General features: G+C 70.9%; 37 protein-coding genes and 2 pseudogenes (1 of these 39 running past the window's edge). 23 read left to right on the forward strand and 16 right to left on the reverse strand.

Annotated features, from left to right (window positions below):
* Nucleotides 1-118 precede the first annotated feature (118 nt).
* Together JMF97_RS29410 and JMF97_RS29415 are read left to right on the forward strand one after the other, a co-directional pair.
* Nucleotides 119-262 (forward strand): hypothetical protein, encoded by a 144-nt coding sequence (locus JMF97_RS29410; protein ID WP_203224535.1) that lies wholly within the window; start codon nt 119-121, stop codon nt 260-262.
* The gene (locus JMF97_RS29415) at nt 255-1,007 is read left to right on the forward strand and encodes a TRM11 family SAM-dependent methyltransferase (protein ID WP_238360399.1); all 753 of its coding nucleotides are present in this window, start codon (nt 255-257) and stop codon (nt 1,005-1,007) included. The genes JMF97_RS29410 and JMF97_RS29415 overlap by 8 nt, the downstream gene beginning before the upstream one ends.
* 177 nt (nt 1,008-1,184) lie before the next feature.
* Here the strand turns inward: JMF97_RS29415 and JMF97_RS29420 are convergent, their stop codons facing one another.
* On the reverse strand, nt 1,185-2,366 hold the full coding sequence (locus tag JMF97_RS29420) for a Cmx/CmrA family chloramphenicol efflux MFS transporter (protein WP_203224506.1): 1,182 nt from the start codon (nt 2,364-2,366) through the stop codon (nt 1,185-1,187).
* A 384-nt stretch (nt 2,367-2,750) separates the two neighbouring features.
* Here JMF97_RS29420 and JMF97_RS29425 point away from each other — a divergent pair, with 384 nt between their 5' ends.
* From JMF97_RS29425 to JMF97_RS29435, 3 genes are all read left to right on the forward strand, one after another.
* Nucleotides 2,751-3,062: a transposase gene (locus JMF97_RS29425; protein WP_203224507.1), complete on the forward strand. Its 312-nt coding sequence runs from the start codon at nt 2,751-2,753 to the stop codon at nt 3,060-3,062.
* A 1,242-nt stretch (nt 3,063-4,304) separates the two neighbouring features.
* A complete protein-coding gene (locus JMF97_RS29430; RefSeq protein ID WP_203224508.1) occupies nt 4,305-4,478 on the forward strand; it encodes an SMI1/KNR4 family protein in 174 nt (57 codons plus the stop codon).
* Nucleotides 4,475-4,756, forward strand: coding sequence for an SMI1/KNR4 family protein (locus JMF97_RS29435; RefSeq protein WP_203224509.1), 282 nt, complete (start codon nt 4,475-4,477; stop codon nt 4,754-4,756). Before JMF97_RS29430 ends, JMF97_RS29435 begins: the two co-directional genes overlap by 4 nt.
* Nucleotides 4,757-4,829: 73 nt before the next feature.
* Here the strand turns inward: JMF97_RS29435 and JMF97_RS29440 are convergent, their stop codons facing one another.
* Nucleotides 4,830-5,477 (reverse strand): DUF4381 domain-containing protein, encoded by a 648-nt coding sequence (locus JMF97_RS29440; RefSeq protein ID WP_203224510.1) that lies wholly within the window; start codon nt 5,475-5,477, stop codon nt 4,830-4,832.
* On the opposite strand from JMF97_RS29440, the gene JMF97_RS29445 reads away from it, so the two are divergent.
* The 5 genes from JMF97_RS29445 (at nt 5,476) to JMF97_RS29465 (ending at nt 9,698) form a co-directional block, all read left to right on the forward strand.
* Entirely contained in the window at nt 5,476-5,952 is a 477-nt protein-coding gene (locus JMF97_RS29445; protein WP_203224511.1) for a hypothetical protein, read from the forward strand. The genes JMF97_RS29440 and JMF97_RS29445 overlap by 2 nt on opposite strands.
* On the forward strand, nt 5,949-6,260 hold the full coding sequence (locus JMF97_RS29450; RefSeq protein ID WP_203224512.1) for a transcriptional regulator: 312 nt from the start codon (nt 5,949-5,951) through the stop codon (nt 6,258-6,260). The genes JMF97_RS29445 and JMF97_RS29450 overlap by 4 nt, the downstream gene beginning before the upstream one ends.
* Before the next feature lie 314 nt (nt 6,261-6,574).
* Nucleotides 6,575-7,045 carry a hypothetical protein gene (locus tag JMF97_RS29455; RefSeq protein ID WP_203224513.1) on the forward strand — a complete coding sequence of 157 codons (471 nt, stop codon included), beginning with the start codon at nt 6,575-6,577 and terminating at the stop codon, nt 7,043-7,045.
* Nucleotides 7,046-7,919: 874 nt separating this feature from the next.
* The gene (locus tag JMF97_RS29460; RefSeq protein ID WP_199180060.1) at nt 7,920-8,807 is read left to right on the forward strand and encodes a YwqG family protein; all 888 of its coding nucleotides are present in this window, start codon (nt 7,920-7,922) and stop codon (nt 8,805-8,807) included.
* A 195-nt stretch (nt 8,808-9,002) separates the two neighbouring features.
* Nucleotides 9,003-9,698 (forward strand): DUF6193 family natural product biosynthesis protein, encoded by a 696-nt coding sequence (locus JMF97_RS29465; RefSeq protein ID WP_146017414.1) that lies wholly within the window; start codon nt 9,003-9,005, stop codon nt 9,696-9,698.
* A gap of 630 nt (nt 9,699-10,328) precedes the next feature.
* Here JMF97_RS29465 and JMF97_RS29470 read toward each other — a convergent pair.
* From JMF97_RS29470 to JMF97_RS29490, 5 genes and pseudogenes are all read right to left on the reverse strand, one after another.
* Nucleotides 10,329-10,676: pseudogene (locus JMF97_RS29470) on the reverse strand (ADP-ribosylation/crystallin J1); the annotation flags it as partial.
* A 256-nt stretch (nt 10,677-10,932) separates the two neighbouring features.
* Nucleotides 10,933-11,481: an aspartyl/asparaginyl beta-hydroxylase domain-containing protein gene (locus JMF97_RS29475; RefSeq protein WP_203224514.1), complete on the reverse strand. Its 549-nt coding sequence runs from the start codon at nt 11,479-11,481 to the stop codon at nt 10,933-10,935.
* 317 nt (nt 11,482-11,798) lie between these two features.
* Nucleotides 11,799-12,296: a hypothetical protein gene (locus tag JMF97_RS29480; protein WP_203224515.1), complete on the reverse strand. Its 498-nt coding sequence runs from the start codon at nt 12,294-12,296 to the stop codon at nt 11,799-11,801.
* The gene (locus JMF97_RS29485) at nt 12,296-12,610 is read right to left on the reverse strand and encodes a hypothetical protein (RefSeq protein WP_203224516.1); all 315 of its coding nucleotides are present in this window, start codon (nt 12,608-12,610) and stop codon (nt 12,296-12,298) included. Before JMF97_RS29485 ends, JMF97_RS29480 begins: the two co-directional genes overlap by 1 nt.
* A 170-nt stretch (nt 12,611-12,780) precedes the next feature.
* Nucleotides 12,781-13,083, reverse strand: coding sequence for a hypothetical protein (locus JMF97_RS29490; RefSeq protein WP_203224517.1), 303 nt, complete (start codon nt 13,081-13,083; stop codon nt 12,781-12,783).
* A gap of 97 nt (nt 13,084-13,180) precedes the next feature.
* Between JMF97_RS29490 and JMF97_RS29495 the strand changes: the two genes are divergently transcribed.
* On the forward strand, nt 13,181-14,131 hold the full coding sequence (locus JMF97_RS29495) for a hypothetical protein (protein ID WP_203224518.1): 951 nt from the start codon (nt 13,181-13,183) through the stop codon (nt 14,129-14,131).
* Nucleotides 14,132-14,531: 400 nt separating this feature from the next.
* The gene (gene gdhA / locus JMF97_RS29500) at nt 14,532-15,875 is read left to right on the forward strand and encodes an NADP-specific glutamate dehydrogenase (protein ID WP_102656250.1); all 1,344 of its coding nucleotides are present in this window, start codon (nt 14,532-14,534) and stop codon (nt 15,873-15,875) included.
* Nucleotides 15,876-15,917: 42 nt separating this feature from the next.
* On the opposite strand, the gene JMF97_RS29505 is transcribed toward gdhA, so the two are convergent.
* Together JMF97_RS29505 and JMF97_RS29510 are read right to left on the reverse strand one after the other, a co-directional pair.
* Nucleotides 15,918-16,514 (reverse strand): ATP-binding protein, encoded by a 597-nt coding sequence (locus JMF97_RS29505; RefSeq protein ID WP_233196575.1) that lies wholly within the window; start codon nt 16,512-16,514, stop codon nt 15,918-15,920.
* Nucleotides 16,515-16,525: 11 nt separating this feature from the next.
* Entirely contained in the window at nt 16,526-17,374 is an 849-nt protein-coding gene (locus JMF97_RS29510) for an aminoglycoside phosphotransferase family protein (protein ID WP_239089178.1), read from the reverse strand.
* A gap of 268 nt (nt 17,375-17,642) precedes the next feature.
* On the opposite strand from JMF97_RS29510, the gene JMF97_RS29515 reads away from it, so the two are divergent.
* Nucleotides 17,643-18,572: a tyrosine-type recombinase/integrase gene (locus tag JMF97_RS29515; RefSeq protein WP_102656252.1), complete on the forward strand. Its 930-nt coding sequence runs from the start codon at nt 17,643-17,645 to the stop codon at nt 18,570-18,572.
* A gap of 96 nt (nt 18,573-18,668) precedes the next feature.
* Here the strand turns inward: JMF97_RS29515 and JMF97_RS29520 are convergent, their stop codons facing one another.
* From JMF97_RS29520 to JMF97_RS29540, 5 genes are all read right to left on the reverse strand, one after another.
* A complete protein-coding gene (locus JMF97_RS29520; RefSeq protein ID WP_102656253.1) occupies nt 18,669-19,139 on the reverse strand; it encodes a hypothetical protein in 471 nt (156 codons plus the stop codon).
* An 894-nt stretch (nt 19,140-20,033) separates the two neighbouring features.
* Entirely contained in the window at nt 20,034-23,087 is a 3,054-nt protein-coding gene (locus JMF97_RS29525) for a Tn3 family transposase (protein ID WP_239089177.1), read from the reverse strand.
* 352 nt (nt 23,088-23,439) lie between these two features.
* Nucleotides 23,440-25,677 carry an ATP-binding protein gene (locus JMF97_RS29530; protein WP_203224519.1) on the reverse strand — a complete coding sequence of 746 codons (2,238 nt, stop codon included), beginning with the start codon at nt 25,675-25,677 and terminating at the stop codon, nt 23,440-23,442.
* A 129-nt stretch (nt 25,678-25,806) separates the two neighbouring features.
* Complete coding sequence (locus JMF97_RS29535; protein ID WP_307817138.1) at nt 25,807-27,321, reverse strand: MFS transporter; 1,515 nt, start codon at nt 27,319-27,321, stop codon at nt 25,807-25,809.
* A 67-nt stretch (nt 27,322-27,388) separates the two neighbouring features.
* Nucleotides 27,389-28,279: an NAD(P)-dependent oxidoreductase gene (locus tag JMF97_RS29540; RefSeq protein WP_013733165.1), complete on the reverse strand. Its 891-nt coding sequence runs from the start codon at nt 28,277-28,279 to the stop codon at nt 27,389-27,391.
* A 186-nt stretch (nt 28,280-28,465) separates the two neighbouring features.
* On the opposite strand from JMF97_RS29540, the gene JMF97_RS29545 reads away from it, so the two are divergent.
* The 8 genes from JMF97_RS29545 to JMF97_RS29580 all read left to right on the forward strand — a co-directional run bounded on the left by JMF97_RS29545 (nt 28,466) and on the right by JMF97_RS29580 (nt 40,048).
* Nucleotides 28,466-31,660, forward strand: a complete 3,195-nt coding sequence (locus JMF97_RS29545) for an AfsR/SARP family transcriptional regulator (RefSeq protein ID WP_203224520.1) — start codon at nt 28,466-28,468, stop codon at nt 31,658-31,660.
* Nucleotides 31,661-31,877: 217 nt separating this feature from the next.
* A complete protein-coding gene (locus JMF97_RS29550; RefSeq protein ID WP_238360401.1) occupies nt 31,878-33,434 on the forward strand; it encodes an aspartate aminotransferase family protein in 1,557 nt (518 codons plus the stop codon).
* Nucleotides 33,431-34,684, forward strand: a complete 1,254-nt coding sequence (locus tag JMF97_RS29555; RefSeq protein ID WP_203224521.1) for a cytochrome P450 family protein — start codon at nt 33,431-33,433, stop codon at nt 34,682-34,684. The genes JMF97_RS29550 and JMF97_RS29555 overlap by 4 nt, the downstream gene beginning before the upstream one ends.
* Nucleotides 34,681-35,835, forward strand: a complete 1,155-nt coding sequence (locus tag JMF97_RS29560) for an acyl-CoA dehydrogenase family protein (RefSeq protein WP_013733169.1) — start codon at nt 34,681-34,683, stop codon at nt 35,833-35,835. Before JMF97_RS29555 ends, JMF97_RS29560 begins: the two co-directional genes overlap by 4 nt.
* A 35-nt stretch (nt 35,836-35,870) precedes the next feature.
* Nucleotides 35,871-37,280 (forward strand): flavin monoamine oxidase family protein, encoded by a 1,410-nt coding sequence (locus JMF97_RS29565; RefSeq protein WP_203224522.1) that lies wholly within the window; start codon nt 35,871-35,873, stop codon nt 37,278-37,280.
* Nucleotides 37,281-37,330: 50 nt separating this feature from the next.
* On the forward strand, nt 37,331-38,902 hold the full coding sequence (locus tag JMF97_RS32130) for a GMC family oxidoreductase (protein WP_203224523.1): 1,572 nt from the start codon (nt 37,331-37,333) through the stop codon (nt 38,900-38,902).
* A 110-nt stretch (nt 38,903-39,012) separates the two neighbouring features.
* Entirely contained in the window at nt 39,013-39,432 is a 420-nt protein-coding gene (locus JMF97_RS29575; RefSeq protein ID WP_203224524.1) for a YybH family protein, read from the forward strand.
* 70 nt (nt 39,433-39,502) lie between these two features.
* On the forward strand, nt 39,503-40,048 hold the full coding sequence (locus tag JMF97_RS29580) for a flavin reductase family protein (RefSeq protein ID WP_203224525.1): 546 nt from the start codon (nt 39,503-39,505) through the stop codon (nt 40,046-40,048).
* A 315-nt stretch (nt 40,049-40,363) separates the two neighbouring features.
* On the opposite strand, the gene JMF97_RS29585 is transcribed toward JMF97_RS29580, so the two are convergent.
* Nucleotides 40,364-41,923: an aspartate aminotransferase family protein gene (locus tag JMF97_RS29585; RefSeq protein WP_203224526.1), complete on the reverse strand. Its 1,560-nt coding sequence runs from the start codon at nt 41,921-41,923 to the stop codon at nt 40,364-40,366.
* A 10-nt stretch (nt 41,924-41,933) separates the two neighbouring features.
* Complete coding sequence (locus JMF97_RS29590) at nt 41,934-42,332, reverse strand: YybH family protein (RefSeq protein WP_238360402.1); 399 nt, start codon at nt 42,330-42,332, stop codon at nt 41,934-41,936.
* Between the two features lie 218 nt (nt 42,333-42,550).
* On the opposite strand from JMF97_RS29590, the gene JMF97_RS29595 reads away from it, so the two are divergent.
* Nucleotides 42,551-55,888 carry a type I polyketide synthase gene (locus JMF97_RS29595; RefSeq protein WP_203224527.1) on the forward strand — a complete coding sequence of 4,446 codons (13,338 nt, stop codon included), beginning with the start codon at nt 42,551-42,553 and terminating at the stop codon, nt 55,886-55,888.
* A 19-nt stretch (nt 55,889-55,907) separates the two neighbouring features.
* Nucleotides 55,908-57,671: pseudogene (locus JMF97_RS29600) on the forward strand (type I polyketide synthase) (its annotated part continues 608 nt past the right edge of the window); the annotation flags it as partial.

Raw genomic sequence — 57,671 nt, forward strand, 5'->3', positions numbered from 1 at the left:
GCTTTCGGTGCGTCGCGGGCAGTAGAGGCCGAGTTCGGTGTCGGTGGTCACGCCGAGCACCTGGCGGAGGGCGGTGCGGCGTTCGCGGCTTGGCCAGCGGTGTTCTCCACGTTCGAGTTTGCCGACCGCCAAGCGGGCCGGGTTGGCGTACCTGCAGCACATCGTCGCGGCTGACCGGCCACCCCGGCCCGGTCAGCGTACGCAGCTGGACATCCACACCGACGTGCTGATCCTGACCCGCCGCAGCGGCGCCGATGGCTGAGATGCTGCCCCATCTGGCCGCACACGCGATCAGCTCCTACACAACACCGGGGGACCTGGTGTTCGACCCGATGTGCGGGTCCGGCACCACGCTCGTCGAGGCCATGCATCTGGGCCGGCACGGCCTGGGCATCGACATCGAGCCTCGGTTCACCGCGCTGGCCGCCGCCAACATCGCCCTCGCCGGGTCGCAGGGCGCGACCGGATCCGCGCGAGTGTTCACCGGCGACGCGACCACGCTTCTCGGCGTGGTCCCGGCGTCCACGCTCGGCCGGGTGGGAATCGTGCTCACCTCACCGCCGTACGGGCGCGGCACCCACGGCCTCGTTCAGCTGACCAACAGCGGGGTCCGTAAACGCAGCCACCTGTACGGGGACCGGGAACGAGGCAACCTCGCCTACGGCGGATGGTCCCGTTTGATGGACGGGTTCGCCGCGATCCTGGCCGCCAGCTACCAGCTGCTGCGACCCGGCGGCACTGTGGTGATCACCTGCCGGCCGGTGCGTCATCACCGTGACAACCTGATCGACCTGCCCGGCGAACTGCTCGCCGTGGCCCGCTCGGTGGGATTGATACCGGTGCAGCGGTGCGCCGCGATGCTCGCCACTGTCCGTGACGGGCAGATCGTGCACCGTGCCTCGATGTTCGGGCTCATGGCCGTCCGCACGTCCCGGGCCCAAGGTCTCCCCGTCCACCTCATCGCCCACGAGGATGTGCTGGTCCTGCGGCGCGGCCCGCAGTCCTGACGGTCAGGAGCATCCGTGCGCAGGGCGGATCCGAGTGCCGATGGCTGTTCGTGCCATCGGCACTCGGGACCGAACCACCCTGAGGACCAGGAAACACGCGGAGGTCTCTGGTGACCGTGCGGCGACGTTCGATGGCGAGTCGGTCGTCGGTGGTCCGCTACGGACCACGCGTGTGGGTCATCGGACGGCGTGACCGGCGCGGGGTGTGATGACTCGCCGGAGCGGCAGGGCGATGAGCAGTGCGATCGCCACCAGCAGGGCGCTGACCCATACCGGGCCGAGGTCGCCGGCGTCGGCCCCGAGGGTGATGGCGGCAACGACGGGCCCGCCAGCAGCACCGATGTTGAGTGCCACGGTCGCATACGCCCCGCCCATGGTGGGTGCAGCTGCTGCCTCATAGAGCACCCGGGCGATCAGGGTGCTGCCCACCGCGAAGGACAGCGTGCCCTGCACGAACACGAGGAGCAGAAGCGCCACCGGCCGGGCAGCCAGGGCCGCCAACGCGACCCAGCCGAGGAGCAGCAACGGGCCACCGACGGCGAGCACGATGCCGGGCCGCTGATCGGAGAGCCGTCCGGCGAGGGTGACGCCGACGAAGGACCCGACCCCGAAGAGCACCAGCACCACCGAGACCCACAGTCCGCGCAGGCCAGCGGTGTCCGTCACGATCGGTGCCAGGAACGTGAACGTGGCGAAGGTGGCAGCGTTGACGAGGGCACCGAGCAGCATGACCAGGAGCAGCCTGGGTGTCGCGAGGTGGGTGATCTCGGTGCGAAGAGACGAGCCGCCCGGCATGCCGTGCGGGGTTGTTCCGGTACGGGCGGGAATGCCCTTCACGACGCCGAAGGCAGCGGGAATGCAGAGCAGTGCGATCGCCCAGAACGTGGCCCGCCAGCTGAGCAGCGTGCCGAGCAGCGCCCCGCCGGGAACTCCGGCGATGGTGGCCACCGTCGTGCCTGAGAGCAGCACTGCCAGCGCGCGTCCTTTCTGATCGGGGGCGACGAGCGTGGCGGCCGTGCTCAGTGCCACCGCGAGGAAGCCCGCGTTGGCCAGGGCGGCGAGCACGCGGGTGACCAGCAGAATGGTGAAGCTGGTGGTGAGGGCGCCCACGACGTGGGTCACGGCGAACATCAGCACGAAGCTCAGCAGGCTGGCCCGGGCGGGCCAGCGGCGCGCGAGTGCCGCCATCAGTGGCGCGCCGACGATCATTCCGGCGGCGAACGCCGAGGTCAGGAGCCCGGCGGTGCCGACCGACACGTTGAGGTTTGTTGCGATGTCCGGCACCAGGCCGGCGAGCATGAACTCCGAGGTGCCCATGGCGAAGACCGCCACGGCAAGCAGATAGAGCGGGAGAGGCATCGAAAGCTCCGAGGTGAGCGAGAAGGAGACGGACACGTCTCGTCACCGCGGCCAGCGCCCCAAGGCGTACGCGCACAGGTCCCGCGCAGCAACGGCTGCGGGAAAGCGGGTGATGAACTCAGCGGTTCAGGGGGCTGACGGCGTGACCGAAAGCCCCCACCGTGGATGCCTCAGGGCTCGACATGACACACAACATTACTCAAACCCCCCGATCATCATGCAACCAGGTTCCCGAGAGTGAGCGTCGATCCCTGTCCCGCACTATCTCGTGCCCGGCCGGGTCGCGTCCGCGTCGCTCGGCTCCGTCTCCCGCATCGGTGAGTTCCCCCCGCTTTCATGGAGCTTCTTGATCATGGTCTGGTGGCCGTGGGGAGGAAGTCGTCCGTGGCAGCACCGAAGAAGTACCCCGATGAGCTACGTCAGCGTGCTGTGCGCTTGTACCGCGAGTCGGATCCGAAGCCGGTGATCCGGCGTCTGGCTGAGCAGCTTGGTGTGGATCACGAGGCGTTGCGGAATTGGATCCGCCAGGCTGAGGCCGACGCTGGTGAGTGCACCGATCGGCCGAGCAGTGAGGTGGCTGAGGAGAATCGCCGGCTGCGTAGGGAAGTGGCTGAGTTGCGGCGGGCGAACGAGATTCTGAAGGCTGCGAGTGCGTATTTCGCGGCGGAGCTCGACCCGACCCGGCGACGGTCATGAGGTTCATCCATGAACACCGTGACCAGTTCGCGGTCGCGCTCCTGCTGCGGGTCCTCAACATCGGCGCCTCGACCTACTACGCGTGGGTGACGCAGGCCGAACAGCCTTGCGACCGGGACCTGGTCGACCTGGGCCTGATCTCCAACATCTACGAGATCTGGGAGACCTCGGGGCGCACCTACGGCGCGGATCTGGTCAACCGACAGTTCACCGCCGACGGGCCGAACCCGCTCTGGGTCGCCGACGCCACCCGTATCCCCTGCGGGAGTGCGCCCTGCACTGCGCCCCGTACGGATTCCGCGCTACCTGGCACCATCTGGTCGTCGCCGCCCGTATCCCACGCAGTCTCACCGACGATCTCGACGCGCTCGTGCGTGCCGTTGACGAACTGCAGCGGACGCGCGACGTGGTCGTGCCGCGTGCGCAGGAGTTCGCTGCCCTGCGGCGTCGAGAGAAGGCCACTGGCAGGCGACTCCCACGGACGCTGCCACCCTGGAACTCGTGGGGCTGGTCCCGGATCGCCTACTGTCCCGACCCTGAGCATCACCCGACGGGACCTCTCGCCACGGTCGTCCAAGCGGTCCTTGATCGCCGCGATGCCGGAATCAGCGTCGACAGGCACTGCCTGGTCTGCGGCATTGAAAGGCCCCGCCTGGGCCGCGCATGCCCGACCTGTGGCGTCCATCCGGACGGCCCCGCCGCACGCTGGCGTGCCTCCGCCACTGAGGAACGCTGGCAACGTGTCTGGCACCGTGAGCTGGACGACCGGCCGACACCGCTCGTCCCATGAGTTCGAGGTGCTCGGGTCTGCCGCACGGTGAGCGCGGAGGGCGGTCAGCCGAACCAGTTGAACAGGAGGTCGCCGAGCCGGCTCGGCTGGTGGTAGGCGATATCCCGGCGTTCAATTCCGGTGAGAACATGCAGGTGCCGCTCGTGGAGCGGCTGATTCAGCTCTGCTGTGGTGGCGACCCGCAGCCCTGCGCGCCGGTAGATGTCCCCCCTGGAACGACGTCAACGAATACCGAGTGAATCATGTGAAGGTCTCGCTGTTCGGTTGCAGCGACCAGGAAGACCCAAGCGGTTGACCAGGTTGCTCAACCGCTTGGCATCGTCCGGCATCGCGGCGGAACCCGCGATCCTCAGGAGCGCGCCACCTGCGTTGAAAGCCAGTCAGCTCCTCGTATCCGCAGCTGGCGACCTCGCGCACACATGTTGCACGGGTGGGAGTGCAGACTGAGCAGCATGAACGTTGTGGAGTTCGACGCGTTGGTCGAGCCGCTGCGTCAGAAGTCGGTGGCCTCGTTAGCCGAGCACGGCTTCGCGCTCATCGAAGGACGCACCGCCACCGTCGCCGAGGTCGCCGACCTGGAAAAGCAACTCGGTGTGACGTTGCCGGAGACGTACAAGCCTTCATGATGCGCTACGGCGGTGGCATGGTCGGCTGCGTCGAACTGTTCCCGATCGTCAGCGCCGGCTCCGGCGACGACGACGTCGAGTCGGTCAACGACCGGGAGTTCCCTGACCGGACATTCATCGCGATAGCGCCGGTGGGCACCGGCGACCACTGGGGATTCCCGGTCGATGATGGCCACTGCCGCGCGGAGGTCTGGTTCCACTTCCACGACGGCGGCGACCCGGAGTTTGAGGCGGCCGACGTCCTGGAATTCATCGCGTGTCGTGGACTCAGGTTGTAGCGGCCAGGCCATCCGCTCCTGCCGCGATCCAAGCTGTCTTGACGAGGAGTTGCCCCGGCTGGTCGACGTCGCTTTACGGCATCCCGCCGCCGTCGCTCGAGACGCCTGCGTTATAGCCTTGGTTGTCGTCTCCGCCGTATCCCTTGCCGCGGATATTGCCCCTGTGTCGGTGACGCTGGTCGCGTCCGCTCTGGCGGATGGCGCGGCGAGCCTCCCTCAGCGTTCGATCGGACCTATCCGCGTTCGCCCGTCGTCGGAGAAACAGCGCGAGGCCGGCAATGACAAGAAGGATGGCGACCAGCGACCCGACGATGAGCCACGCCCCTCTATTCATGGCACCGATCGTAGGTACGACAACAAGGCTGCCGTCGCCGACCTTGGAGAGCCGTCGACTGACGGCAGAAGTCCTCTTGCGCTGCTGCCCGGCGGTACAGACCGACAAGATCAGGTACACGCTCATGCCGCCGACCGGGCGGCCGGGGAGCAGACGCTCACGTTGGCGGTTGGTGACCACCGTGGTCTGTTGCTCCGGGGCGCCGTTCGACTGGGTGGTCCGGCGGCCCCGAGTTGCTGCGTACGCCTCGGCCGGTGGATTTCCAGCGCTGCGGCGAACGGCCTGTTCGGGGCGCTCAGTCACACCGTCGTGCTCGAGGATCCGCCCGCCGGCTCCGCTGCCGATCGACTTGCCGTAGTGGAAAGCCGGGCCTAGACTTTCCATCATGGAAAGTGACGGAAGCGTGCACCGGATCGGACCGCAGGAAGCACGTCGGGCACTGGCCGAGATCACCGATGGTCGTGCGGTGGTCGCCGGCCAGGCTGTCGCGCCGTGGTGGTACCACCCCGGCATGGGGGCGTCACTGCTGTGGGCGTTCGCGGCGGTCTCCGTCGGCTGGGCGTGGATCCCGTACGGTGTGATCATCGGCCTGCTGCTCGGTCCGCTGCTGCTGAACTTCGCGGCCAACCACGCCACCGGCGTCTCCCTGGACCGCTACCACGCGACCCCCGCCGCCCGCCGCATCAGCGTCCGCGCCGGGATGGCGCTGCCCGTGCTGATCGTGTTGGGGCTCGCCCTCGAATGGGGCGCCGACCTGCGCGGCAGCATGGCGGCCTGCGGCGTCGTCATGCTCGTCATCACGATCGTCGCCGGCCGCCGCATCGACGCGGCCCTCGTCCACGAACTGGGTCGACCGGCATGAACACCGGCTTCGACGAGGTGATCCACCCGCTCAACCGGCTACAGATCTGCGCCATGCTCAGCCGGGTCGAGTCGCTGTCGTTCGCCACCATCCGCGACACCCTCGCGGTCAGCGACTCGGTGCTCAGCAAGCAGCTGAAAGTGTTGCAGGAAGCCGGTTACGTGACCCTGCGCAAGGAGTCGTTCAATTCTCGAATCCACGCTTGGGTCGCGCTCACCCCGCTCGGTAGAACTGTCTTCACCGCGCACATGGCCGAGCTTTGCCGCGTCGCCGATGGCGTGATGACCGACGACCGCCCCCGTCCGTAGCGACCCGATCACTCACCACGGCGGCGGCCCACCGGACTGGGGGAACAATCGTGGCGCCCAGTCCACTCGCCGCACAGAGCGCACATCGCCTTCATGTCCGTGCCGCTGCACGGCCACGTGAAGGATCCCCTGGGGGTTCGAGGGCGTGCGGACCTACCTGACCCTCCCCGCCATCCTCGTCGCGTCATCCCTCCCGCCGTGGAGGAACGCCAGCCGCCAGACCGAGAAGCTTCACCAGTCCCTCGTCGCCGGACTCCAAGCAGCGAGATGCAACGTCCAAGCGTGTGCCGCCGGCGGGGTCGTAGGCTCGCCGGGTGACGGACGAGGAGACTACGGAACTTGTCATCGATCGCCTGCTTCTGGCGATGGCGGCGCAACTCGGCACGTCGGGGAGCCCGGCACTGGCGGCCGGTGCGGCCGAGGCGCTCGCCGACTTGAGCAGGTCCCAGGCCGAGGTCATCTTCGGCCAGGCGGGCCATCTGGTTCACTACGGCGCGGACACCGAACCACTGAAGGCTCTCATCCACGCGATCACGGCCATCCAACGCGATGAGGCTCCGGCAGATGCCACGATCAAGCCGGGTGACGAAGTGCGACTCGTGGGTGAGGTGCCAGAGAGTCTTGCCGACTACGACGAGATGTGGCTGCGCGAGACCACGTTCGTCGTCCGCTACCTCGGTAGGAATGCGATGGTCGACGTGCAGCCGGACCTGACCGAGGATTACGTGATCGCGACGGTGCCGGCCGCCGCCGTTGAACCCTCGCGAACGGAAAGCAGTCCGTAGCATCGCCGCTCCCGCTCAGGTACGACCGTTGTCCATGCGTCCGGTGGTGCCGGCGACAATCTTGATGCCGGAGAACGCGCACGGCGACGCGTGCCCACACGTCCGCTTCGCGATCTGCTCGTCACCTAGGGTGACGGTAGGTGTCGGTCGTCGGCATCCCGGTCATGCCCAGAATGCGCTGCGCAGGCCGCGCATCTTCATGGATAGGCAGAGGGGAATGCGACGACGACGTCTCCGTCCGGGCGCACGGACGGGCAGGAGCGCGCATCACCGTAGCCCAGCTTCGACGGCGCGCACGTTCGGCTCTGCCACCGGTGGGCTCTGCTGGCCCGGCGATACGGGCCAGCGCAGCCGGCAGGGCGTCGCCGAATCCTGCTGACGTGCCTGACCTCGCCATGGGTCGTGCTGCGACTCGGTCCGATGCACCCGCTTGCCCAGCGAGGCATGGTTCCGGCCGCGGTCGTGGCATCGTGCTCAACTGGGCTGGGTGGCGGCGTCGGAATGGGGTACAGCGTGGGCCTGGGTCGCATGCGGTGGCCTGACTCTGCTCGCAGGGCCGTGGTGGTCAGTCGCGGTCGCCTCGACGTCCTCCGCTGCGAAGTCGACGTATAGCTGTTGGAGCACGGTCTTACGGGGGCCAGCGTTGCGGCTGGTAGTCGTTGACTCGTTGAAAGCCGATGAACAGCCCGTTGTCCCGGGTAAGCCCGGCGAACTCGTCGTCAGACTTGGGATGTGGTGGAATCCGGTGGCGCGCTGGTAGAACGCGGCCCTTTGAGGGGTAGACCCAAGATCGGGTGTAGGCATCTGGCACCGATCGCGCTTGCCGGCGAGGTGTTCCCAGAGACGAAGGCGACTTGCCCGTACGATCTCGGCCGTGCATACCACCCCGCTGCCTTCGATCGATGTGGAAGCGGTCTTCCCGCAGTTGCATGGGTTCGCGCGGACGACTATCCGGCTGCATCCACGCAAGGGCTCACCGTCGGTCGAGCAGAGCTCCGTGGGCGGGCCGCTGCTCTGGCCGGCGAACGAGCCCTGGCCAACCTGTGACGGTGGAGGTCTGGACGATCATCCCGCCGAGGCTGGGGTACCACTCGTGCCGGTCCTGCAACTACTTGCCGACGATGTGCCCGAGCTGCCATTCCCCGAGGACTCGGACGTGCTGCAGGTGCTGTGGTGCCCGTTCGACCATGACCCCTGGACTGCTCCGCTGCCACGCTTGCGCTGGCGGCGACGATCTGCGATCGGACCCCGGCTGACGGCCGTGCCCCCGCCCCACGAGGACACCGAAGCCTGGTACGTGCCCGACGCGTGCGTCGTCGATCCCGAGCGGGTCGTCGAGTACCCGTCGTACGACCTACCGCGTGAGGTGTGGTCGCAGATTCAGGAAACGGCGCGTCGGGTCGAGGCTGACCACGGCTGGCAGTACGACACCGACCTGGCGGTCGCTTCCGGGATCAAGGTCGGCGGCTACCCCGGCTGGACACAGCCGCCTGACTGGCCGGTCTGCACCTGCGGGGTTCGGATGGAGCACCTGCTCACCATCGCTACCTGGGAGTTCAGCCGGGGCGGCGAGCGGCGTTGGGTCCCGCTGGAGGACCGGCCCGCAATGGCCGGCTGGAGCTTTGATGGCCCGGATGACCATCCGTGGCGGTCACTTCAGAACCCGACAGGATTGGTGCTCGGCGACGCTGGCGGCGTCTACATCTTCGTCTGCACGTCATGTCCGGAGCGTCCCCACGACCATCGATTCGACTGCTCCTGACTCGACAGGAGTCACCGACAGCGTCCGAAACTAGCCGCGAGTCGCGCGCTACGCGACGTACGATGCTCGGTCGGATCGGCGTCCGGTCGTGCCGAGTTGACGGCGTCCCGTGCCACAGTAAGAACCCCCTGTTCTGCCACCTGATCGGAGTCGACGTTGAGAGAAGAGCCCGAGCCGGCTCTGCTATATCCGGAGGTGGCAGCGTACGGCAGCCTTGCCGCGGCGCTGCACGTCGTAGCAGCCGACCAAGGTATGTCCCTCACGATGGTCGTCACCCCGTCCGATCCCCTTCGTCATGCAACGATCAGCAGCGTTCTCCCGCACCGGGAAACACTGTTCGTGTCAGCCTGGCATTTTGAACCCAGATGGCGGATCCAGGGTTCGGCCAACAACGGGATCCTGATCAGCGGAACCACTCCTGACCTGCGCCAGCTTCCTGCAGTGGTGCTCGGCTGGGCGGAAGGAGCTGCTCTGGATGACATCGCCCAGGCCGCGCCGTTCGACATCCTGACCGGACGTTTCGAGGTCCCGGACGGCAACCCCGCCGACGTCATCGCCTCAGAATGGCAGTGGTTGCTCAAGGACGCCAAGGAATCAGGCTGGCCTGAGTATGAAGCACTAATCAAAGCGGCCCACGCTGAGCCGAAGCTGCGCAAGCTCTATCCCTACACCAGCCACTGGGCGCTGAGTTTCTCCGCAACCCCATACCCCTTCACCCCGAGCTTCGCCACTCTACTGGCTTCCCAGGGAGGCGCATACACCGTCAAGGAATGGTGGAACGGTCCGCCACTGGCACAGGTTGCCACCCCAGCCGAAGCGATCTCCATGGCCACTGACCGACTCCCGGAACATCTCGCATCAGCAAGCCGAACCGAGCGAAACAACGACTGAGCCTCAGCGGGCAGCCCGGCGTCGCGTCGAAGAAGCCGGACCCGACCAGCCGTTTGCGTTGGACTACAGACCTTACATAGTCACCCCATCGGTGATCTACCTGAGCACAGCGGCGGACTGGGTCGAGGTTGCGCCCAACATTGAGAGCTGATCGAACGCCTCGGGATCTGACTGTGCCGAGGGAAGCCGCACGCTTCTGCCGTGAGGTGCGCGTTCGACCATGCTCGCCCGTGTCCGCTAATCGTCGAAGTCGAAGTCGAAGGTGCCCGCCTCGATGCGGTCGATGAGCTCGTCGACATCATCGGCTTGCCGGATGGCGCTGTCCCATCCGCTGCTCGTGATGTCGACCAGGAGCACCGGTGCGGGGTCGCTGCGCAGGTCGAGTACGAGCTGTTCGCGGGATCCGTCGCCGCCGATGATCGCGATGCCGGGGTGCAAGTCGGTGCTCTCGTGCCATGCGTGATGCAGCTCAAGCATCTCGCGTGGGGTGTTGAGCCAAACGTACGCCTCGCCTGTCATCCAGCCTCGCCGAAACCACGACGCACCTTGCAGGTACGTTCGCCACGCGGCCGGTAGGGCTCGGCCCAGCGCATGGTGGGCGTCGGTGAACTCCTGGTCGCCTACAGGGCCGCGATAGTCGGCTTCCTCGCTGATCGCGCCGACGAGGTGGGCGTTGAAGTCCGCAAGCTCCTCTGCGGGGATCCAGTACTCCAGCACGTCGCGGCCACCGACCTGATGAACCTCGTAACGGTCCATGTACTCACGCTGGACCTCGAATCGAGTCACGTAGCCGACGCCACCGGCAGGGACGTTCCACTCGCGGGCAATCTTCGTGGCGTACCAGCGGTTGAGTACCGGGTAGAAGATCGGCTGGTCCGGCAGGCGTGGAGGCCACTCCCGCCACCCTGACGCCTCCACAAGGTCGAGTTCGGCCTGCCCGGTGGGCCGCCAGAGGGTGATCGTGTCGGCCTTGTCGATGGTCTGCTCCTCGCAATCATGGTTGCCCCGTGGTCGGGGCGAGCCACGTACGCACCATTCTGATGGTCCGCCTCCGGACGTTGCCGAGGCCGGCTCGGTCAGGCCGGTCACACCTGGGACCCAGGTACACGGATCTACCGCGAACGGCGCTGCCGGAAGCATGATGCGTCCGGGAGCGGTGGCGCTCATCGGCTCATGGCTGGTTCTCAGGACGGCAGGATGAGGCGGGGGTCGTGGAGACTCTCGGGCGTATCGCTCATCTCTTGCGGCGTACGAGGTCTGCCACTGTGGTCGGTAGTTCGTCCTGCGGCATGTCCTCGCAGCCGGGACGGGCGAAGTCGAACAAGAGCACGATGCGGTCGCTGGAGCCGTAGTTCCACGCCTCGTGGATGACGGTGTCGTCGAAGACGAAGGTCTGGCCTTCGCTCCACTGCCGGGTCTCGTCGCCCACCCGTAGTGCGCAGTCTTCCGGCACGACCAGTCCGAGATGGGCCCGGTACACGGTCGTCACCCACCCCTCATGGGGTGTGATGTGGGTGCCGGGAGCCATCCGGGAGAATCCCGCGGTCGTCAGGTGAGGGATCGTCGTCAACGCGGAGGCAGTGTCCGGGCATGCGGCGAGCGCCTCCTCGATCCGTTCGCCGAAGGCGACCAGTCCGTACACGCTCCAGCCCTGGCCGTACATCTCGCGTTGCACCCACGGCTGGTAGCTGTCCTGCGGCAGAGCAAGGCATTCGTCCCGGATCGCCTCCCACCGTGCCCGAAGATCGGCCAGGAAGGGGAATTGCCGCTGATCCAAGAACATGAGGCATCATCCTGCAGCAATGACAGAGGATCTGTGGTGCGGGCACGGTCCCGCCGTCCCCGGAGCTGAGCGCCCGGTGGCGAGCCGCCGGGCTGGTGGCGGCCAGCGACCGGGACGCCACCTGGCAGGGGAGTGGCCGCCGTGACGAGTTGCGCCCTCGGGAGCCAAGGCCGCGTAGGGCGAGGTTGGCCAACTGCGCCACTGTGGAGGTGTCTGTCGGTGGGGCGGTCCGCGGTACGAGAGCCGACTCAGGCTGTCCCGGCAGCGTCCGTACGCGCGTCAAGGTGAGCTTGACGCGGTAGGGCGGTGCGGTCTGCTCACCGGCGCGGATCGACGTTAGCGAGCTCGGCGTCCAGCAGATGGGCTGCTTCCTCGACCGTGGCCACGAATTCCTCGGGCGGGATGCTGGCGACGAAGACCTTGCCCAGGTCCTCTGGAAAGGGATGGTCATCGCGCCAGAACTCGAAGACGATCACCAGGTCGTCGTCCAGGTAGCCGTACATGGAGACGTTGTCGACCGTCTCTCCCCACCGCATGAACCAGAACTGCTCCCGGAACTCCGTCTCGTCTGCGTGGAGCAGCCGGAAGATCTCCTCCGGTGCGCGGCCCGGAAAGGGACAGGGCTTGATGTCACGTCGGCGCACCTGCGCCGCGCTTGACCGCATAACGCGGATGAGGAACGGGAGGAAGGCCCAGTTGTCCCCGATGGTCAGCCTCTTGCCAGCCGCCCACAAGTCGACGATGCGGAGTTGGTGCGGTTCGACCTCGCCGATCTCCACGGCGAAGGTGGCCCGGTCACCGAAGCGTCGCATCATCAGCCCGACGGCGCAGTCATATGAAAGGCCATGCCTGGCTGGGTAGGTTGCCATCCCTCGGCCAGTGCTGCTCGGACGATCGCCGCGACCGTCGACGGGAGAGCGGGCACCGCCGGCCCGCCAAACCAGTTGCTCGGATGGTTCTGAGGCATGCTGACCAACAACACCCTGCCCTTGCAGTCGACCTGTTCGACAGCGACAGCGAGTGGCTTCTCACACAGCGCTTGGGCATAGGTTGGTCTGGCGCGTACTCGCCACCTGTAGGTGATCCCGTCAACCGTGATGAGCCGAGAGCCCTTCTTGACCAACGCCATGACGACCCTCCTCGACGTCAGATGCCCGTGCCCGTGGCGCGCCCGATGCAATGGTCAGTATGGGGCGGCCGAGAAACCCGGGCAGGAACAAGTCTGCCCGACCGACGAAGCCCACCACCGCCGAGCCAGGTGACAGCCGCCGTCGAGTCGGGCGCGACGTTCGACTACGGCTACGACCCGACGGGAGGCCAGAACTCGTCGTCCTCCTCGTCAGGCGACGAAGGGGCGTACTGGCGTAGAGCGCCCTCGGGGTTCTTATGTCCGCCCCACTGATTGTCCACACCGGTGATGAAGCGCAGGCGGCCGCAGCCGCCCGGCCCCATGCCTGGTTCACGACAACGACACCGGCTGTCGAGCCAGTCGCTGAACGCCTCCGCGTTGAGGCGGTCCTCCAGGCCCACCGACAGCATCACGTTGGCAACCCAGCTCACCGCATCCTCCGATCCACGCCCGGACCGTACCGCCAGGATCATCCGCTGACACCGGCACAGACAAGGCGATGACGTGCTGGGGCATCATGGCCGTCGGTCCGCTGGGTGGCCGGTGGGACGGTCTGGCTAGCATTCCCTCGTGATCGAGGAGCTGATCCAACAGGTTGCCGCCGAGGACGGCGACGCGATCGAGGAACTGTGCCAGATCGCGGACACCGATCCGGGCAGGCTGACACCACACCTGGGCTCCCTGCTCGATCTGGACGTGCTGTGGCCGGCGAAGTTGTACCGGGCTGCAGACGCCGACGTGGTTCACCGGATCATCGAGCGGATCGATGGTGGCCGGACACCCGAGCGGCTCAACCACCTGCTGGTCATCCTGGCGCACACCGCTCACCCGCTCGCCGAGGACGCCTTGCGCCGCTGGTCGACCGAGCCACCGAGCGGCGCGGACCAGCTGTATGTCCCGGTGCTGACCTACGCGCATGAGGGCGGTTGGACGGTCACGCCGGACGGCCGCCGCCGGGAGTTGTGCGGCAGCACCGCGTACCAGTGGGTCATGCGCGACACGCCGCGCCGCGCGGACGGCCCCACCTGCCCGTGGTGCTCGTCGCCGCTGTGGGTTGCCGCGGACCTCGACACCACGGAACCTGCCGTCGCTGCGGCGTTGGCACACACCGGCTGGTCCGGTCGGCTGGTGATCGAGACCTGTCACTTCTGTGCCTGCTACACGACGCTGTACAGCCAGGTCACGCCGACCGGGTGCACCACCTGGTGGACCGGCAACACCCGCCCCGACTACATCGGCTCCGCCGAGCCGGAGGATCCGCCGGCGCTGGCACCTGTCCCGGGCGCGGCCCGGCCGAGCCCCTACCAGGCAGGTGCTTGGAGTCGCGGGGGCTCGACCCTGGGTGGCTGGCCCGACTGGATTCAGGACGCCGAGCACGCCGACTGCCCCGACTGCGGTCAGCCCATGGACTATGTGGGCCTGGTCGGCGGCGCGGACCTCGACGACTACGGCGAGGGCGCCTACTACCTGCACCTGCACCAGCCGTGCGGGTTCGCCGCAGTCAACTACCAGCAGAGCTGACCGCCGTACCCGCTCCGCCCGCAGGCCGCTGGCACCACCCATGCCGCGCGCCGCGGATGGAGGAAGAATTGGCTGTCTTCCAACGCATTGCCTGCGGCACACGACTTCAAATGTTGCGTTACTGACTCCCGTCATTGGGCGAATGAGATGGGGGTGGCAATACAGTTACCCCTGTCGACACCGGCGGTTCTCCTCTCAGTCATGAAGCTCCATCCCTCCGGCTGGCCCCACGCCACCTGCTGTTCTACATACCAGGATTGGGGGCATGCGCGTCGCCGTGGATCTCGACGCCCATATGCTGTTACCGAGACCAGGGCCTACGACGGGTGGACGACTGCCGCGCGGGCCCGTCCGATGTCTTTGGCGCGAGGTCGCGTAGGAAGCATGCCTGGAGGGCCATTTGTCGACGCATGAGAAGTTCGAGGCCGTTCTGACCGGTGTGATCCGACGCAACCCCGGCGAGGAGGAGTTCCACCAGGCGGTGCGCGAGGTGCTGGACAGCATCCGTCCCGCGCTCGTGCGGCACCCGGAGTACGTCGAGGCGAAGATCATCGAGCGGATCTGCGAACCGGAGCGGCAGGTGATCTTCCGCGTACCGTGGGAGGACGACCGTGGCGAGGTGCACGTCAACCGCGGTTTCCGGGTGGAGTACAACAGCGCCCTGGGCCCGTACAAGGGCGGCCTGCGGTTCCATCCGTCGGTGTATCTGGGCATCGTGAAGTTCCTCGGTTTCGAGCAGATCTTCAAAAACTCCCTGACCGGTATGCCGATCGGTGGTGGCAAGGGCGGCGCGGACTTCGATCCCAAGGGTCGCTCGGATCGCGAGGTGATGCGCTTCTGCCAGAGCTTCATGACCGAGTTGTACCGGCACATCGGCGAGTACACCGACGTGCCGGCCGGTGACATCGGCGTCGGCGCACGCGAGATCGGTTACCTGTTCGGCCAGTACAAGCGCATCACCAACCGGTACGAGTCCGGGGTGCTGACCGGCAAGGGCCTTGCGTACGGCGGCGCCCAGGTGCGTCGGGAGGCCACCGGGTACGGCTGCGTGTTCTTCGCCGAGGAGATGCTGCGTGCCGCCGGGGACGGGCTCGACGGCAAGCGGGTGGTGGTCTCCGGATCCGGCAACGTGGCGATCTACGCCATCGAGAAGGTCCAGCAGTTCGGCGGCGTGGTGGTGGCGTGCGCGGACTCCTCCGGGTACGTGGTGGACGAGAAGGGCATCGACGTCGAGGTGCTCAAGCAGGTCAAGGAGGTGCAGCGCGGCCCGATCAGGGACTACGCCATGGCCCGACGACACGCGACCTTCGTACCCGGGCGCAGAGTGTGGGAGGTGCCCTGTGAGGTCGCCCTACCCTGCGCCACACAGAACGAGGTCAGTGGCGCGGACGCCGCAACCCTTGTCGCGAACGGCTGCATCACGGTGGTGGAAGGCGCGAACATGCCGACGACGCCCGACGGCATCCGGGTCTTCACCGAAGCCGGTGTACGTTTCGCCCCGGGTAAGGCCGCCAACGCCGGTGGTGTGGCCACCAGCGCCTTGGAGATGCAGCAGAACGCGAGCCGCGACTCATGGACGTTCACCTACTCCGAGCAGCGGCTCCAGCAGATCATGCAGGACATCCACGCCCGCTGCTTCGAGACCGCCGAGGAGTACGGGATGCCCGGCAACTACATGGCCGGGGCGAACATCAACGGCTTCCTCCGGGTCGCCGAAGCCATGCTCGTTCAGGGACTCATCTGACTGTCCTGCCGGTGGACGGCGTGGGGCGCGTGACGAGCAGGCTCAGCACACTGTTGACGGCCAACGATGTCTGCGCCACCCGTCCCATGTCGTGAACCCGGCCGGTGGGTTGTCGACGGGTTCACTGCCGTCGAGTTCCCCTGGCGTGGGGATGTCGAAGCGCTCAGCCCACTCGGCGAGGTCCCGATCGGACATGGGCCACGTGGTGTGTGGCGCTGCGGCTTGACGTCGGTCGCGTCGTCTCCGCTGTTCCGTGAGAGTGAGTTCGAAGTAGCGCATCTGCACTGCCACACCGAGGTCTGCTGCTGCCTGGCGTAGCGCCGAACGTTCGTTGCGGTCCCAGAGGCCGAAGTCGATCACGACGTTGGTGCCGAGTTCGAGGGCGCGTAGCCCGATCTGGATGAGCCGCCCCTCGATCACGTCCCCGGCCGATGGTGGATTCTCGGGCCCGTAGAGGGCCTTCACCCATTCGTCCTTCGTCAGGCGCAACGCTTCCTGCTCGATCTCGATGCGCCGGGCGGCTGTGGTCTTTCCCGTACAGGGAAGCCCCACGGTCAGGAACAGTGTCGCTTGCCCCATCATCACCCTGCGAACGTACGCCTCATCACCACCTTCGGTGGGGTGGGGAGAAATCAGCACCGGCGCTCGAATCACCGCCCTGACGTCGCGTGCTCGGAGACGATGTCGTCGATGACGCGGTGGGCCTCTGCGACCGCGGCCGGGTCGTCGTGCAGCGCGCCAGCGTACGTGATCAGGGTCTTCCACAGGGCCCAGGCCCGCCCGCGGGCCCAGGTCGCCGCATCGACATCGAGCCCGGCGCGGAAGGCGTCGCGGCTCGGACCGGACAGCAGCGTCCAGGCGATCGCCACATCGCACGCCGGGTCGCCCACCCCGCAGGTGCCGAAGTCGATGACGGCGGCGAGCACCCCGTCTCGGATCAGGAGGTTTCCCGGGGCCATGTCGCCGTGGAACCACACCGGGCGGCCGTCCCAGGTCGCCGTCAGTGCCGACTGCCAGATCTCGGTGATGATGTCGCGGGGTATCCGGTGGTCCAGTGTCTCGACCGCCCGGCGGACCTGCGGGTCGTAGACGTGCAGGGGCCCGCCACGAAACCAGTTGTGCAGTCCGGGCTGCGGCCCCGTGGCCGGATCGACGCGACGCAGAGCGACGAGGAACGCGGCCAGCTCTTTCGCGAACCCGGTCAGGTCGCCGATCCTGTCGAGGCTGGCGGGTTTCCCGTCGATCCACTCGTAGACCGACCAGTCGAAGCGGTACCCGTGGGCGGGGACGCCGCGCGTTACCGGCCTGGGCACCGGCAGCGGCAGTTGCGGCGCGAGCACCGGCAGCCATCGGTGTTCCTTGTCGACCGCCAGGGCGTACTCCCGCGCGGTGGGCAGTCGTACCGACAAACGCTCACCCAACCGGAACGTCTGGTTGTCCCAACCGCGCGGCACAGGCCGAACCGGCAGATCGGCCCACTGCGGGAACTGGCTCGCCACCAGCCGGCACACCAGCGCTGCGGCCCTTGAGGACCAACGCTCGGAGAAGTCCCGTTAGGCAAGATCAATTAGCCACGCCCGAGTTGGGGGTCTAGCGGAGGCGGGCGCCCACTTGCCGGCGGGCGGCACCTTGATGGCCCTATCGCAGAAAGCTATTGATTTTCTGCGATAAGGTGTCCGAGCGGAAGCGGCGACCTCAAGCCGACCGCGACCGGCACGGTGCTGACTCGCCGTGCTTTTCTGCGATAGATGCGGGAGGGCGGTCCGGATGGGTACGGTGCGCCGGCTGCGCTCGGTGGCGGGGCCGTCCGTGGTCGAGGCGATCGACGGCTTCCTGGCTACCCTCGATCACCCAGAAACCGCTGGCACCCGTCGGGTCTACGCCTCCACCCTGCGGCAGGTGCGGGAGCACCTGGGCGCGGCTACCCCGCTGGCGGTGCTCGACACCCCGGCCGCCGCGGCGGGATTGGTTGCCTGGTTCACCGTCCGGTGGGGTGAGCGGGCGCCGGCCACGTTCAACCGCAACCTGGACACCCTGCGCTCGGCGATCGGCTACTGGCGGGAGCAGGACTGGCTGGCCGGCGATCCGAGCCGGGCGTTGCGACGGCGTGGCCGGGCACCGGACCGGACCCGGTCGCTGGGCCGGGCGGAGATCACCGCGCTGCTGGGCCGGGAGGAGCTGCCGCTGCGGGAGCGGACGCTGTGGCGGCTGCTGTACGAGAGCGCCGCCCGCGCCGGCGAGGTCCTCGCGCTTGACGTGGAGGACCTCGACCTGCGCAACCGGTGCGCGAAGGTGCGCCGCAAGGGCAACGCCGTCGACGTGATCGTGTGGCAGACAGGCACCGCCCGGCTGCTACCCCGCCTGCTCAAAGGGCGGTCCGGCGGGCCGGTGTTCCTCACCGACCGCCGCGCCCGGGTGCCCTTGGCCCCGGGCGACGTCTACGAGCCGACCGGGCAGGCCCGGCTGTCCTACCGCCGCGCCGCCGAGACGTTCACCGCCGCGACCGGCGGCGCGACGCTGCACCAGCTGCGGCACTCCGCGTTGACCCACGCCGCGGAGGACGGGGCGAACACCTCGACCCTGCTGTCGTTCTCCGGGCACACCTCGGTGGCATCTCTGGCCCGCTACGCCCGGGTGTCACCGGAGGCGCTGCGCCGCTGGCAGCAACGCCGCGACCCGGCCACCCGTTGCCGGTAGGCGTCAGCGCGGCCGGGCCGGAGGCCGGCCGCGTAGCGATTCCCACGCCACCTGCTCGTCGGGCTTGGCCATCAGCGCCTCGATCCGTCGTCGGCCTCAGGGCTTTGCGAGCCAGCGAAGCACGTCGTCGGTGAGGATCACGTCGTATGGAAGACCGCGCAGGTCTTCGGCAGAGGCCTTCAGGCCGCGAGCCCGAGCCAGGTCGGCCAGCTCCGCCCACGGGTGTGTCTCGGGGTTTTCGTCGTCGTCAGGAAGAACGGCGTTCAACGTCGCGTGGATGATGCTGTCCCGGGCCACGTGGTCCGGGACAGCATCGTCGCGTGTGCTACCGGACGTCCGGCCGATCGTGAAGCCACGAGCATTATGCAAGATCACGCGGCGGCCGTCATCGAGCGCGGCGTATTCACTGACCGAGAAGCTCTGGGCGTCCGGGTCGTCAAGGCGTTCCGGTCGGATGTCGCAGATCGCACCCAGCCCTACGACTCGTCCTGGGTTGACCGGGCGAAGATCGGCGTGATCGTCAGCGGCGTCCGGGTACGCATGCCAACCGCTCTCCACGTCGCTCACTTCCTCGGAGGTCCCGCGTTGCCGCGTCGAAGCTCATCGCGGTAGACCGTTCAACCCGATCAGATGCTGCGACGCACTCCGACGCTGGTGCGGCTGGAGCACGTCCTATTGAAACAAGCTTTGCCGTCCACGGGGTCCGAATTGGCGCAGAGGCGGTCAGGGACTGCACGCGAGGTTCTGAATGGTCCCCGTAGTGGTGCCGGACGGGTCGATAATCCCGGGTAGGTCCACGTCCACGACACCGCGCCAGCCGACCGTCGAGGAGTTCGAGCACGCCTTTCTCCCAGTGGCGCGTTGGCCGGAGCCACCCCCGGGGTAGTACCTGCCGCTGCCCGACCCGACCGTCACCCAGTAGCACGAGAAGGAGTCACAGAAGTAGCCCTGCAAATTCACCGACACGTCTGATTTATCGGGGCAACTGCCGGAGACCTTGATCCACCAGCCGTGAACAGAGGTTTCCCCACCGGACAGGTGAGGGTCATCAACGGCCTGCCGGTACGTGCAGCCGCCGGCACTGATATTGGACGACTCCGTCTGCGGGCTGACCCCACCCGGGTAGGGCGCGAAGTGACCCGCCCGCGAGGGCGATGACGGCTGCGACGCTACCGATAGTGCTGGCGATGCCACCGCGGCGGTGGGCATCGCGCCGAGGAACACCGCAGCAGCGCAGCACGCCGCGACGGATGCGCGGCGCAGAGTTCGGAGTCTGTGGGCTCTGGTCACAACAACCACCTCCACGAATGTCGATGTAACTCGTGGTACACCTCATGGGTGCAGCCTGTCAGCAGGCGGGAGGGGTCTGCGCGTTGCCGAGGGCCTGGCTCGGTCGCCGGCATTCGCTGCGGACGCGGCCCGGACCTAGCGTGACTTCTGTTCTGATGCTCCCCAGCGGCTTTACCGCTGGTCGGGGTTGCGCAGCGGGCGCCGCCCGCCGGCGAGGTCGGGTAGCACGAACGAGTAGTGGCCGTGGACGTTGAGGTGCGCGTGCTGGTAGACCGACAGGCGGGCGGCGTCGGCGTCGCGCACCGGGTAGCCCTGGGTTCGCAGGGTGTCCATGGCGTGATCGAGGTAGAGGGTGTTCCACAGGGTCACGCAGTTGAGGACCAGGCCGAGGGCGCCGAGTTGGTCTTCCATGCCGTCGTGGTATGCCCGGTACACCTCGCCCTTGCGTCCGTGGAACACCTTGCGGCCCAGGCCGTGGCGCTGCTCCTGCAGGTTGCGCATCCGCTTCATCTCCCGCCGGTACGCCGGGTCCTCGACCAGGGTCAACACGTGCAGGGTCTTGAAGATCCTGCCGTAGTGGGCGATCGCCTCACCGAGGGCGTTGAGCCGGCCGTCGCGTTGCAGCACCCGGATCGCGTCGTGAGCGGAGATCTCCCGGGTGTGGATCGAGGCGATCACCCGCAGGATGTCCGGCCAGTGCCGGGCGATCTTGCCCAGGTCGCTGCGGCCCCGAGCGGTGCGGTCCAGGTAGCCGTAGTCGGCGCTGGCGTCGATGCGCCACAGCTTGGTGTCGGGCAGGTCGGCCAGCACCGGCCGGTAGTCGAAGCCGAGCAGGGTGACGATGCCGAAGATCAGGTCCGAGTACGAGCCGGCGTCGGTGATCAGGACCTCGGGTCGGGGCCCGCCGTGCGGGTCGTAGACCAGGTCGACGAAGTGCAGGGTGTCGCGGGGGGTGCCCGACAGCACCCGCCCGGTCAGGCCGATGGCCTGATCCGAGATCATGTTGAGCCAGGTCACGCCGCGTTTGCGGGCAAAGTACTTCGGGTTCGGCCGGGCATCGACGCTGCGCACCGGGACCACGAAGCGCATCCCGTCGACCGCGGCGACCAGCCCGCCGCCGAACAGCTGCGCCAGGCCGAGCTCGGCCTGGGCGTCGACGAACACTGCGTTGGCGCCGCGGTAGCAGTTCGGGCGCAGGTAGTACTGGTCGACGTGGGCGAGCCGGTCGCGGGTCAACGCGTCCGCGCCGGCGATGACGGGGCCGAGACCGACGTTGAGCGCGTGCGCGGTCAGCAGCGCCGCGACCGAGACGTGCAGGTCGCCCAGCCGCGACGTGCTGCCGGAGATCGAGGTGAACGCCGCCGGGAACGCCGGGTACAGCGCCATCAGTTCCAGGATCATCTCGGGCAGGTCGACCTCGGGCAGCATCGCCGAGGTCCGCGCCCGCAGGTCGACCAGGCTTTGCGGCTCGTCCAGGGCGTCGTCCTTCGCCAGGTGCAACCGGCCGTCGGCGTCGACGGTGACTGGTCCGTCCGGCACGATCCCACCGGCGGCGGCCCGCCACGCGGCGTCGACGGTGGCGGTCAGCTCGTCGAACAGCTCGTCGGGGCGGTCGGGCAGTTGCAGCGCCGACAGCGCCGGCCCTCGCACCTGCTGCCACCGCTGCCCGGCGAGAAGCTTGGCCCGCGGGTCGGCCCACCGGTCGGAGACGACCGCGTAGATGTCGCGGTGCTTGAGCGCCGTGTGGAACAGCTCCAACACGCAGAACACGTACGCGTTGCGGTCCACCGTGCCGGCTGGCCGGTCGGAGGGGAACACCAGCTGCTGCCACCAGCCCTTGGGCACGATGTCGACGTTGACCTTCCGTGCGTCCAGATATCCCTTGGGCACCCGCTCGCTCGGGCGCGCCTCCAGCAGGTGCGCCAGGTCGCGCATCGCGGCCAGCACCGACGCGGCGTCCACCGTCGCCCCGAACTCGATCACCTCGCACAGCAGCCGCACGAAGGGGCGCACCGTGGCGAAGCGTTCCACCACCTGCGCCCGCCACTGCCCGTGCACATCCGCCGCCGGCGGTGGAATCATCTCCTGCACCCCCGCCACCGCGGCGGCCAGCCGGGCCCGCGACCCGACCGCGGTGTCGATCGCCTCCCACACCAGGTCCAGGGGCACCGCCTCCCCCCAACCGTCGGCCTCGAACAGCACCTGCACCGCGCTCGCCAGCACCGCGACGTGCCGGGACTGCCCCGGCAGGCGGCGCAGCTTCTGCCGGTCCGCGTTCTTGCCCGCCCGGCCGATCAGCTCGTTGGTCATGAACACGTCGAACAGCTCGAGGGCGTCGTCGGTGGCCTGGACCTCCAGCCACCGCACCGTGGCCAGCAGCGTCGCCAACTTGCGCTCGTACGGGTGCCCGGCCAGCTTCGGCGCCTTCGCCGCCATTCCGTACCGGGCCAAGCCGATCACCCGCCGGGCCGGCACCGCCGGCACCTCGACCGCGCGCATCCCCAACCCGGCGATCTGCGTCACCCGGTGCAGCGCCGCGCTCATCCCCTTGCCCGTCGTGCTGCGCTCGGCGTGGCGCCACAGGTCAAGCTGCGAACGGCGCCGACCCTCCGGCACCCGCAGAATCGCCTCGAGCTCCACCGCCTGCTGCGCGCTGACCGCCTGCGCCAACACCGCGTACAGCCGCTGCTGGGCCGCGTTACGCACGCTGGCCACCGCCTCCGCCAACGTGCTCACCCCCGGCAGCAGCACCCGCCGCTGCCGCAGCCACGCCACCGCGGCGTAGAACAACGCCTTCGGCCCCTCACCGGTGGTCCACGCCTGATCATCCAACCACCGCAAGAACTCGCCCTCGGCCGCCGCGAAGTCTCGGTACCCGTACACCGCAGCGATCTCCGCCTGGTGCTCATACCGGGTGTTCCGCCGCTCCAGATACCGCTTCACCGACGACGGATCGTCGATGCGCAGCTGCACCGCCAGGTAGTCCACCACCGACGCCGGCACGTCCAACGGATCCGGTAGAAACCGGCCCACATGACGAACCGTCACCAACTGCAGCCCAAACCCCAACCGTGAGTGCGTCCCACGATGCCCCTCGACCAGCTCACGATCCGCGTCGTCGAGGAAGAAGAACCGCTCCAGCGTGCCCCGGTCCGGCGGCGTCTCGGCGTACCGGCCGAACCCGTCCCACTCCGCCTGCGACAAAAAGCTCACCGTCGATGACACGACCGATCACCGTACGCGACACCGCCCCACCCCACCAGAGCCGATCTTGCCTAACGGGACTTTTCCGAGCGTTGGTCCTCAAGGGCCGCTGCGTCAACGAGGCGGCGAACCGGCACGGGAACGGTATCGGGATCGGCGCTCACACCCTCAACCTCGCAAAACGTGCCATCGGTGACAACCGATTTCGCGTTCCTCACGCGCATGGGGACGAGAAGACCCGGAAGACCGAGGGCTCCACCGGATTCGGCGTGGCTTCAGCAACGGGAGGCCTACGGCTTCTCGATCACCGCCCCGGCGATCATCGCCACTGACCTTGTACGACAGGCGTACCCATGTACCCATCGCGGCGTCGTCAGCGCGGGGGCGGACATGGGCCGTCCAGACGGACTGTGCTGGCAAGAGCCAACTCATCGTCGGCTACGTCATCGAACACGGCGCGGCACAGCGTATCGGCGGAGTCAGGCGTGGTGAGCCGGATGCCATGGGTCAGTGGAGGCACATCCAACGCCGCCAGGCGCGGCTCGGGGCGGCCGAGGTCCCACGGCGGGGTCAGCGGCGCCGGCCTGCGCCACTGGTCGGGTAACTCGCCGTCGCAGCGGCCGCCGATGCTGGCGGACGCCATCAGGTGGCGCAGCCGGTTGATCGTGCCGCTCTGGGGCGGGTCCAGGGTGATGCACGCCGCGTGGGGCTTACCGCCGCCCCAGCTCGGCCGGCGCTTCAGCAGCGCCGACCGGGCCGCCGCCACCACCAGCAGCGGCAACGGCGCGTTCAGATCGGCCAGTTCCTCGACAGCGTCGAGCAGGTCGTCGCCGGCCAGGTGCAGATCCCGCAGGAGCACCACCAGCGGCTGGGCTCGCGCCGCCTGTTCCAGCAGCAGCTGCCACGCCGCGAGGGTGCCCGGCTGCGCCGAATGTTCCGGGCGCAGCAGCGGCAGCAACGCCGACACCACGGACTCTGCCGGACCGCCTGCGCCCAGAGTCGTCCGCAACCGGCCGCGTACCACCTCCGGTGTGTCTTCCGGTGCGACTGCGCACAACTCGGTCACCAGTTCGGCCGCCGCGCTCAGCGGATCATCGGGGACGGTGCGGCCGTCCAGGACCCGGGGTCCGTTCACCAGCCCGGTCAGCCGGTCGAGCAGGTCGTCGGAGTCGCCGAGGACGGTCACCAGGTGTGGGCTGTTGCGCCGCAACGCCCGCTCCAGCAGGCCGTGTATCAGGGCCAGATCACTGTCACGCTCGGGGTCGTGGCCACCGACGCCGCGAATCTCCCATGCCCCTTCTGCGGCCGGCAGGGCGTCGAAACCGTCTCCGATCAGCTCGCGGGTGCGCGGGCAGACCCACACCGTTCCCTCCGGTACGGCCGACAGCATCTGGTGGCACCGGTCGACCAGGGCGCCGCTGACAGTCAGTCGGGAGTTCGGCTCGGTCAGCACCAGCGTCTCACCGGTCGCCACCGCGACCTGCATGACGAGGCCGCGTCCCATTCCGTCGGCAAAGCAGTCGCGCAGGGTCAGTGCCGCACGCACCGCGCGTTCCTCGTCGCCGCCGCGTGTGGGTGGCCTGCCGAACACCGCGAGTGTCGCCGACCCGATGGACGTGGCCACCGTGCCGCCCAGTTCCTCGATGCCCGAGCGCACCATGCGGGTCGCCGCCGCCAGTTCGTAGTCGACGCGGACCGGATCGGTGGCATCTGCGCAGGTGCGCACTCGCACCATGGCCAACGTCAGGTGTGCCCGTCGCGGGTCGGAGGGTCCCCGGGGTGCCGGGATCGGCGGCATCGGGCGTGGCGGCCGCACCACGGCGACGTCACGGGCGGGCGCCGGGACGGTGGCCGGGTCGAGGGTGAGCGAGGGGTCGTGGGTGAGGATGGCGTGTTGCAGCTTCTGCAGCGCCGGGCCCGGCTCCAGCCCGAGGTCCTCGACCAGGGACGTGCGGAGGCCACTGTAGACGGCGAGGGCGTCGGCGTGGCGCCCGCAGCGGTAGAGGGCCAGCATCAGTTGACCGCAGGCCCGCTCCCGCAACGGATGCGCCTCGACCATGGCCTTCAACTCACCGAGCACCGACTGGTGCCGTCCGCACGCCAGTTCCGCGTCGAACCAGTCCTGCTGGGTGTCCAGGCGGGCGTTTTCCACCGCTGCCAGTTCCGGCCACGAGATGCCGTTCTCCACCAGGTCGGACAGCGCGGTGCCGCGCCAGGTGGCGAGGGCCTCGCGGAGTATGGCCGCGGCGCGATCCGGCTGGGCCTTCTCGTCGCGGCCACGCTCGGCCAGCTGGTGGAAGCGGAACAGGTCCACGTAGGCCGGATCGACCTGCAGTATGTAGCCCGGCGCCTGGGTGGACAGGCGCAGCATGTCCGTTCCCTTGGTCACCGACAACGCGGCCCGCAGGCTCCACACTGCGTTCTGCAGGACCTTGCGCGCCGACGCAGGCGGGTCCTTGTCCGGCCAGAGCGCACTGAGCAACTGGCTGGTCGGCACCACCTGGTTGGCCTTGAGCAGCAGAAAACCGAGAGTGGCGCGTTGCTTGATTCCGCCGAGCCGAATCGGACGGCTGTCTATCAGTACTTCCAGCGGGCCCAGAACTCTGAACATCATCTCCCCCTTATTCGGATGGGGACGGAGCCTGTCCGGCCCCGTCCCCACCACGTCCGGCAGAATGAGCGACGGTGCTCTCCGGCTGTGTCTGTTTTTGTTATCTGGTGCGACGACCCGCCGTAGATGTCAGTTGCGGCTGGTCGCTGCCTCCTCCATCACCGACTGGTTCGGCCCAGCCTCAGGACCCCGTACCAGCAGAGCGGTCACGACCGCGATCCCGACGGCGGCGACCGCGCCGGCCCAGCCGACCGCGTTCAGCGCGGAGGTGAACGCCTCGCGGGCCGCCGCCACCAGGTCCGCGTTGCCGACCGCGAGCGCCCCGGCCAGGGACTCCGTCGCCTCCGCCGGCGTGCCGCCGGGCAGTTCCGACCGGTACACCGCAGCGCCGAGGCTGCCGAGTACGGCCACACCCAGGGCCAGCCCGAACTCCATGCTGGTCTCCGACATCGCGGCAGCCGATCCTGCCCGCTCGGCCGGGGCCCGGCTCACCACCAGGTCGGTGCCCAGCGCCATCATCGGTCCGATGCCGAGGTAGATCACGACCAGCCCGGCGACCACCAGTGCCATCCCGTTCGGGCCGTCCACGAAGGCCAGCAGCACGTAACCCACCGCCGAGACGACAAGTGACGCCGCCACCAGCAGCCCAGGGGCGACCTTGCGGGCCAGCACCGGCGCGGCGATCGAGGTGACGATCATCGCGACGGCCGACGGGAGGAGCCACAACCCGGCAGCCAGGGGCGACAGACCGGAGACCATCTGCAGGTACTGCGTGGCGAACAGGTAGACCACGCCGACCACGGCCAGGCCCACCAGCAGGGCGAGCAGGGCCCCGACGAACGACGGCCGGGTGAACAGCCGCAGGTCCAGCAGGGGGTCGGCCAGGGTCCGCTGCCGGCGTACGAACAGCACCCCGAACACGACGCTGGCCACCAGCGCGACCAACGCACCCACCTCGATGCCCTCGGTCGCGATCACCTTGAGGCTGTAGATCGCCGGCAGCATCGCGGCCAGCGACAGCGCCACGCTCACCAGGTCGATCCGGCCGGCCTGCGGATCCTTCGCCTCGGGCAGCAGAACCGGCGCGGCCACCAGCAGCACCACCATCACCGGCACGGCCAGCAGGAACACCGAGCCCCACCAGAACAGCTCCAGCAGCGCGCCGCCGATCAGTGGACCTGCCGCCAGACCGGCCGAGAAGCACGCCGCCCACACGCCGATCGCCATGCCCCGCTGGCCCGGGTCCCGGAACATGGTGGTGATCAGCGCCAATGTCGACGGCATCAGGGTGGCGCCGGCCACGCCGAGCAGGGCCCGCGCCGCGATCAGGACGGTGGGGTCGGTGGCGTACGCCGCCAGCACCGACGCCGCCCCGAACGCGAGCGCACCGATCATGAGCAACCGTCGGCGGCCGATGCGGTCGCCGAGGGTGCCCATGGTGATGAGGAAGCCTCCGATCATGAATCCGTAGATGTCGACGATCCACAGCGTCTGCGTCGCGGTCGGCCACAGATCCGTCGTCAGGTGCGGCAACGCGAGGTAGAGCACTGTCGCGTCTACCGACAACAGCAACGTGGGTAGGGCGAGCACTGCCAGGCCGAGCCACTCGCGCACTCCGGCTCGTGGTTGCGTCCTCACCGACACGTCTGGTACCTCCGCTCGTGATGGCGGGTCTGTGTCCGCCGTTCAGGCACTGCTTGTCGGGACTGGGCTACTGGGCTGCGGGTGCGCGCAGCACCTCGAACACGGCGCCGAAGCCGTCGCCCGCGTGCCCGCGTCGGATGGCCTGTTCGGCCCGGGCGTGCAGGAACTCCGGCAGGGTCGGGTCCACGCCCTGCGTACGGCTGGCCTCGACCAGGTGTTCGATGGCCACCGTCTGCATGCCGAGAGTGGAGTCGTTGTCCGGGTAGGCGCCGGTGTCGACCTGGGTTGCCAGGTTCGGCACCTCCGGTGAGATGACGTACTCGAACCAGGCCTGCGCGTAGGGCAGGAAGGCCGCTGCGGGCACCTTCTCCGAGGCGAGCAGTGCCGCCGAGTGCATGAAGCCGGCCCAGGTGGTCCACATCAGGCCGAGCAGGGCCACGTCGTACAGCGACGGCAGCCCCGGCTCCTCCCCGAGGTAGGTGCCCGCGCCGGCGATGGACCGCAGGGTGTCGGCGTGCGCGTCGTACACCTCCTGCGGGCCGCCGTAGAAGATCAGCGTCTCCTCCGAGCCGATCATCGACGGCGTCGCCATGATCGCGCCGTCGATGTACTCCATGCCCTGCTCCTGGGCCCAGGCCGCAGTGGCGCGGGCGTCGCCCGGCGTGCCGGAGGTGAGGTTCACGATCACCCGGTCGGCGGGCGAGTGGCCGGTGGAGTCGATGATCTCGCGCATCGCCCGGTAGTCGAGGACGCAGATCACGATCAGGTTGCCGGCCGACATCGCGTCGGCGACCGTCGCGGCCCGCACCGCTCCCTGGCCGACGAGGTCGTCGGCCTTGTCGGGTGACCTGTTCCAGACCGTCGTCGGATGTCCGGCGGCGAGGAAGGCCCGGGCCAGGGCCGAACCCATCGCGCCGAGGCCGATGACGGTGACTGGTGCGCGGCTGTCCGCAGCCATGTTGAATCCCCTTTTGTTGAACGGGCGTTCCTCGGGCGGGCACGATCGGCCACCCTGCTCTGCGCACAATCTGCCGGTTGGCTCTCCAAGAACTCTCTCGGTCCGCTCTTACGCCGCGGGCCAACCTCTCTGCGTAGCAACTCCCATGACTGAGCGTGTGCTTGAGACCCCGTATCGTATGTGTCTATGCGTTTCGGCATTCTGGGGAACCTGGCCGTGTGGCCCGCGGACGACCGCCCGGCACACCTGCCCGGCCACAAGGTCCGGACGCTGCTTGCGGTGCTGTTGGTGCACGAGGGGCGGCCGGTGTCGGCGGACGCGTTGGCCGACGTGCTGTGGGGCGACGAGCCACCCGGCAACCTGATCGGAGCTCTGCACACGACCGTGTGGCAGCTGCGCCGTGCGCTGGAGAAGGCCGAGTCCGGTGCGGGCACCCGGGTGGTGGTGTCCCGCCCCCCGGGCTACCTGCTCGACGTGTCCGACCACGATGTGGATGCCCGCCGGTTCGAGTACCGGCTGCACCGGGCCCGTGCCGCCACCGACACCCGCGACCGGGTGTCGATCCTGGGTGACGCGCTCGCCGAGTGGCGTGGACCGGCGCTGGCCGACTTCACCGATGCCGAGTTCGCCCGCCCGGCCATCGCCCGTCTGGAGGAGCAGCGGCTGACTGCCCTGGAGGACCGGGCGCACGCGATGCTGGAGTTGGGCGAGCACCGTCTCCTGGTCAGCGAACTGGCCGACCTGGTGGTACGTCACCCGCTGCGGGAGCGGCTGCGCGCCGCGCACATGCGGGCGCTGTACGGCAGCGGCCGGCAGAGCGAGGCGCTGGCCGGGTTCGACGAGCTGCGCGAGCTGTTGGCCGAGGAGCTCGGGGTGGAGCCGGGCGCCGAACTGCTCACGCTGCGGCAGTCGATTCTGGAACGCGATCCGGTGCTGGCGCCGTCGCCCACCCCGATCACCACCACCGCGCGTCCGGTGACCAACCTGCCCGCGCCGGTCAGCGGCCTGATCGGTCGGGACGCCGCGGTGGTGCAGGTGCGGGCCCTGCTGGAGGCCAGCCGTCTGGTGACGCTGCACGGCATCGGCGGCGTCGGCAAGACCAGTCTCGCGCTGGCCGCCGCCCGGCAGATCGCCGGTCAGTACCCGGACGGGGTGTGGCTGGTGGAACTGTCCATCGTCGCCGCCGGCCCGGACGAGCCGGACCCGTTCTCCGCAGTCGCCGACCAGGTCGCCATCGCGTTGGGGGTGCGTACGACCGCCCGTGAGGACTGGCTGACCAGTGCCGTACGGGCCAAGCAGATGTTGCTGGTGTTGGACAACTGCGAACATGTGGTGGCTGCCGCAGCCCAGCTGGTGGGGCTGGTGCTGCAGGCCGCCCCGGGGGTACGGGTGCTGGCCACCAGCCAGGAACCGCTGGGCATCGCGGGGGAGCGGTTGTGGACGGTGCCGCCGCTGGCGCTGCCCACCTCGTTGGCGCAGGCCGCCACCTCCAGCGCGGTGCAGTTGTTCGTGGCCCGGGCCACCGACGCGTCGGCCGGGTTCGTGCTGGACGAGAACACCGTCGAGGCGGTGGATGCGATCTGCCGTCGCCTCGACGGCCTGCCACTGGCCCTGGAACTGGCCGCGACCCGGGTGCGGGCCCTCGGGGTGCACGAACTGGCGGCCCGGCTGGAGGACCGGTTTGCCCTGTTGACCCAGGGTATGCGGGGTGCGCCGGCCCGGCATCGGACCCTGCGCGCCGCGCTCGACTGGACCTGGGAGCTGTTGACCGAGCCGGAACGGGTGGTGCTGCGCCGCCTCGCCGTGTTCAGTGGCGGCTGCCCGCTGCAGATGGCCGAGGACGTCTGCGCCGGCGGTGTGGTCGGCCGCGCCGATGTGCTGGACCTGGTCGCCCGACTGGTGGACCGTTCGCTGGTCACCGTGACCGACGTCGCCGGAGTGCGCCGCTACGGCCTGCTGGAGTCCGTCGCCGCCTACAGCGCCGAGCGGTTGCGTGAGGCCGGCGAGGAGGCCGACGTCCGGTTGCGGCATGCCCGCTACCACGCGGACCTGGCCGAACGGGTGCTGCCGCACCTGCGCGGCCCGAGCCAGCGCCGGTGGCTGGAACGGATGGACGCCGAACGGGCCAACTTCCGGGCAGCACTCGACGCCGGGGCCCGGCTCGGTGCGAACGGTCTGGCCCTGCGCATGGTCAACGCGCTGGCCTGGTACTGGTTCCTGCGGGGCCGGCTGGCCGAGGCCAAGCGGGCGTTCACCGTCGCCCTCGACGGCTCACCGACCGACGGCGGCTCCCCGCGCGCCACCGCCCTGGCCTGGCAGGCGGGTTTCGGGCTGCGGGCCGGTGATGCCAGTTACGACCTGGACCGGTTCGACGAGCTGGAGAACGAGGTGGCCGATCCCGTGGACCGGGCCATCGTCCGGTGGTTCCTGGGGTTCACCCGGATCGGATTCGGTGGCCAGGACAGCGCCGAGAAGTACCTGGACCGGGCGCTGGGCGAGTTCCGCAACCTCGACTACGCCTGGGGGACCGCGGCGGCGTTGGCGGCGCTGGCCACCCGCAGCATCCTGCGCGGGGATCTCGACGCCACCCGTCAGTACGGCGAGGAGAGTGCGGCCCTGTTCCGCGATCTGGGTGACGGCTGGGGCCGGTTGCAGGCCACCGATGCCCTGGCGTCGCTGTCCGAAGTGCTCGGCCGCTACGACGAGGCGGCCCGCCTGCATCGCGATGGGCTGCGGGTGGCCGAAGCCCTGGGGCTGTGGAACGAGGCGTCCACCAAGATGTCCGGGCTGGGCCGTATCGCGCTGCTCGGTGGCGACTACCCGCAGGCGCGTGAGCTGCACGAGCGGGCGTTGCGGCTGGCCGCCGAGCAGAGCTACACCTTCGGGCAGCAGTTCGCCGAGGTGGGCCTCGGCCTGGTCGCCCGCCGCGAGGGCCGCCTCGACGCGGCCGAGATGCACCTGCGGCGCTGGCTCGACTGGTGCCGGCAACTCGACGGCGAGTACGGCGTCGCGCTGATCCTGGCCGAACTCGGCTTCGTCGCCGAGCAGCGCGGAGACGCCGAGACCGCGCTGCGCCTGCACCGTGAGGGCAGTGTGGCGGCGTGGGGGACCGGTGACCCGCGGACCATCGCGCTGTCCCTCGAAGGTGTCGCAGGCACCTACTCGCTGCTCGGCGACCACGAACGCGCGGCGCTGCTGTCCGGCGCCGCCCAGGCGGTCCGGGCGGGCGCGGGCGCGCCGTTGCCTCCGGCCGAGCGGGGCGACGTGGACCGGATCACCGCCCGCGGTGTCGCCGCCGTGGGCGATGCCTTCGCCAAGCACGTCGGCGACGGGCGGCTGATGGAGCTGAGCGAGGCCCGGCGGCTGGTCTTCGACGACTGACCCGGCCGATGCCCGCCCGGGCGGGCGCGGACATCGGTCGCAGCGTTAATCGTCCGGTAACCGGCTGCCCTTCGCGCGCCCATTCGCCGGTCGGTGAACCTGCGATGACCGGACACGACAGGAACTCACGATATACAAGACCTGTCGCTCGCTAAAACCGCGCGGGCCGCAGATCTTCGATATCCGCCGGAACCTTTCCTGATCGGAGACGGTAAAGATGACCTCTTCTCCTGGCGCGCCCGAATTCGCGGACTCCTATCTGGTCGAGGTGCTGACCGAGTTCGGTCTCGCGCTGAAGTACGTCCGTGCCCGCGGAAACACCCTGTACTACCTGGCCGACGATGGCACCGAGGTCGGGGTCTTCGACGCGGCCAGCGGATTCGGCTCCCTCATGTTCGGCCACAACAACCCTGAAATCGTCGAGCACGCGAAATGGCTGCTCGACCAGCAGACCCCCGTGCACGCGCAGTTCTCCGGCTATTCCTTCGCGCTCAACCTGGCCGCTGAGCTCAATGCCATCATCCGGCGCGAGTTGCAGACCGAGGACAAATTCTTCGCCCTTTTCGGTAACTCCGGTGCCGAGGCCGTCGAAATCAGCATCAAGCACGCCGAAATGGACCGCGGTGCGCGTATCGCCGAGTTGAAGGCGGAGATCGACACGCACGTGGAGCAGGCGCGTACCGCCGTCGCCGACGGCGCCCGACTCTCTGCCGACGCGGCTGCCCTGGTGGGCGGTGCCGACTTCGACCTGCTGGCTGCCGAGGTGGCCCGGCGCAACGCGCAGACCGAGGCCCGCCCGCCGCTGTTCCTCGCCCTGGAGGGCGGTTTCCACGGCAAGCTGGTCAGCAGCGTCCAGCTCACCCACAACAGCGAGTTCCGGGGCCCGTTCAAGGCGCTCGCCGCGCAGGCCCGGTTCATCCCCCGTGACCGTCCCGAGCTGATCGCCAAGGTCGTCGAGGACGAGCGGGCCACCCTGCTCGACGTCACGGTGCAGGACGGCGTGGTCGACCTGGTCGAGCGCGACTTCCCGGTGTTCGCGGCCTTCCTGATCGAGCCGATCATGGGTGAGGCGGGCATCTTCCCGCTGTCCGCGCAGCTGGCCGGCGCGCTGCGCGAGGCGTGCGACACGATCGGCGTACCGCTGATCTCCGACGAGATCCAGTCCGGGATGGGCCGCTCCGGCACCTTCCTCGCCGGCACCCAGATCGGCCTGAAGCCCGACTACATCATCCTGGCCAAGGCCCTCGGCGGTGGGGTGGCCAAGCTCGGCGTCGTCCTGGTCAACGAACACCGCTACCGCAAGGACATCGAGCTGATCCACACCTCCACGTACGGCCGGGACGGCTTCTCCAGCCGACTCGCGCTGAAGGTGCTGCAGATGCTGGAGGCCGACGACGGCAAGGCGTACCAGCTGGCCGCCGAACGGGGCGACAAGGCCAAGGCCATGATGGAAGCGATCAAGGCCGACTACCCCGATGTCGTCAGGGAGGTGCGCGGCACCGGCCTGATGCTCGGCTTCGAGCTGCACGACCAGTCCAACTCGTCGTCACCGGAGATCCGCGAGGCGGTCGAGCACGAGGCTCTCGCCTTCATCATCGGCGGCCACCTGCTGCGCAAGCACCAGATCCGGATCTTCTCCACGGCCAGCAACCTGGAGACGATGCGCTTCGAGCCGTCGATCTACCTGTCCGACGAGGAGATCGCGCGGGTGGACGCCGGCTTCCGCGACATCTGCCAGATCCTGCGCGACCAGGACGCGAGCCGGTTCGAATGACCAGCCGGCTGAGCATCCCGGTCATCGACACGGCCGGACGTGACATCCACGGCGAGGGCGAGCGCCTGCGTGCGCTCGGCCGGGCCGTCCAGGTGCTGCTGCCCGGCGACGTGACGGCGTGGTGGGTCACCGACCATGCGCTGATCAAGCAGCTGCTCACCGACGACCGGGTCTCCCGGGACACCTACCAGCACTGGCCGGCCTGGGGTGGCGGCGAGAGCGAGCTGGCCCGTACCTGGTCGTTGGCGATGTGGGTGGCGGACCGCAACATGATCACCGCCTACGGCGCCGACCACAAACGCCTGCGCAAGCTGGTGGCCCGGGCGTTCACCGCGCGCCGTACCGAGGCGATGCGTCCGCGCATCGAGGCGGTCACCGCCGACCTGCTGGCCGACCTCGGCCGCACGGCCGGCGGCCAGGTGGTCGACCTGCGGGAACGGTTCGCCTACCCGCTGCCGGTAGAGGTGATCTCCGCGCTGCTGGGCATCCCCGACGAGATCCGCGGTCCGCTGCTGCGCACCGTGCACGAGATCATGGACACCGCCGCCACGCCCGAGCAGGCCAAGGCCAACGAGGTCGAGCTCTACCGGCTGTTGCACGAGCTGGTCGAGATCAAACGCCGCCAACCCGGCGACGACGTCACCACCGGTCTGATCCAGGCGCACGACGAGGACGGCGGTGGGCTCAGCGAACGCGAGCTGGTGGACACCGTGCTGCTGATGTTCACCGCCGGCCACGAGACGACGGTGAACCTGCTCGACCAGTCCATCGTCCTGCTGCTCAGCCATCCCGAGCAACTCGACGCCCTGCGTCGCGGCGACCTGGACTGGGCGGACGTGATCGAGGAGTCGCTGCGCCTGGAGACCCCGTTTCCCAACCTGCCGTTGCGGTACGCGGTCACCGATATCGACCTCGGTGACGCCGTCATCGCCCAGGGTGACCCGATCGTCATCGCCTTCGGCGCGGGCAACCGCGACCCGGGTGTGTACGGCGACACCTCGGCGCAGTTCGACCCGTTGCGGCCCACCCGCCGCGACCACCTGGCATTCGGCTACGGCGTGCATCGCTGTCTGGGCGCGCCGCTGGCCCGGCTGGAAGCGGCGATCGGCCTGTCCGCCCTGTTCGACCGGTTCCCGGACCTGCGCCTCGCGCAGCCGGTGGACCGACTGCGGCCGCTGGGCTCGTTCATCTCCAACGGTCACGAGACGTTGCCCGCACTGCTGACCCGAGAAGAAGGAGACCCCCGATGAGCGAGGTGCTGGACGCGGTCCGCAACATCGTGCCGAGGCTGCGCGAGAACGGGCTGGAATCCGAGGAACGGCGCTGGATCCTCGACGAGAACACCGAGCTGCTCGACAAGGCCGGCGTGTTCCGGCTGGCCGTGCCGAAGCGGTTCGGTGGTCTCGACGCGCCGCTGCCCGAGCAGGTCGCCGTGCTCACCGAGATCGCCCGCGGCTGCGGTTCCACCGCCTGGGCCGCCGTGGCGTGGGTGTCCACCGCCTGGATGGCCACCCTCTACCCCGACCAGACGCAGGAGGAGATCTTCGCCGGCGGCTCGGTACGCATCTCCGGCGGCTTCACCCCGACCGCGAAGGCCGTCCCGACCGACGGCGGGTACCTGCTCAACGGCTCGTGGCGGTTCAACTCCGGCTGTCGGGGCGCCCACTGGGACCTGCTCGCCGCGATCCTCGAAGAGCCGGACGGCACCGAGACCGAGGTGTTCGCGATGGTGCCGATGTCCGACCTGAGCATCGCCGACGACTGGCACGTCTCCGCGGCCGCCGCCACCGGGTCGTCGACCACCACCGCCCGGGATCTGTTCGTACCCGCGCACCGCGTCGTGACCGGTGAGGTGGCGCTGACCACCGGCGCCCCCGGCCGTACGCCCACCGCGCCGGGCCGCTCCTACAGCCTGATCAGCTACGTGGTGGCCGAGTCGGCGGCCGCCTACATCGGCATGGCCAAGGCGGCGCTGGAACTGTTCCTGGAACGGCTGCCCGGACGCGGCCTGGCCTACACGTCCTGGACCGACCAGCGGCAGCACCCCCTGATCCAGCACCGGGTCGCCCTGGCCGCCAACAAGATCACCGCCGCCGAGACGCTGTCCGCGTCCTACGTGGACATGCTGCAACGCCGCGCCGACGCCGGTGAGGAGCCCACCTGGGCGGAGAAGGCCGCCGTCCGCGGCCAGGCCGGCACGGCGATCCAGCTGGTCAAGGAGGCCGTGCAGGACCTGCACACCATCGCCGGGGCCTCCGCGCTGAGCAAGTTCGCGCCGTTCCAGCGCTTCCACCGCGACCTGCTCGGCCTCACCACACACGGCCTCATGTCCCCGGACATGAGTCTGGAGGTGCACGGACGGGTCCTCGTCGGACTCGACCCGGACACACCCTTCCTGTAAATCCATCCCGACAAATCCCACAGGGGACGACACGAATGAGCAACACCACATTGTCCGGACTGCCGCTCACCCGGCGCGGCGTCCTGACCGCGGTCACGGCGGCGGCCGCCGCGCACACCATCCTGCGTCCATCGCAGGCCTCGGCGACCCGGAGACGCCACGCGTACGACGTCATCGTGGTCGGCGCCGGCTTCGCCGGCATCACCGCGGCACGGGACCTGCGGCGCAAGGGACTGCGCGTGCTGATCCTGGAAGCGCGCAACCGGATCGGCGGGCGCACCTGGACCAGCACGTTCCAGGGCGAGCAGGTCGAGATGGGTGGCGTCTGGGTCGACCCGATGCAGACCCACGTGTGGCAGGAGATCGAGGACCAGGGCATCGGCCTCGTCGCCGACCCGGCGGCCGACCGGACGCTGTTCCCGACCGCCACCGGCTTCGGCTACTTCAGCCCGGAGGAGGCGTTCGGCCGGCAGGGCGAGCTGCTCACCCAGTTCTGCGAACAGGCACCGCAGGTGTTCTCCGACCCGACGGACCCGATGGCCCAGGCCGACCTGCTGCGCCTCGTCGACTCGTACAGCATCCGCGACCGACTCAACGCCATGGGCCTGAGCACCCTGGACGAGAAGTGGCTCTCCGGGGCCACCGGCGGGCTCGGCGGGGGATCCGACCGCGGTGCGTACACGCAGTTCCTGCACTGGTGGGCGCTGTGCAACTACAACGCCGAGCAGTACTACGGCATCAACACCTACCGGCCGGCCGGTGGCATGACCGGACTCGCACAGGCCATCCTGACCGAGGCGGCCGCCGACCTGCGGCTCAACTCGCCGGTGCGGTCCATCACCGACAACGGCCGCGAGGTGACCGTCCGCACCAGGGCCGGCATGTCGTACACCGCCTCCTCGGTCGTGGTCGCGGTCCCGGTGAACGTCTGGAAGACCATCGATTTCGCACCGGGCCTCAGCCTGCAACGGCGGCGCGCATCCAGCGAGACCTTCGGCGTACCCGGCGCGCAGAAGCTGTGGCTGCGGCTGCGTACCTCGCTCGGCAACACCTACGTGCACACCCCCGACGGTTACCCGGTGGACACCCTGGTGCCGATCAAGCAGTTCGCGGACAGCCAGCTGATGGTCGGGTTCAGCAACGACCCTCGGCTCAACGTCAACAACGTGGCACAGGTCGAACGGGCCGTGCGGCTGATCGTGCCGGACGCGAGGGTGCTGGCCGTCAAGGGCCAGAACTGGGGCGCCGACCCGTACGCGCGCGGCGGCTGGTCCTTCCGCCGGCCCGGCCAGCTGACCGGGCTGCTCGACGCGATCCAACGCCCGCAGGGCCGGATCTCGTTCGCCACCAGTGACATCGCCAGCGGGTGGAGCGGCTACGTGGAAGGGGCGATCGAGTCCGGACTGCGCGCGGCCGAACAGGTGACGCACTACGCGTTCAGGTGACCGGATCCCGGCCGGTCCCGCCCGTGCCGACCGCATCGCGAGGAGGAACAGTGGAATTCGACTACGTGGTGGTGGGGGCGGGATCGGCCGGGTGCGCGGTGGCGTCCCGGCTGTCCGAGGATCCGACCGTCACCGTGGCGCTGCTGGAAGCCGGCGGCCCCGACGACCATCCGGACATCCGGATCCCGCTGGGTGCCCTGGAGCTGATCGGGTCCGAGATCGACTGGGACTTCGCCACCCTGCCGCAGCCGCAGCTGGGCGGCCGGGAGGTGCGCTGGCCGCGCGGCCGGGTGCTGGGTGGCTCGTCGGCGACCAACTTCCAGATGTGGGTGCCCGGTCACGCCGAGGACTTCACGTCGTGGCCGCCGTCCTGGTCGTGGGAGCGGGTCCGGCCCTGGTTCCGCCGGGCCGAGCACTGGGCGGGCCCGGCCGAGGACAGGGGAGCGCTCGGCACCGGTGGCCCGTTGTGGATCTCACCCCAGCGAGACCCGGACGTCAGCAGCCTGCGTTTCCTGCAGGCGTGCGCGGAGGCCGGGCTCGCGCCGGTCGGCGGCAGGCTCGCCGGCCCGGACAACAGTGGGTACGCGCTGACCCCGGTCACCCAGCGCGACGGCGCCCGGTGGAGCAGCGCGGACGGTTACCTCCGGCCGGCCCTGCACCGTCCGAATCTGACCGTGCTCACCGGGGCCCAGGCGCACCGGGTGCTGATCGACGACGGTCACCGCGTCACCGGCGTGCGACTGGCCGATCGAACCGTCACCGCCCGCCGCGAGGTCGTGCTCAGCGCCGGGACGGTCGGCTCGCCGCACCTGCTGCTGCTCTCCGGCATCGGTGACCCGGACGACCTGCGGGCGGTCGGGGTGCGCCCACGGGTGGAGCTGCCCGCCGTCGGACGCGGCCTGCACGACCACATGATCCTCGATCTGGCGGTCCGGGCCGATGACGCGACCCGCTTCCTTCAGGACGGTCGGGAACGCTACCAACGCGATCGCATGGGCCCGCTGACCTCCAACATCGGCGAGGCGGTGGCGTTGCTGCGGGCCGACGGCGCGGCGGGCGCACCGGACGTGGAGCTGATCTGGTCGCCGATGGCGTTCGACGACGCCGGCACCCCGATCCCCGGCTACACCCTCGGCGTCGTGCTGCTGCGTCCCCGCAGCCGGGGCCGGCTCACCCTGGGCAGCGCAGACCCGCACACCCCGCCGCGCATCGACCCGGGTTACCTCACCGACGACGCCGACCTGCAGACCTTCGTGGCGGGCGTCCGGTTCGCCGAACGGATCCTCGACTCCGCGGCCCTGCGCACCCTGCACCAGGGGCCGGTGGTGCCGTGGCCGGCCGACGGCACGGTGGCCGAGTACGTCCGGCAGCGGGCGCAGACGGTGTTCCACCCGGTCGGCAGTTGCCGGTTCGGTGACGTGGTCGACGCCGATCTGCGGGTGCGCGGCGTGACCGGGCTGCGGGTGGCCGACGCGTCGGTGATCCCCGAGGCGCCGCGTGGTCACACCCACGCCCACGCCGTGATGATCGGTGAGCGCGCCGCCGACCTGATCCGCGCGCCCGGGGTGTCGGACCCGGCAGTGGGGGAGGGCGTCGACGAGCGTCCCGTGGCTGCTCGGTAACCCGCGTGGAACGCTGTGTGAGAGGTTGATTACCGAAGATTCGAATTGATGCCGTTGAATCTGTTGTGGTGCGCCGAACGTACCGATCCCCACCCGGAAGTGAGGACACGATGACCCAGACCGACGTGAGCAACCTGAGCCTGGAACTGACCGACGATCCGGAGACCCAGAACGCGGTCTTCCTGGCCGCGTTCAACTCCGGCCGGGGTGACCTGTTCGACCTGCTCTACCGTTCGGACGCGATCTCCAACCTGTCCGGCCGGCCCCTCACCGGCGCGGCCCGCACCGAGGCGATCACCAAGCTGCTGGCCACCGGCCCCAAACTGCACTCGGTGGTGCGCGACTCCGTCGTGGCCGGCGACACCTCGCTCATCATCGTCGGCTTCGAGCTGGAGGTGACCGCCGAGGACGGCACCCGGCAGCGGATCACCGGCCGCTGCACCGACGTGCTGGTCCGTGAACCCGACGGCAAGTGGATCATGGCGGTGGACCGCCCGGTGGCCGAGCACACCGAGACCCTCGGCGCCTGAGGCCGCAGCGGCTTGCGTCCCGCCGTCGGTCGGGACGTGGGCCGCGCCACCACGGCGGGAAGGACCGCACATGGATACGGCCACCAACGCATCCCTGGTCGGCGCTGCCCAGATGCGCTCGACGATGTCTCAGTTCGCCACCGGCGTCGTGGTTCTCACCGTCGGCGGCGACCACCTGCACGGCATGACCGCCAACGCCTTCAGTTCGGTGTCACTGGAGCCACCCATGGTGTTGTGCTGCGTCGGCAAGAACGCGGTGATGCACCGGGCGATCACCGGGTCCGGCCACTTCGCGGCCTCCGTGCTCCGGGCCGGGCACGAGACGTACGCCCGGCACTTCGCCAGCCGCGACCGACCGCTGGGCCGCGCGCAGTTCGCGGTGGGCGACTGGATGCCCGGGGCACTCACCGGCGCGCCGCTGCTCACCGACAGCCTGGCCTGGGTGGAGTGCGCGTTGGCCGACGTGTACGAGGCCGGGGACCACTCGGTCTTCCTGGGCAGGGTCATCGGCTCCGGCCACCGCTCCGGCGCCGGACTGCTGTTCTTCGACGGCGCGTTCCACCCCACGACGACCTGGCCACCCAGCACCGACGCCGGCCCGACGGACAGCATCTGAGAACCCTGCCGACCCGCCGCCCCTGGGAGGCGCACAACCGCACCGGGACCCGGCCGAACCACCCGAACACCAACAGGCGGACAGCGGCGCCTGCCGCGTGACGCACCCGACCGTCGGCCTTCAGGACCACGACCAGGTCTTGAAGGCCGACGTCACGGTCTCGACTGCGGCAACGCAAAACCCGAATCGACCGACCGCGTCCGGGGCCGTCCCCGGGCGCCTTCTCCGTGTGCCGGTACCGCCCGGTGGGCCCCCACGACGACGGCCGCCGATCGCGATGATCGGCGGCCGTCGCCCCGGCTGATGTGGAGGAGATCAGCCGGTCAACAAAGTCGGGTCGTTGGCGCGGATCAGCGCGCACACGTCGGTCAGGCCGGTCACCAGGCGGGCGATCGCCTCGTCGGTCACCGCGAGGGACGGCTGGAAACGCAGCGTGTGCGGCGCGCTGGCGGTCGGGAACACCCGGATCCTGTGCGCCCGCAGCAGCCGCCCCGCGACCAGGTAGCCGAAGAGGCCGTTGCGGGCGAAGTCACGGACCACCCCGGCCGGCGCGTCGGTCTGGTCGCGGAACTCCAGACCCTGCATCAGGCCCCGGCCCCGCACCTCGGCCACCACGTCCGCGTTCGCCTCGGCCACCCCGTCCAGGGCCGCCCGCAGCGCGTCGCCGCGTTCCCGCACGGTCCGGTACGCCTGCCCGCCGTCCGCCTCGAGCAGATCGACGACGGCCAGTCCGATGTGACACGACAGCGCGTCCTTGGCGAAGGTGGAGCTGTGCACCAGCTCGAACTCGGGCTGGTAGCGGCTGTCCCGCACCAGCAGCACGGCGTTCTTTACAAGCCCGCCGCCGATGCTCTTGGCCAGCAGCACGTAGTCGCCGAGCAGCCCGGCCTGTGCGCCGGCGAAGAAGGTGCCGGTGCGGCCCACACCGGTCTGGATCTCGTCCACCACTACGGGGAACCCGCCGGCCTCGGCGGCCTGGCGGATCTCGGCCGCCAGAGCGGCGTCCAGCGGCCGGATGCCGCCCTCGCCCTGCACCGGCTCGGCGAAGAACGCGGCGATCACCGGCAGGTCCCGTTCGACGAGCCGGACAGCGCCGTCGCCGGACTCCAGGTCGAACACCGTGACCCGCTCGGCCTCGACCGCCTTGGCCACCGCGCCCGGCCGGTCCACCGGCACGAACCGGGCTGGTGCGGCAAGCGTCCGGAACGGCAACCGGTAGGCCGGGTTGTGGGTGAGCTGCACGCTGGCCGCGAGCTTGCCGTGGAAGGAGTTCTCCAGGGTCAGGAACACCGGTCCACGGGCCAGTTGGGCCGCGTTGTGCTGTCGGACCGCGGCGATCAGCCCGTCCACGTCGGTGAAGGCACCCAGTCGGGCGGTGGCCGCGTCGCCTGGCAGGCCGGCCCCGGCCGCCGCAGCCGCCCGGGCCTCGTCCAGGTGCGTGTCGATCTCGGCGGTCAGCGCGGCGACCCGCTGGCCGCGTTCCATCTCGGCGTGCTTGAGCGCGCACTCGGCCGCCTCGGCGCCGGTGTTGGCGAAGATCGCCCGGTAGGGCTCCGCGATGCCGAACTCGCGGTGCAGCACCCGGTTCAGCGCGGCGGCCAGGTCGTTGGCGTACGGGTGCCGGGAGAACTGCGCGTGCACCGGCACCTGGCGCTCCAGCAGGTCGTGCAGCAGCCGGGTCAGGGTCGGATGGTGGTGACCGAAGATCAGCGACCCGTACCCCCCGACGAAGTCGTCGACCGCCACCTCGGTGCCGGTGTCGTCGACGAAGTAGAGGGTGTCACCGCTGGCCCGGGAGTAGGGCACGGCCAGGCCCAACTGGTCGAGTAGTCCGCCGAGGTGCGCCTCGGCCAGCTCGGGGAACTCGGTGGTCACGGCGGCCACCTCAGACGCTGTCGCCGTAGGCGTTGTCGACCGCGTAGCGCCACTTGCCGTCGGCGCCCCGGCGCAGGACGTCCAGCCCGGTCCCGGTCAGGTGTGTGGTGCCGCCCGCGCCGTCCGGCTGATCGATGCTCCAGTCCACCACGAGCAGCGCGGCGTCGCCGGCCACGTACGACTCGCGCAGCTCGGCGCGCATCGACGGGCGGGACGCGACGAACTCGCGGACCGCGTCGACGTGCTCCTGGCCGCGCAACGGCTTGCCCGGTTCCCAGATGGTCACCGCGTCGTCGGTGTAGAAGCTGAGCACCGTCTCCGCGTCGCCGGAGTTCATCGCGCTCACGTACCGGGCGGTTACCTGTCGGGCGTCGTCGGCCAGCTGGGTGTCGTCCACTGAGGAGGTCATGCGTACACACCTGCCTTTCGGTAGTTGGGCACAACATAGAAGCCATGGGTGACTGTGCAGTCACTCAGCGGTAATCGTCATTCCATTGACGGTCATCGAGAGAGTCGAGCGACTGGAGCGTGACTGAGCGCTGACGCTCCGTCGCCGATCCATTGATAGAAACGGATCAACCGCCGACTGCGGTTCCCAGGGGAAGCGACGAAGGGCAACCGAACGCGATGACCCACGACACGCACGCCGACGCCCCGACCACCGACACGCCCGGCGCCCCGCACACCGGCGACACCGCGGTGGCCGTGGTCGGACTCTCCTGCCGCCTGCCCGGCGCGGCGGACCCGGAGGCGTTCTGGGAGCTGCTGGCCCAGGGCCGCGACGCCGTCACCGACGTACCCGCCGACCGCCGGCCCTCCGGCGACGACCACACCCCGGGCGCCCTGCGCGGCGGATTTCTGGACCGGCCCGGCGACTTCGATGCCGGCTTCTTCGGCATCTCCCCGCGCGAGGCCGCAGCCACCGACCCCCAGCAGCGGCTCGTCCTGGAACTGGTCTGGGAAGCCCTGGAGGACGCGGGCATCGTCCCCGCCGACCTGGCCGGCACACCGACCGCCGTCTACGTGGGGGCACTGCGCGACGACTGGGCCGGCCTGATCCACCGCGCCGGACCGAACGCGGTCACCGGGCACACCAACACCGGCACCCACCGCGGGCTCATCGCCAACCGCGTCTCGTACGCGCTGGATCTGCGCGGCCCCAGCATGGTCGTCGACACCGCCCAGTCGTCGTCACTGGTCGCCGTGCACCTGGCCGCCGAGGCCGTCCGCGCCGGCACCGTCCCGCTGGCCGTCGCGGCCGGGGTCAACCTCAACCTGCTCGCCGACGGCGTGCACACCGCGCAACGCTTCGGCGGACTGTCCCCGGACGGCCGTTGCCACACCTTCGACGAACGCGCCAACGGGTACGTCCGCGGCGAGGGCGCGGCCGTCGTGGTCCTCAAACCCCTGGCGCGGGCCCGCGCCGACGGCGACGACGTCCTCGCCGTCCTGCACGGCAGCGCGGTCAACAACGACGGTGCCACCCCCGGCCTGACCGTGCCCAGCGCCGAGGCCCAGCAGCGGATGCTGACCCGGGCGCACACCGCCGCCGGCATCGACGCCGCCGACGTGCAGTACGTGGAACTGCACGGCACCGGCACCCCCGTCGGTGACCCGATCGAGGCCGCCGCGCTCGGCGCCGTCTTCGCCGCCGGCCGCGACCCGGCCGACCCGCTCCTGGTGGGCTCGGTGAAGACCAACATCGGCCACCTGGAAGGCGCCGCCGGTATCGCCGGCCTGGTCAAGGCCGTGCTGAGCATCCGGCACCGGATGCTGCCGCCCAGCCTGCACTTCGCCCGGCCCCACCCGGCCATCCCGCTGTCCGAGCTGCGACTGCGGGTCGCCACCGCGCACGGCCCGTGGCCGCACCCCGACCGGCCGCTGATCGCCGGGGTGAGCAGCTTCGGTATGGGCGGCACCAACTGCCACGTGGTGATCGGCGAGCCGCCACCGTCGCCGGCGTCCGCCCCGGCCGAACACGTGCCGGCCGGTCCCGCGCTTGTCACACTCTCCGCCCGGACCGCGCCGGCGCTGCGCGAGCAGGCCACCCGGTTGCGCGGGCACACCGGCCGCCACCGCGCCACCCCGCTGGCCGGCCTCGCGCACGCGCTGGCCACCTCCCGGACCGCCTTCCGGCACCGGGCTGCGGTGTGGGCCGACGACCACGCCGAGCTGACCGCCGCCCTCACCGCGCTGGCCGACGGCACGCCCTCGGCCCACCTGGTCACCGGCGAGACCGCCGCCCACCCCGGGGTCGGGGTGCTGTTCACCGGCCAGGGCGCGCAACGCATCGGGATGGGTCTCGGGCTGCGCACCGCGTTCCCCGCGTACGCCGCAGCCTTCGACGAGGTCTGCGCACACCTCGATCCGCTGCTGCCCCGACCGTTGGCCGACATCATCGGCACCGGTGACGGGCTCGACGGCACCGACCTGGCCCAGCCCGCGTTGTTCGCCGTCGAGGTCGCCGCGTACCGCCTGATCGAATCCTGGGGGATCACCACCGGCCGGCTGCTCGGCCACTCCATCGGTGAGATCGCCGCAGCCCATGTCGCCGGGGTGTTGTCGCTGCCCGACGCCTGCACCATGGTCGCCGCCCGCGGCGCGCTGATGCGCGACCTGCCCGCCGGGGGCGCCATGATCGCGGTGGACGCCCCGCCGGACGGACTGCGCCCGTTCGTCGACGCCGCCCCGGACCGGCTGGCCGTGGCCGCGGTCAACGGTGTGCGGGCCACTGTGCTCTCCGGCGCCGCAGCGGAGATCGACGCGGCGGCCCAGGCCCTGCGCGCCGCCGGGCACCGGGTCAAGCGGCTCACCGTCAGCCACGCCTTCCACTCACCGCTGATGGAACCGATGCTGCCCGCCTTCCGCCAGGTCGTCGCCGGGCTCACCCTGCGACCGCCGCGCCTGCCGGTGGTCTCCACCCGCACCGGCGCCCTGGCCACGGACGCCCTGGCCACCGTGGACCACTGGGTCGCCCAGGTCCGCGAACCCGTGCTGTTCGCCGCGGCCGTCCGCGCCGCCGCCGACGCCGCGCCCACGATGATCGAGGCCGGTCCGGACGGCGTCTGCGCCGCCCTGGTCCCCGGCTGCGGACTCGACGACGGCACCGTCGTTGCGGTGCCGCTGCTGCGCGCCGGAACCGACGAGACCCGGTCGGCGCGTAGCGCCCTGGCCCGGTTGCACGTGCGCGGTGTCCGCACCGATCCGGCGGTCTGGGCGCCGCCGGCCGGGCGGCGGCCGCGGCTGCCCACGTACGCCTTCCAGCGGCAGGACTTCGGCACCGGTCCGGCCGCCGCGCCCCTGCTCGCGCCCGCCCCGGCGGCACCGCCCATCCCGACGGCACCGCCCATCCCGACGGCAGTGCCCACCGAAACGCGGCGGATCGACACGTCGGCGCTGGTGGCCGCGCACGTCGCGGCGGTCCTCGGCGTGCCCGACCCCGACCTGGTCGACCGTCAGGCCACCTTCCGCGACCTCGGCGTCGACTCGCTGATGGCCGTCGAACTGCGCGACGCGCTGGCCGCCGCGACCGGCACCATGCTTCCCACCGGCCTGCTGTTCGACCACCCCACCCCGGACGCCCTCGCCGCCCACCTCGCCGGCGGCACCCCCGCCGCCACGGGCACCGGCGCCACGGCCGCCGCCGGCGAGCCGATCGCCATCGTCGGCATGGCCTGCCGCTACCCGGGCGGCGCCGACACCCCGGACGCGCTGTGGCGGCTGGTCGTCGACGAACGCGACGCCGTCGGCCCGTTCCCCACCGACCGTGGCTGGCCCGCCACGCTGTTCCACCCCGACCCCGACCACCCCGGCACCAGCTACGTGCGCGAGGGCGGCTTCCTGCCCGACGCCGCCGCGTTCGACCCCGCCTTCTTCGGCATCTCGCCCCGCGAGGCGCTGGCCATGGACCCACAACAGCGGCTGCTGCTGCTCACCGCCTGGGAAGCCCTGGAACGCGCCGGCATCGACCCCGAAACCCTGCGCGGCAGCCGCACCGGGGTGTTCGTCGGCGGCACCGGCGGGGACTACGGCCCCCGCATGCACGACGGCGGTACCGCCGGCGAGGGCCACATCCTCACCGGCACCACACCCAGCGTGATGTCCGGGCGCATCGCCTACCACCTCGGCCTGGCCGGCCCGGCGCTCACCGTGGACACGGCCTGCTCGTCCTCGCTGGTCGCCCTGCATCTGGCCGTTCGGTCACTGCGCAGCGGGGAGTCCACGACCGCGCTGGCCGGCGGCGTCACCGTGCTTGCCACCCCCGGCATGTTCCTGGAGTTCTCCCGCCAGCGCGGCCTCGCCCCGGACGCCCGATGCAAGTCGTTCGCCGCCGCGGCCGACGGTACCGCCTGGGCCGAGGGCGCCGGCCTGCTGGTCCTGCAACGACTCAGCGACGCCCGCCGCGCCGGACGCCCCGTGCTGGCCGTCATCCGCGGCTCCGCGGTCAACTCCGACGGCGCCTCCAACGGACTGACCGCCCCCAGCGGCCTGGCCCAGCGCCAGGTGATCCACGCCGCGCTGGCCGACGCCGAACTGGCCCCGCACGACGTCGACGCGATCGAGGCACACGGCACCGGCACCGCCCTCGGCGACCCGATCGAGGCCGAGGCGCTGGCCGCCGCGTACGGGCCCGGCCGCGAGCGTCCACTGTGGCTGGGCTCGCTGAAGTCGAACATCGGCCACACGCAGGCCGCCGCCGGGGTCGCCGGAGTCATCAAGCTGGTGCAGGCGATGCGCTCCGGCACCCTGCCGCGCACCCTGCACGTGGACGCGCCGACCCCCCGGGTCGACTGGGCGGCCGGCCCGCTGCGCCTGCTCACCGAGGCTCGCCCGTGGCCGGCCGACGCCACCCGGCGGGCCGCCGTCTCCTCGTTCGGCATCAGCGGCACCAACGCCCACCTGATCCTGGAGCAGGCGCCCGGCGACCCGGACCCGGAACCACCCGCCGAGGTGCCCGTACCCTGGCTGATCAGCGCCCGCGACCCGGACGGTGTCGCCCGGCAGGCCGGCCGGCTGCACGCCGCACTGGCCGCCGGCGACGCGCCCCACCCCGCCGCCGTGGCCCGGGCGCTGGCCGGCCGGACCCGGTTCCCGCACCGCGCCGCGGTCGTCGCCCGCACCCGCGCCGACCTGCTCGACGGCCTGGCCGGTCTGGCCGCCGGGACGGACGACGCCCGGGTGGTCCGTGGCCTCGCCGACCGGCCCGCCCGGGTCGCGTTCGTCTTCGCCGGCCAGGGCGCCCAGCGGCCCGGCATGGGCGCCGAGCTGGCCGACGCCTTCCCTGTCTTCGCCGCCGCGCTGCACGAGGTGGCCGCCGCCCTGGACCCGCATCTGGACCGCGCGTTGACCGACGTGCTGAGCGCCGAGGACGTGCACCGCACCCGGTACGCCCAGCCGGCGCTGTTCGCCGTCGAGGTCGCCCTGGCCCGGTTGCTGGCCCACCACGGCCTGCGGCCCGATCTGGTCGCCGGCCACTCGGTCGGCGAGGTGGCCGCCGCCCACGTGGCCGGGGCGCTGACCCTGCCCGAGGCGGCCGCCCTGGTCGCCGCGCGGGGCCGGCTGATGGACCGGGCCCGCTCCGGCGGGGCGATGTTGGCGGTGCAGGCCAGCGAGCAGGAGGTGCAGGCCACGCTGGCCGCGTACCCGCAACTGAGCCTGGCCGCCGTCAACGGGCCGATGTCGGTGGTGCTCTCCGGTGACCCCGACCCGATCGTGGAAGCGGCCGCGCACTGGGCCGTGCAGGGCCGACGCACCCGGCGGCTGCGCGTCAGCCATGCCTTCCACAGCGCCCACATGGACGAGATCCTCACCGAGTTCGCCGAGGTGGCCGCAGCCCGCGAGGTCACCGAGCCGCAGGTGCCGTTCGTGTCCACGGCGACCGGGGACCGGCTGGCCGGCGACCGGCTGGCCGACCCTGGCTACTGGACCGGCCAGTTGCGCGGGACGGTCCGGTTCGCCGACGCGGTGACCAGCCTGCGCACCCTCGGAGCCACCGTCTTCGTCGAGGTGGGACCGGATGCCGCGCTGGTCCCGGCGATCCTGGAGACGCTGGGCGACGCCGACGCCACGGTGATCTCCACCGGGCGCGCCGGCCGCCCGGAACCGGAGACCGCCATCCTGGCCGTGGCCGCCGCACACACCGCGGGCGCCCCGCTCGACCCGGCCTCGATCGGCGTCGGATCGCCGCCGGTGGACCTGCCCACGTACCCGTTCCGCCTGGACCGCTACTGGCTCGCCCCACGCACCTCGGCCGACCCGACCACGCACCCGCTGCTGCACACCACGGTGGACCTGGCCGACCGGGCCGGCCTGGTCCTCGCCGGGGAACTGTCCCGGTCGGACCTGCCGTGGCTGGCCGACCACGTGATCAACGGCGCCGCGCTGGTGCCCGCCACCGCGTTGCTGGAGATGGCCCGGGTGGCCGGCGAACGGGTCGACGCGACCCGGGTGGACGAGCTGACCCTGGCCGCCCCGCTCGCCGTCCCCGCCCAGGGCAGCCTGCAGGTCCAGGTCAGCGTGGACGAGCCGGACCCCGACGGCGGTCGCCGCTTCGCCGTGCACGCCCGGGCCGACAGCGGCGCGGCCCCGGACGACTGGCGGCGCTGCGTCACCGGCCGACTCGTACCGACCACCGTCGCCGACACCGGGCCGGTAGACGCGCCGTGGCCGCCGCCGGGTGCGGTCGAGGAAGGCGTCGGTGACCTTTACACCCGGCTCGCCGAGGCCGGCTACGACTATCGCGGCGACTTCACCGCGGTCCGTCGGCTGTGGCGGGTCGGCGACGAGGTCTGCGCCGACCTGGAACTGCCCAGCGACGCCGACCCCGCCCGCTACCGCATCCACCCGGCGTTGCTCGACGCCGCCCTGCACCCGGTGGTGCTGCAGGCCTCATCCCGCACCGCCCCGGGACGCATCCGGCTGCCCTTCACCGTCACCGGCGCCGATCTGACCGGCACACCCGATCACGCCCTACGGGCCCGGATCACCCCGGCCGGCCCCGACACGGTGACCGTCACCCTCACCGACGCCACCGGCCGTCCGGTCGGCCGGATCGACGGGCTCACCCTGCGCGAGGTGGACACCCGCGACCTGGCCGCCGCCACCGGCGGCACCGGCGGGCTCTGGACACTCGGCTGGCAGCCGCTGCCCGCCCCGTCCCGCCCGGCCGATCCCCGCGAGGTGCTCACCCTGGACGGTGACGACCCGCTGACCGCCGTCCGCACCGCCCTGCACGCGGTACGCGAACGGCTCACCGGCCCACTCACCGTGGTGACCCGCCACGCGGTCAGCACCCCCGGCGACCCCGCCCCCGATCCGGCCGGCGCGGCCGTCTGGGGCCTGCTGCGCAGCGTCCAGGCCGAACATCCGGACGTCACCCTGGTCGACCTCGACGACGGCACCGGCCCGGAGGCGGTGGCTGCCGCCGTCGCCACCGGCGAACCGCAGGTCGCCGTACGCGGCGGCACACTGCTGGCACCCCGCCTCGGCCCGGCGCCCGCCGCCGGGGACGCACCGGTGATCGACCCCGCCGGCACGGTCCTGATCACCGGCGGCACCGGCGGGCTGGGCCGGCTGATCGCCGAGCATCTGGTCACCACGTACGGGGTGCGTCACCTCGTCCTGGTCAGCCGACGCGGCCCGGACGCCCCGGACGCCGCCGCGGCCACCGCCACGCTGCGTGAGACCGGCGCCGAGGTCCGCGTGGTGGCCGCCGACGTCACCGACCGCGACGCCGTCGCCGCCGTGCTGGCCGCCATCCCGGCCGCGCACCCGCTGACCGCGATCGTGCACGCCGCCGGGGTGGTCGACGACGCCACCGTGGCCACCCTCACCGACGAGCAACTGGACCGGGTGTGGCGAGTCAAGGTGGACGCTGCCCAGCACCTGCACGACCTGACGGCCGACCAGCCGCTGACCGCGTTCGTGCTGTTCTCCTCGATCGCCGGGGTGCTGGGCACAGCCGGGCAGGCGGGGTACGCGGCAGCCAACTGCGCCCTCGACGCCCTGGCCGCGCACCGGCACGCCGCCGGGCTGCCCGCCACCTCACTGGCCTGGGGCCTGTGGGACACCACCACCGGGATGGGCGCGGCGCTGCGAGACGCCGACATCGCCCGCTGGGCCCGGCTCGGCATCGAACCGCTGACCCCCGCACACGGCCTCGCTCTGTTCGACCGGGCACTGCGTTCATCCGAACCGGTCCTCGTGCCGGTGGCCCTGGAACCGGCCCGGCTGCGCACCGACGACCCGCTGCCGGCACCCCTGCGCGCGCTGGCACCGACCCGCCCGCGCCGGGCCGCCACGCTCCCGAGCGGCGACTGGGCGGCGCACGCCGCCAGGCTCGACGAATCGGAGCGGCACGTGTACGCGCTGGACACCGTCCGGACCGCCGCCGCCGCTGTGCTCGGCCACGGCAGCCCGGCCGACGTGGCACCCGAGTTGCCGTTCCGCGACGCCGGCTTCGACTCGCTGACCGGAGTCGACCTGCGCAACCGCCTCACCGGCCTCACCGGCCTGCCACTGCCGGCGACGCTGGTCTTCGACCACCCGACCCCGGCCGCCGTCGCCGAATACCTGGTCGCAACGGTCACCGGTCCCGCCGTCGAGCAGACCCCGGCTCCGGTCGTGGTGGCCGACGAGGATCCGGTGGTGATCGTCGGGATGGGTTGTCGTTTCCCGGGGGGTGTTTCGTCTGCGGATGAGTTGTGGGATCTGGTGTTGGGGGAGCGGGATGCTGTCGGCCTGTTTCCGGAGAACCGGGGTTGGCCTGCTGATCTGGTCGATCCGGATCCGGAGGCGGTGGGTAGGTCGTATGCGGGTGAGGGCGGGTTCCTGTACGACGCGGATCTGTTCGATGCGGAGTTCTTCGGGATGTCGCCGCGGGAGGCTTTGGCGACTGATCCGCAGCAGCGGTTGTTGTTGGAGGTGGCGTGGGAGACGTTTGAGCAGGCGGGGATTGATCCGCGGTCGTTGCGGGGTAGTGACACAGGTGTTTTCTGCGGCGTCATGTACCACGACTACGCCGCCCGGGCCGCCCGCCCACCGGCCGACCTGGAGGGATACCTGCTCGTCGGCAACACCGCCAGCGCCGTCTCCGGCCGCCTCGCCTACGTGTACGGCCTCAACGGCCCGACCCTGACCGTCGACACCGCCTGCTCGTCCTCCCTGGTCGCCCTGCACCTGGCCGCCACCGCCCTGCGCCGCGGGGAATGCTCGGCCGCCCTGGTCGGCGGGGTGACGGTGATGGCGTCGCCCACGGCGTTCGTCGAGTTCTCCCGCCAACGCGCCCTGGCACCGGACGGCCGCTGCCGGTCCTTCGCCGCCGACGCCACCGGCACCGGCTGGTCCGAGGGCGCCGGCCTGCTGCTGCTCGAACGCCTGTCGGTGGCCCGGGCCAAGGGCCACCAGATCCTCGCCGTGGTACCCGGCAGCGCGGTCAACTCCGACGGCGCCTCCAACGGCATGACCGCCCCCAACGGCCCCGCCCAGGAGCGAGTGATCCGTACCGCGTTGGGTGTGGCAGGCCTGTCGGCGTCGGATGTGGACGTGGTGGAGGCGCACGGCACGGGTACGTCGTTGGGTGACCCGATCGAGGCGCAGGCGGTGTTGGCCACGTACGGGTCCCGTACCGGTGGTGTGCCGGTGTTGCTCGGCTCGTTGAAGTCGAACATCGGTCACGCCCAGGCCGCTGCCGGTGTGGGTGGTGTGATCAAGATGGTGCAGGCGATGCGGGCCGGAGTGGCGCCCCGCTCACTGCACTGTGAAGTGCCGTCACCCATGGTCGACTGGGACTCCGGTGCGGTGCGGCTGCTGTCGTCCCGGCAGGACTGGCCCGACACCGGCCGCCCCCGCCGCGCCGCAGTCTCCTCCTTCGGAATCAGTGGCACCAACGCCCACGTCATCCTCGAACAAGCCCCGGCCGCCGACACCGAACCGGCCGACACCGAACCGGCCGCCGACACCGAACCGGGCAGCCCGGTCGCCTGGGTGGTGTCCGGGCACAACCCCGCCGCCCTGAGCGACCAGGCCCGCGCGCTGCACGACCTGGTCACCGGCCCCCAACGCCCGGACCCGACAAGCGTCGCGGTTGCCCTGACCCGCCGCACCGTCCTGCACCGCTGGGCCGTGGTCACCGGCACCGACCCGGACACCCGCGCCGCTGCCCTCGAAGCCCTGGCCACCGGCGGATCCGCGCCCGGCCTGACACACGGCCCGGCCGGTCCGCGCGGCCGGCTCGCGTTCCTGTTCACCGGGCAGGGCAGCCAACGCATCGGCATGGGCCGCACCCTGTACGACCGGTCGGCACCGTACCGCCGCGCCCTCGACGACGTGTGCGCCCACCTCGACGGGCACCTCGACCAGCCGCTGCGCGACATCCTGTTCGCCGACCCGGACAGCGCCGACGCGGCCCTGCTCGGCCAGACCGTGTTCACCCAGGCCGCGCTGTTCGCCACCGAGGTCGCCCTCTACCGGCATGTGGAGGCCTGCGGGGTACGACCGGACACCGTCCTCGGCCACTCTGTCGGCGGGATCACCGCCGCGCACGTCGCCGGCGTGTTCGACCTGGCCGACGCCGCCCGGCTGATCGCCGCCCGCGGCCACGCCATGCAGGCCGCCCGCGACGACGGCGCGATGATCGCGCTGGACGCCACCGAAGACGAGGTCCGCGACTGGCTGGCCGGCCGCACCGACCTGACCGTGGCCGCAGTCAACGCCCCCCGATCCACAGTCGTCGCCGGGGACCGCGCCGCCGCCCAGGACACCGTCGAACACTGGCGATCCCGCGGCCGGCGGGCCACCGCGCTGCCGGTCAGCCACGCCTTCCACTCACACCACATGGACGGTGTGCTCGACGAGTTCCGCCAGGCGATCGACGGACTCACCTTCCGCGAACCCGTGCTCGCCGTCGTCTCCGACACCACCGGCGACCCGGCTACCGCCAGCGAGCTGCGCAGCGCCGACTACTGGGCGCGGCACGTGCGGCAGCCGGTGCGATTCGCCGACGCGGTCCGCACCCTGCACCGTACGGGCGTCACCGACCTGGTCGAGATCGGTCCCGACGCCGTACTGACCGGACTGGCCGCAGCCACACTGGGCGACCCGCCCGGCCTCGTCGCCCCCGTGCTGCGTGCCGGCCGCGACGAGCCGGAGACCGTGCTCACCGCCCTGGCCCTGCTGCACGGACGGGGCGTGCCGGTGGACTGGGAACGGGTACACCCCGGCAGCCGCCCGGTGCCGCTGCCCACCTACCGGTTCCGGCGCCGCCGCTACTGGCTGGACGCCCGTGCCGCCGGCCCGGCCGCAGCCGGACAGCACGACACCGCCCACCCGCTGCTCGGCGCGGCCGTCGATGTGGCCGGCTCGGACACCGCCGTACTGACCGGCCGACTCGATGCGACCGGCGGCGCCTGGCTGGCCGAGCACCGCCCCGGCGACGTCCCGCTGGTACCCGGCAGCGCCCTGACCGACCTGGTGCTGCGGGCCGGCGCGCAGGTCGCCTGCCACCAACTGGCCGAGCTGACCCTGAGCACCCCGCTGCCGTTCGACGGACGCGAACCGGTCGCCGTGCAGGTGGTGGCCGACGCCCCGGCCGACGACGGCAGCCGCACGGTCGCCGTGTACGCCCGCCCCGCCGGCGCCGCCGCCGGGCACCCGTGGACCCGGCACGCCGACGGCCTGCTCACCCCCGCACCGACGCCCGCCCCACCCTCCGGCCCGTGGCCACCGCAGGACGCCGAACCGGTCGCGCTCGACGACGTCTACGACCGGCTCGCCGGCCTCGGCTACCACTACGGACCGGCGTTCCGCCGGATGACCCGGCTGTGGCGCCGCCCCGGCGAACGGTACGTCGAGGTCACCCTCGCCGAGGACCAACTGCCCGAGGCCGCCGGCTACGCCCTGCACCCCGCGCTGCTCGACGCCGCGCTGCACCCGCTGCTGCCCCTGGTGGCCGCGGCACCGGACGAGGTGGGCGCCGAGGTGCTGCCGTTCGCGTTCACCGGGGTACGCCTGCACGCCAGCGGCGCGTCCACGCTGCGGGTCACCCTCACCGTCCACGAGACCGGCGAGGACGGCACGGTGGTGTCGCTTCACGCCACCGACCCGGCCGGCGGTCCGGTACTGACCGTGGATCGGCTGCGGTTGCTGCCCCGCGCCGCCGGCCCGGCCGCTGTCCCGGACGGGCTGCACCGGCTCACCTGGCGTCCGGTGCCTGCCCCGAACGGCGCGCCGGTGGACGCGGCGACGCTCGGCCTGCCGGATGCCACCGGGCTTCCCGCGTACGCCACGGTCGGCGACCTGCCCGCCACAGCTGCGGTGTTCGTGGCCGCCCCGGACGGCGACCCGGCCGCCACCCCACCGCAACGGGTACGACAGAGCCTGACCGCCACCCTCGACCTGCTGCGCCGTTGGCTGGCCGACGACACCCGCGCGGAACTGGTGCTGGTGACCCGGCATGCGGTCGCGACCACCACCGACGCCGACCCCGACCCGGTCCAGGCCGCGGTGTGGGGCCTCGTCCGGTCCGCTCAGGCCGAACAGCCGGGCCGCTTCCGGCTGGTCGACGTGGACGACACCGACCCCTCCTGGGCGGCCCTCGCCGCCGTCGCCGCCACCACCGAACCGCAGACGGCGATCCGGGCCGGTCAGCTGCTGGCACCCCGCCTGGCCCCGGTCACCCGGGCCGGCACCGAAGCCCGGCCGGACCTGTCCGGCGGACCGGTGCTCGTCACCGGGGCCACCGGCGCGCTGGGCGCGGTCCTGGCCCGACACCTGGTCACCGCGTACGGCGCCACCGACCTGGTGCTGCTCAGCCGCCGCGGACCGGCCGCCCCCGACGCCGACCGGCTCGCCGAAGAACTGACCGATCTCGGCGCTGCCGTACGCACCCTCGCCTGCGACGTCAGCGACCGTGCCGCCCTCGCCGCCGTGCTCGACGGACTCGACCGGCCACCCGCCGCCGTCGCCCACGTCGCCGGCACCACCCGTGACCGCACCGTCACCGCGCTGACCGGCGACGACCTCGACCATGTGCTGGCACCCAAGGTGGACGCCGCCTGGCACCTGCACGAGCTGACGGCCGACCGGCCACCGGCACTGTTCCTGCTGTACTCCTCGGTGGCCGGCACCCTCGGCACCGCCGGACAGGGCAACTACGCCGCCGCCAACGCCTTCCTCGACGCGCTGGCACAGCACCGCCGCGCGGCCGGACTGCCCGCCGTCTCCCTCGGCTGGGGCCTGTGGGCACAGAGCAGCGCCCTGTCCGGGCACCTGTCCGACACCGACCGGCAGCGGGTGGCCCGGCTGGGACTGCGGCCACTTGCCGACGAGGAAGCGATGCGGCTGTTCGACGCCGCCCTCACCGACGGCGGCCCGGCGTTCGCGGTCACCCGCTTCGACGTCCGCCGCCTCACCGACCCGCCGGCCGTGCTGCGCGACCTGGCCGGGCCCGCCCTGCCCGCGGCCTCCGCGGCCGTCGCCGCCGACCGGCCCGCCCTGGCCGCACAACTGGCCGGCCGCCCACCGGAACAACGACGCGACCTGCTCACCGGTCTGGTACGGGCGCAGGTCGCCGGCGTGCTCGGCCGCAGCGACCCGGACGGCATCGACCTGGACCGCGCCCTGACCGACCTCGGGTTCGACTCGCTCACCGCGGTCGAGCTGCGTAACCGGCTCGGTACGGCGACCGGGCACCGGCTGCCCGCGACGCTGGCGTTCGACCACCCGACCCCGGCCGCGTTGGTCGCCTACCTGGACGACCTGATGGCCGACAGCCCACCCGACGACGGCGTGCACGCCGAACTCGACCGGCTGGAGGCACTTCTGCGCGACGGCGGACCCGGCGACGGCACGATCGCCGACCGGCTGCGGCAGCTGCTCACCCTGGCGGCCCCCGATTCCCCGGCCACCGTTGACCTTGACACAGCCAGTGACGAAGCGCTGTTCGCGCTGATCGACGACCTCGACTGAGCGGGAGACGACCGTGGCCGACGAGCAGAAGTTGCGCGACTACCTCAAGCGCGCCATCGCCGACTCACAGGACCTGCGGGCCCGGCTGCGGGCCGCCGAGGACCAGGATCGGGAGCCGATCGCGGTGGTCGGCATGGGCTGCCGCTACCCGGGTGGCGTCACCTCACCGGACGAGCTGTGGGATCTGGTGCTGGCCGAGCGCGACGCGGTCGGTCCGTTCCCGGAGAACCGGGGTTGGCCGGCCGACCTGGTCGACCCGGACCCCGAAGCGGTGGGCAAGTCGTACGCGGGTGAAGGCGGCTTCCTGTACGACGCCGACCTGTTCGACGCGGACTTCTTCGGCATCTCGCCGCGCGAAGCCGAAGCCATCGACCCGCAGCAGCGGTTGCTGTTGGAAGTGGCATGGGAAACCGCCGAGAACGCCGGCATCGACCCGGAGTCGCTGCGCGGCACCGACACCGGCGTCTTCCTCGGCAGCATGTACCACGACTACGGCGCCCGGCCGCGGCTGCCCGGCGAGGCCGAGGGCTACCTGTTCAGCGGCAGCGCGGGCAGCATCGCGTCGGGTCGCCTGGCGTACGTGTTCGGGCTGGAGGGCCCGACTCTGACCGTCGACACCGCCTGCTCGTCGTCCCTGGTCGCCCTGCATCTGGCGGTCAGCGCCCTGCGTCGGGGCGAGTGCTCCGCCGCCCTGGTCGGCGGGGTGACGGTGATGGCGTCGCCGGTGGCGTTTGTGGAGTTTTCGCGTCAGCGGGGGTTGGCGGTGGATGGTCGGTGTCGGTCGTTTGGTGCGGGTGCGGGGGGTACGGGTTGGGCTGAGGGTGTGGGTTTGTTGTTGGTGGAGCGGTTGTCGGTGGCTCGGGAGAGGGGTCATCGGGTGTTGGCGGTGGTGCGGGGTAGTGCGGTGAATTCGGATGGTGCGTCGAATGGTTTGACGGCGCCGAGTGGTCCGGCGCAGGAGCGGGTGATTCGGGCGGCGTTGGGTGCTGCTGGTTTGTCGGCGTCGGATGTGGATGTGGTGGAGGCGCATGGGACGGGTACGTCGTTGGGTGATCCGATTGAGGCGCAGGCGGTGTTGGCCACGTACGGGGCCCGTACTGGTGGTGTGCCGGTGTTGTTGGGCTCGTTGAAGTCGAACATCGGTCACGCGCAGGCGGCGGCGGGTGTGGGTGGTGTGATCAAGATGGTGCAGGCGATGCGGGCCGGGGTGGCGCCGCGGTCGTTGCACTGTGAGGTGCCGTCGCCGATGGTCGACTGGGACTCCGGTGCGGTGCGGTTGCTGTCCACCCGGCAGGAGTGGCCCGACACCGGTCGTCCCCGCCGCGCGGCCGTGTCGTCCTTCGGATTCGGTGGCACCAACGCCCACGTCGTCCTCGAACAGGCCCCTGCACCCGAACCCGTCGCCGAGCCCACCGCGCAACCACGCCCGCAGCGCATACCCCTGCTGCTGTCCGCCCGTGGGCCCGCCGCCCTGGCCGACACCGCCCGACGCATCGCGGACCTGCTCACCGACCCGGACACCGACCCCCTCGACGTCGCCGGATCCCTCGCCACCGGCCGCGCAGCCCTGACGCACCGCGCCGCCGTCCTCGGCACCCAACCCGCCGACCTGCGCCAGGCTCTGCTCGCCCTGGCCGACGACCGTCCGCACCCCGCCGTGCACCGCGGCACCCGCACCAGCAGCAAGACCGTCTTCGCCTTCACCGGTCAGGGGTCGCAGTGGGTGGGGATGGGTGAGGGTTTGGTGGGGGTGTTTCCGGTGTTTCGGCGGGTGTGGGAGGAG

Source organism: Micromonospora fiedleri, from assembly GCF_016774385.1.
Taxonomy (GTDB): domain Bacteria; phylum Actinomycetota; class Actinomycetes; order Mycobacteriales; family Micromonosporaceae; genus Micromonospora; species Micromonospora gifhornensis.

Bases quoted from the DNA above. Each gene is read 5' to 3' on its own strand.
- JMF97_RS29415 (WP_238360399.1), top strand. From the start codon at position 255: ATGGCTGAGATGCTGCCCCATCTGGCCGCACACGCGATCAGCTCCTAC.
- JMF97_RS29420 (WP_203224506.1), bottom strand. From the start codon at position 2,366: ATGCCTCTCCCGCTCTATCTGCTTGCCGTGGCGGTCTTCGCCATGGGC.
- JMF97_RS29430 (WP_203224508.1), top strand. From the start codon at position 4,305: ATGAACGTTGTGGAGTTCGACGCGTTGGTCGAGCCGCTGCGTCAGAAG.
- JMF97_RS29435 (WP_203224509.1), top strand. From the start codon at position 4,475: ATGATGCGCTACGGCGGTGGCATGGTCGGCTGCGTCGAACTGTTCCCG.
- JMF97_RS29445 (WP_203224511.1), top strand. From the start codon at position 5,476: ATGGAAAGTGACGGAAGCGTGCACCGGATCGGACCGCAGGAAGCACGT.
- JMF97_RS29440 (WP_203224510.1), bottom strand. From the start codon at position 5,477: ATGATGGAAAGTCTAGGCCCGGCTTTCCACTACGGCAAGTCGATCGGC.
- JMF97_RS29450 (WP_203224512.1), top strand. From the start codon at position 5,949: ATGAACACCGGCTTCGACGAGGTGATCCACCCGCTCAACCGGCTACAG.
- JMF97_RS29475 (WP_203224514.1), bottom strand. From the start codon at position 11,481: ATGTTCTTGGATCAGCGGCAATTCCCCTTCCTGGCCGATCTTCGGGCA.
- JMF97_RS29480 (WP_203224515.1), bottom strand. From the start codon at position 12,296: ATGATGCGACGCTTCGGTGACCGGGCCACCTTCGCCGTGGAGATCGGC.
- JMF97_RS29485 (WP_203224516.1), bottom strand. From the start codon at position 12,610: ATGGCGTTGGTCAAGAAGGGCTCTCGGCTCATCACGGTTGACGGGATC.
- JMF97_RS29490 (WP_203224517.1), bottom strand. From the start codon at position 13,083: ATGATCCTGGCGGTACGGTCCGGGCGTGGATCGGAGGATGCGGTGAGC.
- JMF97_RS29515 (WP_102656252.1), top strand. From the start codon at position 17,643: ATGGGTACGGTGCGCCGGCTGCGCTCGGTGGCGGGGCCGTCCGTGGTC.
- JMF97_RS29530 (WP_203224519.1), bottom strand. From the start codon at position 25,677: ATGTTCAGAGTTCTGGGCCCGCTGGAAGTACTGATAGACAGCCGTCCG.
- JMF97_RS29540 (WP_013733165.1), bottom strand. From the start codon at position 28,279: ATGGCTGCGGACAGCCGCGCACCAGTCACCGTCATCGGCCTCGGCGCG.
- JMF97_RS29545 (WP_203224520.1), top strand. From the start codon at position 28,466: ATGCGTTTCGGCATTCTGGGGAACCTGGCCGTGTGGCCCGCGGACGAC.
- JMF97_RS29550 (WP_238360401.1), top strand. From the start codon at position 31,878: ATGACCTCTTCTCCTGGCGCGCCCGAATTCGCGGACTCCTATCTGGTC.
- JMF97_RS29555 (WP_203224521.1), top strand. From the start codon at position 33,431: ATGACCAGCCGGCTGAGCATCCCGGTCATCGACACGGCCGGACGTGAC.
- JMF97_RS29560 (WP_013733169.1), top strand. From the start codon at position 34,681: ATGAGCGAGGTGCTGGACGCGGTCCGCAACATCGTGCCGAGGCTGCGC.
- JMF97_RS29565 (WP_203224522.1), top strand. From the start codon at position 35,871: ATGAGCAACACCACATTGTCCGGACTGCCGCTCACCCGGCGCGGCGTC.
- JMF97_RS29575 (WP_203224524.1), top strand. From the start codon at position 39,013: ATGACCCAGACCGACGTGAGCAACCTGAGCCTGGAACTGACCGACGAT.
- JMF97_RS29580 (WP_203224525.1), top strand. From the start codon at position 39,503: ATGGATACGGCCACCAACGCATCCCTGGTCGGCGCTGCCCAGATGCGC.
- JMF97_RS29590 (WP_238360402.1), bottom strand. From the start codon at position 42,332: ATGACCTCCTCAGTGGACGACACCCAGCTGGCCGACGACGCCCGACAG.
- JMF97_RS29595 (WP_203224527.1), top strand. From the start codon at position 42,551: ATGACCCACGACACGCACGCCGACGCCCCGACCACCGACACGCCCGGC.